Source organism: Novosphingobium sp. (assembly GCF_027489515.1).
GTDB lineage: Bacteria > Pseudomonadota > Alphaproteobacteria > Sphingomonadales > Sphingomonadaceae > Novosphingobium.
The window spans coordinates 1-46,414 of sequence record NZ_JAIXZS010000016.1 but is presented as its reverse complement, the minus strand read 5'-3'; the positions used below and the strand labels follow the sequence as shown (position 1 = coordinate 46,414).

At 66.4% G+C, this 46,414-nt stretch carries 43 protein-coding genes; 14 read left to right on the top strand and 29 right to left on the bottom strand.

The annotated features are described in order from the left end of the window. The 4 genes from Q0082_RS02175 to Q0082_RS02160 form a co-directional block, all read right to left on the bottom strand. A partial coding sequence (locus Q0082_RS02175; protein ID WP_298189351.1) for a biotin carboxylase N-terminal domain-containing protein occupies positions 1-773 on the bottom strand: 773 nt, incomplete at its 3' end. Next, a complete protein-coding gene (locus Q0082_RS02170; protein ID WP_298189348.1) occupies positions 770-1,234 on the bottom strand; it encodes a nuclear transport factor 2 family protein in 465 nt (154 codons plus the stop codon). The genes Q0082_RS02175 and Q0082_RS02170, both read right to left, overlap by 4 nt. A gap of 5 nt (positions 1,235-1,239) precedes the next feature. Continuing rightward, positions 1,240-2,838, bottom strand: a complete 1,599-nt coding sequence (locus tag Q0082_RS02165) for a carboxyl transferase domain-containing protein (protein WP_298189345.1) — start codon at positions 2,836-2,838, stop codon at positions 1,240-1,242. Continuing rightward, complete coding sequence (locus Q0082_RS02160; protein ID WP_298189342.1) at positions 2,838-4,004, bottom strand: isovaleryl-CoA dehydrogenase; 1,167 nt, start codon at positions 4,002-4,004, stop codon at positions 2,838-2,840. The genes Q0082_RS02165 and Q0082_RS02160 overlap by 1 nt, the downstream gene beginning before the upstream one ends. A gap of 95 nt (positions 4,005-4,099) precedes the next feature. Between Q0082_RS02160 and Q0082_RS02155 the strand changes: the two genes are divergently transcribed. The 3 genes from Q0082_RS02155 (at position 4,100) to Q0082_RS02145 (ending at position 7,597) form a co-directional block, all read left to right on the top strand. Beyond that, on the top strand, positions 4,100-4,969 hold the full coding sequence (locus Q0082_RS02155; protein ID WP_298189340.1) for a LysR family transcriptional regulator: 870 nt from the start codon (positions 4,100-4,102) through the stop codon (positions 4,967-4,969). A 64-nt stretch (positions 4,970-5,033) separates the two neighbouring features. Beyond that, positions 5,034-6,314 carry a polysaccharide pyruvyl transferase family protein gene (locus Q0082_RS02150; RefSeq protein ID WP_298189338.1) on the top strand — a complete coding sequence of 427 codons (1,281 nt, stop codon included), beginning with the start codon at positions 5,034-5,036 and terminating at the stop codon, positions 6,312-6,314. Further along, positions 6,311-7,597, top strand: coding sequence for a glycosyltransferase family 4 protein (locus tag Q0082_RS02145; protein WP_298189336.1), 1,287 nt, complete (start codon positions 6,311-6,313; stop codon positions 7,595-7,597). Before Q0082_RS02150 ends, Q0082_RS02145 begins: the two co-directional genes overlap by 4 nt. Here Q0082_RS02145 and Q0082_RS02140 read toward each other — a convergent pair. Then, a complete protein-coding gene (locus Q0082_RS02140) occupies positions 7,528-8,022 on the bottom strand; it encodes a hypothetical protein (protein ID WP_298189334.1) in 495 nt (164 codons plus the stop codon). The two genes, Q0082_RS02145 and Q0082_RS02140, sit on opposite strands and share 70 nt — an antisense overlap. A 247-nt stretch (positions 8,023-8,269) precedes the next feature. Here Q0082_RS02140 and Q0082_RS02135 point away from each other — a divergent pair, with 247 nt between their 5' ends. The 3 genes from Q0082_RS02135 (at position 8,270) to Q0082_RS02125 (ending at position 13,732) form a co-directional block, all read left to right on the top strand. Beyond that, the gene (locus Q0082_RS02135) at positions 8,270-9,586 is read left to right on the top strand and encodes an outer membrane beta-barrel protein (protein ID WP_298189332.1); all 1,317 of its coding nucleotides are present in this window, start codon (positions 8,270-8,272) and stop codon (positions 9,584-9,586) included. 21 nt (positions 9,587-9,607) lie between these two features. Beyond that, a complete protein-coding gene (locus tag Q0082_RS02130; protein WP_298189330.1) occupies positions 9,608-10,837 on the top strand; it encodes a cell wall hydrolase in 1,230 nt (409 codons plus the stop codon). A gap of 243 nt (positions 10,838-11,080) precedes the next feature. Beyond that, positions 11,081-13,732, top strand: coding sequence for a cadherin domain-containing protein (locus Q0082_RS02125; protein WP_298189328.1), 2,652 nt, complete (start codon positions 11,081-11,083; stop codon positions 13,730-13,732). Between the two features lie 13 nt (positions 13,733-13,745). Here Q0082_RS02125 and Q0082_RS02120 read toward each other — a convergent pair whose 3' ends face one another. The 5 genes from Q0082_RS02120 to Q0082_RS02100 all read right to left on the bottom strand — a co-directional run bounded on the left by Q0082_RS02120 (position 13,746) and on the right by Q0082_RS02100 (position 17,726). Further along, a complete protein-coding gene (locus Q0082_RS02120) occupies positions 13,746-14,414 on the bottom strand; it encodes an HPP family protein (RefSeq protein ID WP_298189326.1) in 669 nt (222 codons plus the stop codon). 91 nt (positions 14,415-14,505) lie between these two features. Next, positions 14,506-14,997, bottom strand: a complete 492-nt coding sequence (locus Q0082_RS02115; protein WP_298189323.1) for an SRPBCC domain-containing protein — start codon at positions 14,995-14,997, stop codon at positions 14,506-14,508. Beyond that, positions 14,990-15,334 (bottom strand): metalloregulator ArsR/SmtB family transcription factor, encoded by a 345-nt coding sequence (locus Q0082_RS02110; RefSeq protein WP_298189321.1) that lies wholly within the window; start codon positions 15,332-15,334, stop codon positions 14,990-14,992. Before Q0082_RS02110 ends, Q0082_RS02115 begins: the two co-directional genes overlap by 8 nt. A gap of 63 nt (positions 15,335-15,397) precedes the next feature. Then, complete coding sequence (locus Q0082_RS02105; protein WP_298189319.1) at positions 15,398-16,303, bottom strand: MBL fold metallo-hydrolase; 906 nt, start codon at positions 16,301-16,303, stop codon at positions 15,398-15,400. Between the two features lie 199 nt (positions 16,304-16,502). Beyond that, positions 16,503-17,726: a type ISP restriction/modification enzyme gene (locus Q0082_RS02100; protein WP_298189363.1), complete on the bottom strand. Its 1,224-nt coding sequence runs from the start codon at positions 17,724-17,726 to the stop codon at positions 16,503-16,505. A gap of 80 nt (positions 17,727-17,806) precedes the next feature. On the opposite strand from Q0082_RS02100, the gene Q0082_RS02095 reads away from it, so the two are divergent. After that, positions 17,807-18,709 carry an IS1595 family transposase gene (locus Q0082_RS02095; RefSeq protein ID WP_298189316.1) on the top strand — a complete coding sequence of 301 codons (903 nt, stop codon included), beginning with the start codon at positions 17,807-17,809 and terminating at the stop codon, positions 18,707-18,709. Between the two features lie 326 nt (positions 18,710-19,035). On the opposite strand, the gene Q0082_RS02090 is transcribed toward Q0082_RS02095, so the two are convergent. Continuing rightward, positions 19,036-19,623, bottom strand: coding sequence for a hypothetical protein (locus tag Q0082_RS02090; RefSeq protein WP_298189315.1), 588 nt, complete (start codon positions 19,621-19,623; stop codon positions 19,036-19,038). A 305-nt stretch (positions 19,624-19,928) separates the two neighbouring features. Next, entirely contained in the window at positions 19,929-21,884 is a 1,956-nt protein-coding gene (locus tag Q0082_RS02085; protein ID WP_298189313.1) for an N-6 DNA methylase, read from the bottom strand. 340 nt (positions 21,885-22,224) lie between these two features. On the opposite strand from Q0082_RS02085, the gene Q0082_RS02080 reads away from it, so the two are divergent. Further along, complete coding sequence (locus Q0082_RS02080; RefSeq protein WP_298189311.1) at positions 22,225-22,746, top strand: HPP family protein; 522 nt, start codon at positions 22,225-22,227, stop codon at positions 22,744-22,746. On the opposite strand, the gene Q0082_RS02075 is transcribed toward Q0082_RS02080, so the two are convergent. Beyond that, complete coding sequence (locus Q0082_RS02075) at positions 22,743-23,345, bottom strand: polysaccharide biosynthesis/export family protein (RefSeq protein ID WP_298189309.1); 603 nt, start codon at positions 23,343-23,345, stop codon at positions 22,743-22,745. The two genes, Q0082_RS02080 and Q0082_RS02075, sit on opposite strands and share 4 nt — an antisense overlap. Positions 23,346-23,846: 501 nt before the next feature. Here Q0082_RS02075 and Q0082_RS02070 point away from each other — a divergent pair. From Q0082_RS02070 to Q0082_RS02055, 4 genes are all read left to right on the top strand, one after another. Beyond that, positions 23,847-26,015: a polysaccharide biosynthesis tyrosine autokinase gene (locus tag Q0082_RS02070; protein ID WP_298189306.1), complete on the top strand. Its 2,169-nt coding sequence runs from the start codon at positions 23,847-23,849 to the stop codon at positions 26,013-26,015. Between the two features lie 703 nt (positions 26,016-26,718). Beyond that, entirely contained in the window at positions 26,719-27,756 is a 1,038-nt protein-coding gene (locus Q0082_RS02065) for a glycosyltransferase (protein WP_298189360.1), read from the top strand. Beyond that, positions 27,753-28,259, top strand: coding sequence for an acyltransferase (locus Q0082_RS02060; protein ID WP_298189304.1), 507 nt, complete (start codon positions 27,753-27,755; stop codon positions 28,257-28,259). Before Q0082_RS02065 ends, Q0082_RS02060 begins: the two co-directional genes overlap by 4 nt. After that, a complete protein-coding gene (locus Q0082_RS02055; protein WP_298189302.1) occupies positions 28,250-29,797 on the top strand; it encodes a hypothetical protein in 1,548 nt (515 codons plus the stop codon). The genes Q0082_RS02060 and Q0082_RS02055 overlap by 10 nt, the downstream gene beginning before the upstream one ends. 9 nt (positions 29,798-29,806) lie before the next feature. Here the strand turns inward: Q0082_RS02055 and Q0082_RS02050 are convergent, their stop codons facing one another. Beyond that, positions 29,807-31,069: a DUF6596 domain-containing protein gene (locus Q0082_RS02050; RefSeq protein WP_298189300.1), complete on the bottom strand. Its 1,263-nt coding sequence runs from the start codon at positions 31,067-31,069 to the stop codon at positions 29,807-29,809. Positions 31,070-31,073: 4 nt separating this feature from the next. Then, a complete protein-coding gene (locus Q0082_RS02045; protein ID WP_298189297.1) occupies positions 31,074-31,436 on the bottom strand; it encodes a YciI family protein in 363 nt (120 codons plus the stop codon). A gap of 444 nt (positions 31,437-31,880) precedes the next feature. Between Q0082_RS02045 and Q0082_RS02040 the strand changes: the two genes are divergently transcribed. Beyond that, positions 31,881-32,282: an OsmC family protein gene (locus Q0082_RS02040; protein WP_298189294.1), complete on the top strand. Its 402-nt coding sequence runs from the start codon at positions 31,881-31,883 to the stop codon at positions 32,280-32,282. A 234-nt stretch (positions 32,283-32,516) separates the two neighbouring features. On the opposite strand, the gene Q0082_RS02035 is transcribed toward Q0082_RS02040, so the two are convergent. The 6 genes from Q0082_RS02035 to Q0082_RS02010 all read right to left on the bottom strand — a co-directional run bounded on the left by Q0082_RS02035 (position 32,517) and on the right by Q0082_RS02010 (position 38,307). Beyond that, entirely contained in the window at positions 32,517-33,557 is a 1,041-nt protein-coding gene (locus Q0082_RS02035; RefSeq protein WP_298189291.1) for a hypothetical protein, read from the bottom strand. A gap of 66 nt (positions 33,558-33,623) precedes the next feature. Then, complete coding sequence (locus Q0082_RS02030) at positions 33,624-34,205, bottom strand: MarR family transcriptional regulator (protein ID WP_298189288.1); 582 nt, start codon at positions 34,203-34,205, stop codon at positions 33,624-33,626. A gap of 53 nt (positions 34,206-34,258) precedes the next feature. Further along, positions 34,259-34,828 (bottom strand): twin-arginine translocation pathway signal protein, encoded by a 570-nt coding sequence (locus Q0082_RS02025; RefSeq protein WP_298189285.1) that lies wholly within the window; start codon positions 34,826-34,828, stop codon positions 34,259-34,261. A gap of 70 nt (positions 34,829-34,898) precedes the next feature. Next, the gene (locus tag Q0082_RS02020; protein ID WP_298189283.1) at positions 34,899-36,362 is read right to left on the bottom strand and encodes an oligosaccharide flippase family protein; all 1,464 of its coding nucleotides are present in this window, start codon (positions 36,360-36,362) and stop codon (positions 34,899-34,901) included. Further along, positions 36,359-37,432 (bottom strand): glycosyltransferase family 1 protein, encoded by a 1,074-nt coding sequence (locus Q0082_RS02015; RefSeq protein WP_298189357.1) that lies wholly within the window; start codon positions 37,430-37,432, stop codon positions 36,359-36,361. Before Q0082_RS02015 ends, Q0082_RS02020 begins: the two co-directional genes overlap by 4 nt. Before the next feature lie 5 nt (positions 37,433-37,437). Continuing rightward, positions 37,438-38,307, bottom strand: a complete 870-nt coding sequence (locus Q0082_RS02010) for a glycosyltransferase family 2 protein (RefSeq protein WP_298189280.1) — start codon at positions 38,305-38,307, stop codon at positions 37,438-37,440. 178 nt (positions 38,308-38,485) lie between these two features. On the opposite strand from Q0082_RS02010, the gene Q0082_RS02005 reads away from it, so the two are divergent. Next, the gene (locus tag Q0082_RS02005) at positions 38,486-39,817 is read left to right on the top strand and encodes a glycosyltransferase family 1 protein (RefSeq protein WP_298189277.1); all 1,332 of its coding nucleotides are present in this window, start codon (positions 38,486-38,488) and stop codon (positions 39,815-39,817) included. Here Q0082_RS02005 and Q0082_RS02000 read toward each other — a convergent pair. The 8 genes from Q0082_RS02000 to rplQ all read right to left on the bottom strand — a co-directional run bounded on the left by Q0082_RS02000 (position 39,730) and on the right by rplQ (position 46,336). Continuing rightward, complete coding sequence (locus Q0082_RS02000; protein WP_366522478.1) at positions 39,730-40,464, bottom strand: sugar transferase; 735 nt, start codon at positions 40,462-40,464, stop codon at positions 39,730-39,732. The genes Q0082_RS02005 and Q0082_RS02000 overlap by 88 nt on opposite strands. Before the next feature lie 211 nt (positions 40,465-40,675). Then, entirely contained in the window at positions 40,676-40,981 is a 306-nt protein-coding gene (locus tag Q0082_RS01995) for a hypothetical protein (RefSeq protein WP_298189274.1), read from the bottom strand. A 134-nt stretch (positions 40,982-41,115) separates the two neighbouring features. After that, positions 41,116-41,934 (bottom strand): NUDIX hydrolase, encoded by an 819-nt coding sequence (locus tag Q0082_RS01990; RefSeq protein ID WP_298189271.1) that lies wholly within the window; start codon positions 41,932-41,934, stop codon positions 41,116-41,118. A 420-nt stretch (positions 41,935-42,354) separates the two neighbouring features. Further along, positions 42,355-42,678: a Grx4 family monothiol glutaredoxin gene (grxD, locus tag Q0082_RS01985; protein WP_298189268.1), complete on the bottom strand. Its 324-nt coding sequence runs from the start codon at positions 42,676-42,678 to the stop codon at positions 42,355-42,357. Between the two features lie 50 nt (positions 42,679-42,728). Further along, positions 42,729-42,962 carry a BolA family transcriptional regulator gene (locus Q0082_RS01980; RefSeq protein WP_298189266.1) on the bottom strand — a complete coding sequence of 78 codons (234 nt, stop codon included), beginning with the start codon at positions 42,960-42,962 and terminating at the stop codon, positions 42,729-42,731. After that, positions 42,962-43,285, bottom strand: a complete 324-nt coding sequence (locus Q0082_RS01975) for a DUF1476 domain-containing protein (protein ID WP_298189264.1) — start codon at positions 43,283-43,285, stop codon at positions 42,962-42,964. The genes Q0082_RS01980 and Q0082_RS01975 overlap by 1 nt, the downstream gene beginning before the upstream one ends. A 110-nt stretch (positions 43,286-43,395) precedes the next feature. Continuing rightward, entirely contained in the window at positions 43,396-45,642 is a 2,247-nt protein-coding gene (locus Q0082_RS01970) for a prolyl oligopeptidase family serine peptidase (RefSeq protein WP_298189261.1), read from the bottom strand. A 268-nt stretch (positions 45,643-45,910) separates the two neighbouring features. Further along, complete coding sequence (rplQ, locus tag Q0082_RS01965; protein ID WP_298189259.1) at positions 45,911-46,336, bottom strand: 50S ribosomal protein L17; 426 nt, start codon at positions 46,334-46,336, stop codon at positions 45,911-45,913. Between the last annotated feature and the right edge of the window lie 78 nt (positions 46,337-46,414).

Genomic DNA, 46,414 nt, shown 5'->3' with positions numbered 1-46,414 from the left:
GCTGCGCAGAGCGCCTCGCGCGTCGCTTCGTCCATGCCCGGCGCGGGAGCTTCCTCGATCACTTTCTGGTGGCGGCGCTGGAGCGAGCAGTCGCGCTCGAACAAGTGCACCACATTGCCATGGGTATCGCCGAAGACCTGCACCTCGATATGGCGCGGGCGCTGGATGTACTTCTCGATCAGCACATGCGCATTGCCGAACGAAGCGGCTGCCTCGCGCTGGCAGGATGCAAGCGCGTCGGCAAATTCCGCCGCCGCCTCCACCTTGCGCATCCCCTTGCCGCCGCCGCCCGCGACGGCCTTGATAAGGACGGGGTAGCCGATTTCAGCAGCGCGCTCCGCAAGGAAGGCCGGGTCCTGATTCTCGCCCATATAGCCCGGCGTGACGGGCACGCCCGCCGCCGCCATCAGCTGCTTGGCCGCGTCCTTGAGGCCCATCGCGGTGATCGAGGCGGGCTTCGGCCCCACCCAGATCAGGCCTGCATCGATCACCGCCTGTGCAAATTCGGCGTTCTCCGAAAGGAAGCCGTAACCCGGATGGATCGCCTCCGCGCCGGTCGCCTTGGCAGCGGCGATGATCTTCTCGCCCACCAGATAGCTCTCGCGCGCCGGGCTCGGGCCGATATGCACCGCCTCATCCGCCTGCCGCACATGGAGCGCCTTGGCATCGGCATCCGAATAGACCGCCACGGTGCGAATGCCCATCGCGCGCGCCGTGCGGATGATGCGGCAGGCGATCTCACCGCGATTGGCGATAAGGAGGGACTGGATCATGCGCCGCACCCTTCCGTGCGTGAGGAGAAGGTCAGGTTCATCACTTTCCACGCGCCGTTTTCGCGGACCAGATCGAAGTGATCATAGCCGCAGCTGACCAGCTTGCCGCCCATCTGGATCGTGAACGGCGCCCAGACCATCGCGACATCGCCGTCCTGCTCGATGACGGGATTGGTGATCCGCTCGACAAAGCCTGAGCCCGGCGTCATCCGCGCGGCATATTCGGTAAAGCTGCGACTGCGCAGGCCGGTGGCGCCACCCGGAAACGTGCCGCGCCCGGTGACGCGACCTTCGGGATAGACGAGGTTGAGGAGCGCAGGCGCATCGCCGGTTTCCAGCGTGGCGAGGAGGGCATCGACGGTGGCGATGACTTCCTTGTCGCTGAAATCGGGGGGCGGGAGGCGCTCGCCCTGCGGTAGCGGCGCGGCGGCGAGTGCGAGGGCGGAGAGAAGGGTGATCATGGGCATTACATCCGGAACACCCCAAACCGGGGCGCCTCCGCAATCGGCGCTTCTAGACACACGCCCAGCGCCAGCCCCAGCACATCGCGCGTCTGCACCGGATCGATCACCCCATCGTCCCACAGCCGCGCTGTCGCGTAATAGGGGTTGCCCTCGTCTTCATACTTCTGCCGGATCGGAGCCTTGAAGGCCTCGGCTTCCTCTGGCGTCCACTTGTCCGCATCGCGGTGCACGGTGGCGAGCACGGAAGCCGCCTGTTCGCCGCCCATCACGCTGATGCGCGCGTTGGGCCAGGTGAAGAGGAAGCGCGGATCATAGGCGCGGCCGCACATGCCATAGTTGCCAGCGCCGAAGCTGCCGCCGATCAGCACCGTCAGCTTGGGCACCTGTGCGGTGGCGACGGCGGTGACGAGCTTGGCGCCATGTTTGGCAATGCCTTCCGCCTCATACTTGCCGCCGACCATGAAGCCCGAGATGTTCTGCAGGAACAGCAACGGGATGCGGCGCTGGCAGGCAAGTTCGATGAAATGCGCACCCTTGACCGCGCTTTCGCTGAAGAGGACGCCGTTGTTGGCAAGGATCGCGACTTCCATGCCCCAGATCCGCGCAAAGCCGCAGACGAGCGTGTTGCCGTAGAGCGCCTTGAACTCGTGGAACTCGCTGCCATCGACGGTGCGGGCGATGACTTCGTGGACATCGTACGGCGCGCGGACGTCCTCGGGGATCAGGCTGTAGAGCTCTTCCGCATCGTACTTGGGCGGGCGCGGGGCCACGCCTTGCCCACCGGCGGGAGCCGGGCCGAGGTGGCTGACGATATCGCGCACGATGGTGAGCGCATGTTCGTCGTTGTCCGCCAGATGATCGACCACGCCCGATTTGCGCGCATGGAGATCGCCGCCGCCCAGCGCCTCGGCGCTGATTTCCTCGCCCGTCGCGGCCTTCACCAGCGGCGGCCCCGCAAGGAAGATCGTGCCCTGTTCGCGCACGATCACGCTTTCGTCGCTCATCGCGGGCACATAGGCGCCGCCGGCGGTGCAGCTACCCATCACGCTGGCGATCTGGGGGATGCCCGCCGCGCTCATCTGCGCCTGATTGAAGAAGAAGCGGCCGAAGTGGTCGCGGTCCGGGAAGACTTCGGCCTGGTTGGGCAGGTTCGCGCCGCCGCTGTCGACGAGGTAGATGCACGGCAGCCGGTTCGCCGCAGCGACTTCCTGCGCGCGGATGTGCTTCTTCACCGTCATCGGGAAGTAGGTGCCGCCCTTCACCGTCGCGTCGTTGGCGAAGATCATGCACTGGCGGCCCGAAACTCGCCCGATGCCCGTAATGATCCCCGCGCCGGGCACTTCATCGCCGTACATCCCGTTCGCCGCGAGCTGGCCGATCTCCAGAAACGGCGAGCCCGGATCGAGCAGCCGCTCCACCCGCTCACGCGGAAGCAGCTTCCCGCGCGAAACATGGCGGGCGCGCGACTTCTCATCACCGCCAAGCGCCGCCTTGGCCACGCGCGCGCGCAATTCGGCGGCGAGCGCACGGTTGTGCGCTGCGCGGGCCTCCGCTTCTGGGCTGGAGGGATCGAGATTGGTCGAGAGGACGGGGCCGCTCATCAGCCATTCGCCCCGATCAGTTCGCGCCCGATCAGCATCCGCCGGATTTCGTTCGTGCCCGCGCCGATATCGAGCAGCTTGGCATCGCGCAGATAGCGTTCGACCGGCCAGTCCTTGGTGTAACCCGCGCCGCCCAGCGCCTGCACAGCCTCACCCGCGACGCGGAAGGCGGCCTCGCTGCCGAGCAGGATGACGCCCGCCGCATCGAAGCGCGTCGTCTGCCCGGCATCCGCCGCGCGCGCGACGGCATAGGTATAGGCCCGCGCCGATTGCAGCGCGACGTACATGTCCGCCACTTTGCCCTGCATCAGCTGGAAGGCGCCGATGGGTTTGCCGAACTGCTTGCGCTCGCGCACGTAGGGGATGACGGTATCGAGGCAGGCCTGCATCAGGCCGAGCTGGATGCCCGCGAGCACCACCCGCTCGTAATCGAGGCCGCTCATCAGCACGCCGACGCCGCCATGCAGCGGGCCCATCACGTTCTCTTCGGGCACGAAGCAATCGTTGAACACCAGCTCCGCCGTGGGCGAGCCGCGCATCCCCATCTTGTCGATCTTCTGGCCGATGGAGAAGCCGGGCATGTCCTTTTCGATCAGGAACGCGGTGATGCCCCGGCTCGCGGCCTCGGGCGCGGTCTTGGCATAGACCACGAGGGTATCGGCATACGTCGCGTTGGTGATCCAGAACTTGGTGCCGTTGAGCACGAAGCCGCCCGGCACCGCATCGGCCTTGAGCTTCATCGAGACGACGTCCGACCCGGCGCCTGCTTCCGACATGGCAAGGCTGCCCAGATGCTCGCCGGAAATCAGCTTCGGCAGATACTTGGCCTTCTGCTCGTCATTGCCCCAGCGGCGGATCTGGTTGACGCAAAGGTTGGAGTGCGCACCGTAGCTGAGGCCGACCGAGGCGGAGGCGCGGCTCACTTCCTCGACCGCGATGACGTGATCGAGATAGCCAAGGCCGAGGCCGCCCCATTCCTCTTCCACCGTGATGCCGTGGAGCCCCAGCGCACCCATCGCGGGCCAGAGATCGCGCGGGAACCAGTCCTCTGCATCCACTTTGGCAGCAAGCGGCGCAATCTGCTCGTCGGCAAAGCGGCCCGCCGCCTCGCGGATCATCAGGGCGCTTTCAGGCAGGGCGAAATCAAGCTCGGGCGTGGCGCGCATTTCTGGTCAGACTCCTCAATCCCGCGCGCAGTCTATGGGAAACGATGTCCTTTTGAAAAATTGAATTTTGCCGGGCGGTAGTATAGGAAAAACCTATGCTGAGCCGCCGCCTCGTCCGCCAGTTCATCGCGCTTGTGGATACCGGCTCGTTCACCGCGGCGGCAAGCCGGCTGCATGTCTCGCAGCCCACGCTCTCAGCCGGGATTGCCGAACTGGAGCGTTCGCTCGGGACCCCGCTGATCCTGCGCGAGCGGCGCGCGCTGCGACTGACCGAGGCGGGCAACCGGCTACTCGTCCATGCCCGCGCGATCGAGCGCGAGTTCGGCCTTGCCGAAAGGGGCGTGCTGGAAACGCCGCCCCCTGCCCCGCCGCTGCGCCTCGGCGTGCTTTCCTCGCTCGCTACGCGCAGCACGGCGGCGATTGCGGCGCATTACGCCGGGGATGGGGCCAAAGACCGGAAAGGCAAGGCGTTGCTGACGCTGACTGATGCGCCCGATGCGGACTTGCGCCGCCGCCTTGCCGAGCACCGGCTCGATGCCATCATCACCACGCTGCGCAGCGCGGACGAGGGCGAGCTGCTGCGCGAGGAAGGCTATGCGATGATCCTGCCCGCCGCGCACCGGCTGGCGGGGCGTGAGGTGCTGCTCCCCGAAGAGCTGGCAGGCGAGACGATGATTGCGCGCCGCAGTTGCGAGATCCTCGCCGAGACAAGCCGCTTCTTCACCGCGCGCGGGGTGCGGCCCCACTTTGCCTTGCGCAGCGCGAACGAGGATCGCTGCCTTGCCCTCGTCGCGGCAGGTGCGGGCGTGACAACGGGGCCGGTCTCGCTCGCCGGGACAGGCACGGTGGCGGTGCCCTTGCAGGGTTATGATTATCGCCGCCGGATCGGACTGATCGTGGCGGAAGGCCAGGATGCGCTGATCGCGGCGAGCGGGCTCGGCGAGGTGCTGCGCGAAGTGGTGTGAGGCTGCTCGATTCCGGGTCTATCCCGGCTTGCGGGGGGGTGGGCGGACGTGACACCCCGGCGGCATGACGCTTGCCGCCAGCCCTGCTCCTGCGCGCCGGATCGCGCTGCTCAATGTGAAGTACAGCCCGAATCTGGGCGACGGGCTCCTGTCCGAATGCCTTGAGGCGGAGCTGGCGCGCACGTTTCAGGGAATCGCGCCGGGCACGCAGGTGTTCTCGATCGATCTGGCCGGGCGGCGCGCCTATCCGGCAATCGCGCCGAGCCGCCGCGCGGCGCTCATCGGGCTGCTCGAGGCGCTGCCGGGCACCTTTCGGCGGTTGACGACGCGGATCGCGCTCACCGCTCTGGTACGGCTGAGGCTGCGCCGGCATGTCCGCGCGCGGCTGGCGGGGTGCGATGCGGTGGTGCTGGGCGGCGGCAACCTGCTCACCGATGCCGATCTCAATTTCCCGATGAAGATCGCCGGTGCCCTCGCCCAGGCGGCGCGGCTGCGACTGCCGGTCGCGGTCTATGGCGTGGGCGCCAATCGGCAATGGTCGGACGCTGGGCAGCGTCTGTTCGGGCGGGCGCTGGGCGCGGCGAAACTGGCCTATGCGGCCGTCCGCGATGCGCGCAGCCAGGCCGCGTGGCGTGATCTGCTGGTGCCGCAGGGGGTACGGCCAGCCGCGCTGAGCGGCGATCCAGGGTTGCTCGCAAGCTGCCATTTCCCCCGCCCGCCGCTTCCCTTCGATGCGCCTCTGGCAGGCCTGTGCATTACCGCACCAATGGCGCTGCGCTATCATGCGACGGGTCCCGGCCACGCCTCGGCAGCCGATGCCCGCGCGGCGCTTGATGCCTGGTACGCGGCAGCGGCGCGCGCGCTCGTCGAGGCCGGCTTTCGCGTCGCGCTGTTCACCAATGGCAGCCCGGAGGACCGCGACTATCTCGCAGCGATGGGTCCGGCATGGATCCTTGCCGCGAAGGGACCGGTGACGATGACCAATCCCTTCGCCGATCCAGCCGAGATGATCCGGTTTATCGCCGGGTGCCAGCTGATCGTGGCGCACCGGATGCATGCCTGCATCGCCGCGCATTCCTTTGCCATTCCCACCATAGGCCTGCGCTGGGACGTGAAGCTCGACAGCTTTTTCGCGCTTGCCGGGCGGGGGGCGTTTATTGCCGATACTGCCTCGCTCGATGGCCCGGCGTTGACGGCACTGGCACGGCAGGCGGTGGCCGAAGGGGTGGACCGCGCCGCGCTGGAGGCGCTGATCGCCGGCACCCGCAGCGATATCGCGCGAATGGCAGCAGCGCTGGCGCGCGCGATGGAACCAGCCAAGAGCGCGGCAAAGGCTGCCGCATGAACGCCGCGCCAGACCGCATCGTGGTGATCAACGATCTCTCGCACCCGATGGGCGGGGCGAGCGCGCTGGCGGTCGATTCGGCGCACCGGTTTGTCAGGCGCGGCTGCCGCGTGGCGATGCTCTCAGGCGACGTGCCCGATCCGGCGCTGGCTGCGGCGGGAATTACGGCCATCGGGCTCGGGCAGGCGCGGCTGCTCGGGCGCGCGGGTGCGCTGCTCGACGGGCTGTGGAACCGCGCGGCGGCGCGCATGATGCGCGGCTGGATCGCCGCGAACGATTCGCCGGGCACCGTCTATCACCTCCACGGCTGGTCGCAGATCCTCTCGCCCGCGGTCTTTGCCGCGCTCGCTCCGGTGCGCGAGCGGCTGGTGATTTCGGCGCACGATTTCTTCCTCGCCTGCCCCAATGGCGCTTTCACGAACTTCGCGACCGGCGCGCCCTGCCCGCACACCGCGCTCTCCCGCGCCTGCCTTGCCACCGCCTGCGACCGGCGCGGCCACGCGCACAAGGCGTGGCGGACCCTGCGCCATGCCGTCCAGCGGATTGTCTTCCAGCCGCACACCGCACCGCCGGTGCTGGCGATCCACGCCGCGATGCGCCCGATGCTGGTGCGCGCGGGGATACCGCCGGAGGTGATCCATCCCCTGCCCAATCCCGTCACCCCTTTCAGCGCCGAGCGCATCGCGGCAGAGCGCCATGACGAGGTGCTGTTCGTTGGCCGGATCGAGGCGACCAAGGGGGCCGATCTTGCGCTTGCCGCCGCGCGCCAGGCGGGGATGCCGATCCGCCTGGTGGGCGACGGGGCAGACCGTGCCCGGCTCACCGCCGAGTATCCCGAGGCGCGCTTTACCGGGCGATTGCCGCCCGAGGCCATCGGCGCGCTCGCCGCATCGGCGCGCGTTCTGGTCATGCCGAGCCGCTATCCCGAGCCCTACGGCCTCGTCGCGATGGAAGCCGCGCTCGCGGGCCTGCCCGTTATCCTACCGCCGAGCGCGCTGCTCGCGCCCGATCTTGTGGCCGCAGGCGCGGGAATCGCGGTCGATCCGCGCGATACGGCAGCTTTTGCGGCAGTGCTTGCCAGTCTGGCAAACGACGATGCGCGGGTCGAGGCGATGAGCCGGGCAGCTTTCTCCGCCACGCGGCATCTGGCGTTATCGCCGGAGGAATGGATCGACCGGTTGCTCGCGCACTATGCGGCGCGGCTGGCGGCAGTTCAGGCGCCGGCGGGCGAGAGATCCGCGTCGGGATCGAAGCTGATCGCGGCGAGCGCTGCGGGCACATAGGGCGCCGGCGCAGCGGCCGGGCCGGAAGCGGACCACTGGCGGCGATCCAGTTCACGCAGCGGCTGGTAGGGATTGCTACGTGCCAGCTGGCGCAAGTGCTGCACCTTGATCGGCACGATCACGAGGCTGAGTGTGGCAAGCACAACGGCCCAGCGCCAGAGATCAAAATGTCCGCTTTGGATCGCTCCCATGAACTCGGCATAGGTCAGCCAGATCGCCAGTGCGCCGAGCAGTTCGGAGCTGCGCTGGCTGGGAAAAGCCAGCAGTGTGAGGACGGACAGGAAGAACGCGCCGACGCCCGCAATCTCCAGCGTCAGCCGGTCGGTCACGTAGCCGGCCGTCAATGCAAAGGCGATCAGCAGCGCACCGATGCGGGCGATGCGGGCGACATGGCCGGGGGTGATGCGGGCAAGCAAGACGTCCATGCACCCGGGTTTGCACACAGCCTGTTCAAGGAACGCTTTCGGCCGGTGGTTAACGCTGCGCAAACGAACAGCTCCGCAACTGGCCCGGCTAGAAGCCTGCGGGGAACCATCGCCGGGCTGCGCGCGCGCAGGGGCCAGCAATAAGGAAGATTGCTCAGATACGGCGCCAATTGCGCGCCAACCGGGCAGGAAAGAATGGTAGCCCGCTCGTGTGAGGTGGAAACGGCGCAGGATCAGGGATCGGGCGATGGCCAGTAATCAGCAGTCGCACGCGCGCGGGCGCAGCGGCGGTATCACGCATCCCCGCGCGCTGACGGCGTGCCTGCTCGGCCTCGTCGCGCCGCTGGCAGAGGCCCACGGGCAGACCACGGTCGATCCGCGCATGGAGCGCGATACGGTGGGTGCCCGCGCTCGGCCGGAAGTGGAAACCGCCGGTGCGCGGGTCGGTGCGCTGCTCATTTCCCCCAGCTTCGGGATCGAGGCGGACGCCAACGACAATGTCTATGCGCGCAGCGACGTGAAACGCGGCGATGTGGCGGTGGCATTCCAGCCCGCGCTGGCGGTGCGCACGCAGTGGTCGCGCCACGCGCTGGGGCTTGCGGCAGACGGATCGATCAAGCGCTATGCGAAACGCACGACCGAAAATGTCGAGACCTATGCCGTCAAGCTCGATGGGCGGCTCGACATTTCGGGCGATACGCGCATTTCGGGCGATGTGGGCACGGCGCGGCGGATCGAGGCGCGCGGAACCACGGGCGATACGCTATTCGGCGCGACGCCGATTGCCTTCACCGTGCTTTCTGGCGGCGGCGAGATCGAACAGACCTTTGCGCGCGCGCGCTTCACGCTTGCGGGGCGCTACGAACGCTTCCGCTATCAGGACCGAACGCTTGGCGGCACGGTGATCGATCTCTCTCAGCGCGACTACGAGGCACTGACGGGATCGCTGCGCGCTGCGATCGGGATCGGGCCGGGGGTCGCCGCGTTCGCCAGCCTTGCCTACAATCGCAACCGCTATCTTGCCCCACCGATCGGGCCAAGCCGCAATTCGCATGGGTTTACCGCGCTGACGGGCCTTGCCTTCGGGCTCAACCGCCTGCTGCAGGGCGAGATCGGGCTGGGCTGGGTGCGGCAGGATTTCACCGCGCCGGTCTTCCCGCGCATCAGCGGGCTTGCCTACAGCGCGCAGCTGAAATGGAGCCCGACGCGGCTGACGACGGTGCGGCTCTCGGGCGGGCGGACGTTCCAGCGCTCGCCGATCATCGCCATTGCCGGAATCCAGCAGCACGATGTTGCGCTCACCGTGGAGCACGAACTGCTGCGCACCCTCATCCTGCGCCCCGCGCTCCGCTACATGGTCGCCGATTTTCAGGTGCCGACCGGCGCGGCGCGGCGGCAGGAGCGCTACTTTACCGGATCCTTCGGCGTGAGCTGGCGGATCACCGAGCATTTCGAGATCACCGGCGAATATGCGCACAGCACCGGGCGCAATTCAGGCGCGGTCGATCCGGGCCGAGCCTATGACCGGAATCGCGCGGTCCTCTCGCTGCGCTGGCGGCTGTAGCGCGCCGTGGCCTCCCTCCCTTTGAGCGGCCCCACCGCCGCAGACCTCCCGCCGCCCTTGCCCGAATGGGCCGCCCGGCCGCCCCATCTCGTCCTGAGGGCGGTGCTGGCGCTGCTGTTCCTCGCCGGCCTTGGCACCGCGCTCACGCTGCTGGCGCCGCCGCCGACAGGGCCTGCGGTGCGCCTCGCGCTGCCGCCGCCGCTGCCCGATCCTGCCGCACTGCTGCCCTACCCTCCCGAAACCGCACGGATCGCCAATGCCGCCGTGCCGGTCGAACCGCCAAGGGCGCCGGCCCCCGCCTTCCGGTTTGCATCGACCGATGCGCTGGCGCAGGCCCGCGCGCTCGATTGCCTGGCGACAGCGGTCTGGTACGAAGCTGGCGATGATCCTTCGGGTGAACGGGCAGTGGCGCAAGTCGTGCTCAACCGCGCGCGGCATCCGGCCTTTCCCGCCAGCGTCTGCGGCGTGGTGTTTCAGGGTTCGGAGCGGACGACCGGCTGCCAGTTCAGCTTCACTTGCGACGGTTCGCTGCAGACGCGTCATCCCGGCCCGGCCGCCTGGGCGCGCGCCCGCGCGGTGGCTGCAGCTGCGCTATCCGGGGCGGTCGATCCGCGGGTCGGGCTCGCCACGCATTACCATGCCGATTATGTCGTGCCGGTCTGGCGATCGGGGCTGGTGAAGCTGGCGCAAGTGGGCCTGCACCTGTTCTATCGCTGGCCGGGGGACTGGGGCTCACCCGCCGTGCTGCGCGCCAGTGCGGGTGCTGCGGAGCCGCGCATCGCCGCGATGGCCGCGTTATCGCCCGCGCACGGCGGCGGCGAGGCGGTACCTACCGGGCTTGCCGATGCGGCAGGCGCGGCTCCCGGGGCGGTCCAGCCGCTTGCCTATCTCCCAATCGACGAGGCGGATGGAGCCGCGCATCCCGGTGGACGGAGCGCGGCGCTCGCAGCGGTGCCTGCGGCCGGGCCAGGTGCCGCAGGGCGCATCGTCCTCATGCTCGATCCCGCCGCGTTTCCGGGGACCTATGCCATGCGCGCGTTGGCCGCTTGCGCCGAGCGGGAGCGCTGCGCCGTTGTGGGTGAACTGCTCGGCGCGGCGCCCGGACAGGGCCCCGGCTTCGTCTATCTGCGCGATCGGCGCACCGGCGCAGAAGGGGCGTGGTGGGATTGCACCGCCCTCCCCCGCGCCAACCCGACACGCTGCCTGCCGCGGGGCAGCGCTCTGACGCGGATGCTGGCGGACTGGGGCTGACCGGACTGGGGCTGACCGGACTGGGCAGCGCACCGTCAGACTGGATGGAGTCCGCAACCCCGCACCTTGACCGGGCGGCCGATGTCGGCAGGGCCTCCCGCCTCATCGCCGCTGGGATCGGGCCGTGCAGAAGCAGCGTTTGGCGTTTTTCGGGCAGGCGTGATAGCCACTCCGGATAAAGCACTGGCGGATCATCCTGTTGTGGTGACGCTATGCGATGGGATTGGTTGCGCGAGGACAGGCATGCGGGGCGTTATCAGGTCGGGTAGCGAGTTTCTGGTCAATACCCAGACCGACAACATTCAGTCCGTCCCCAAGTTGACCGAGCTTGCCGATGGCAGGTTCGTGGTTACGTGGACCGATTTCAGCAAAGCGCTGGGTGACGGGAGCGGCACAAGCCTGAAGGCTCAGCTGTTCCAGTCGGACGGGACAAGGATCGGTTCCGAGTTCCTCGTTAACACCGAGGTCAAGGGCTCCCAGAGCAGCGGGGTTGTCGCCGCGCTCGATGGCGGCGGCTTTGTCATCGCATGGGTCGATGAGAGCGCAACGCTGGGGGACAACAGCCCGTTCAGCATCAAGGCGCAGATGTTCGGCGCGAACGGAGCGAAAGTCGGCGCCGAGTTTCTGGTCAACACCGTGACGTCTGGCTCGCAGGTCATGCCCTCGATCGCGGCCTTGAGCGGCGGCGGCTTTGTCGTGTCGTGGCGCGATGGCAGCGAAACACTCCCGGATACCAACACAGGCCATATCAAGGCGCAGGTCTTCAAAGCCGATGGCAGCAAAGCCGGAGGGGAGTTCCTCGTCAACACGATCACCGAGGGCGACCAGCGCGCGAATACCATGGCCCCGCTCAAGAACGGCGGGTTCGTGGTGGCCTGGGTCGATGATATCGGCCCGCTGGACGACCCGACTTCCTTCCAGATCAAGGCGCAGATCTTCGCGGCGAACGGGACCAAGGTCGGCGGCGAGTTCGCCGTCAGCACCGCGGCAATCGGGGTGCAGCTCTTTCCCTCGATCACGATGCTGAAGAACGGTAATTTCGTGGTGGCGTGGAACGATACGAGCGGCTCGCTGGGCGATACCGGCGGCTGGGCGGTGAATGCGCAGATCTTCGCGCCGGACGGGACCCGCATCGGCAGCGAGTTCCTTGTCAACACCGTCACCACAGGCAGCCAGTTCGCGCCTTCGATCGCGGGGCTTGCCGATGGCGGCTTCGTCGTCTCGTGGCATGACGACAGCAGGACGCTGGGTGATGCATCCGGAACCAGCATCAAGGCGCAGGCCTTCGCCGCAGACGGATCGCGCGTGGGCAGCGAGTTCCGCGTGAACACGGAAATTCTCGGCAACCAGCAGGTGCCGAATGTGGCCGCGCTGGGGCAAGGGTTCGGCATTGCATGGATCGATTCCAGCCGAACGCTCGGCGATGCGAGCAGCATGAGCATCAAGGCGCAGCTGTTCGGCTTCGGGAGCATCCCCGCCATCGTTTCGGGTGGCGGCGGCGATAGCGCGGTGGTTGCCGTGAAGGAAACCGCGCTGCCGGTGGCGAAAGTCAAGGCAACCGACGCCGATCCCGGCACCGCCCTTACCTACACGATCGCGGGCGGCGCGGACGCCAACCGGTTTCAGATCGACACGATGACGGGGGCGCTTTCGTTCAAGGTCGCACCCGATTTCGAGCGGCCGAGGGATGCCGGCGCCGACAACGTCTACAGCGTGATCGTCAAGGCGAGCGACGGCCAGCTCTTCGACACGCAGGCCCTCACCGTGACAGTGGTGAACGTCAACGAAGCCCCCGCCATCACGAGCGGTGGCGGCAAGCCCAAGGCGATCATTACCGCGCAAGAGAATACCGTGGTTGTCACGACCGTCACGGCTGCCGATCCGGATGCAGGCGCCTTGCTGCGCTATGCCATCGTCGGCGGTGCCGATGCGGGGCTGTTCAGGATCAATGCGCAGACCGGCGCACTCACCTTCAGGGCTGCCCCGGATTATGAAGCGCCCGGGGATGCCGGACAGGATAACGTCTACGATGTGGTGGTGCGGGCTTCGGACGGCCGGCTGAGCGATACCCAGACATTGGCCATTCGCGTGACCGATCTGGTGAACGAAATCATCAATGGCACCTCAGGATCGGATACCCTGTCCGGTGCCGGCGGCCATGACACCATAAGTGGCGCGGCAGGCAACGATACCCTGCTGGGCAAGAGCGGCAACGATGTGCTGGATGGCGGAACCGGTGCCGATCGCATGGACGGCGGCGCGGGCAATGACATCTTCATCGTCGACAGCAGCGGCGATGTGGTGATCGAAGGACCGGGCGGCGGGACCGACACCGTCAAGGCCAGCGTGAGCTATACCCTGGGCGCCGATCTGGACAACCTCACCCTGCTCGGCGGAGGAAATCTGGCTGGCAAGGGCAACGCGCTCGCCAATACGCTGGGCGGCAATGAGGGCGACAACACACTGACGGGCTTTGCCGGCGATGACAGCCTGATCGGCGGTGATGGGGGCGACACGCTCTCGGGCGGTCTTGGCCGCGACGTGCTCACGGGCGGTTCGGGCCGCGATTTCTTCGTGTTCGACAGCGTTCCCGGCGCCGCGAACGCCGACATCATCGCGGACTTCAACGGTGCCGAGAACGACAAGATCCAGCTGAGCCGCGCAATCTTCCAGGGCTTCGCGCAAGAAGGCGCGCTGTCAGCCAGCCAGTTTTACGCCGCGGCTGGAGCCCGGTCCGCGCAGGACGCCTCCGACCGGATCATCTACGATACGACGTCGGGCAAGCTCTACCACGATGCCGATGGCATGGGGGGCGCAGCTGCGGTGCTGATCGCGGTGCTGGGATCATCAAACCATCCCACGCTGATTTACAGCGATATCCAGATCATCGCCTGATCCGGGGGCAACGTCAGCGCCCGCCACGCTGCGCGGCGTGATACTCGGCGCGTGACAGCAGGGCGTCGAGATCGGCGCGGCTGATGTCGAAGCTTTCGTGCATGTCCTCCAGTGCCGCGTCGATATCGGCGAGGTGGAGCCCGGCGGCGAGGGCTTCGGGCGGCGCCGGGGCGGTTCGGTGCGGGTAGGAATGGCCTGAAAGGCGGTGAAACAGCAGGCCGACCGCCACAAGTGCGAGCGAGTTGAGCGCCAAAGGAAACAGCGCGAAGCCAAAGCCTGCCGCGTGGATTGCGGGTGAACCGATCACCGCCGTCAGCGCCGAGGCGCCGCCCGGCGGGTGGAGGCAGCGCAGCAGCGACATGACAAGGATCGCCGCGCCGACCGCGACGCTGGCGGCGAGCATCATGCCCGGCAGCAGATGATAGACCGCGACACCGACGAGCGCAGACAGCGTGTTGCCGCCGATCACCGGCCAGGGCTGCGCCAGCGGGCTCGCCGGCACCGCGAAGACCAGAACCGCCGAAGCGCCGAGCGGGGCGACCAGCAGCGGCAGGTCGGCGGCGGGAAGCGGCACGAGCATGGCGGCAAGGACCGCGCAGGCGATGCCCACGACGGCACCGAGGCAGGCGAACAGGCGATCGCCGCCCCGCGCGCCGGAAAGTATGGGCTGGAAGAGGCGCAAGATACTGATCCGCAGCAGTTTACCGGAAGCGGTGCCATAGGCGCTGCGGCGCTGATGGGAAAGCGCTACGCGGCGGGTGCGCGCGCATGCCTCAAGCGCCGTGCGCGAGAAAGGCGTCGAGCTGGTCGAAGCTGCTGGTCCAGCCGCCGTGCATCGATTCCATCATCTGCCGGAACGAGGCCCATTGCTCCTCGGTCGCATCGACCGGCTGCCACGTCAGGGTCACACGAGTGCCCTCGCCGTCGTCGGTAAAATCGACGGTCGTGCGCATGTGCAGCGGCCACGGCATCGGAAACGGCGCGGGGACGATATCGCCTTCCGCGTTGGAAAAGCCCTGCACCCAGACGAGCCGGCTTGGCGCATCAACTTCCTCGTACGTGTTCTTGCCCCACATCTCGCTGCCATCGGGGCCTTCCATCCGGGTGTGCAGATATCCGCCGGGGCGCAGATCGCAGTGGAGGATATGGCTGCGGCTGCCCTTGGGGCCAAACCACTGGGCCATCTGATCGGGCTCGGTCCAGGCCTGCCAGACACGTGCGCGCGGGGCAGCAAAGACCCGGCTGATCTCGAACGTCTCAGGCATCACGGGTCTCCTTTGCGGGGTCGGTCTCGGCTTGCAGAAAAGCGTCGAGGCGGTCGAAGCGGTCGCTCCACAGGCTGGCAAGGCGCGCGAGCGCGGCCTGAACCTCGTCCATCGCGCCGGGCCTCAGGCGGCGCAGCCGCGTCTGTGCGGAGACGCGCGTCTCGATCAGGCCGGCGCCCTCCAGCACCTTGAGGTGGCGCGAAATGGCCGGCTGGCTAATCCCGAAGGGTCGCGCGAGTTCGCCCACGCTCGCTTCGCCCTGCGCCAGCCGCGCAAGGATGGCGCGGCGCGTGGGGTCGGCAAGCGCAGAAAGGCTCAGGCTGAGTCGATCATTCATAACGAATCAATTATATAACCGATACGCTAAGAAAGCAAGCGTGCGACAGAAACCGGACCGCGCCTAGCCGATGGCCGGCGCACCAAGCACCGGGCGGAAGCCTGTCCCCTCGCGGCGCACACGCGCCACATGGCTGCCGCCGAAATGCGCCGGGACCAGCAGCGCTGCGCGGTCTGCCGCCATGTCGAGCACGCGGCGCCGCGTCTCGCGCGCCTGATCGGGCGCTTCGCAGAACACGCTGTTCCATTCCGGCCGATAGATCTGCGCCGGGTGGTGGACGACATCGCCGACAAACAGCGCGGTGTCATCGCCGCTCGCCACTTCGAGCATCATGCTGCCGGGCGTGTGGCCGGGACAGGGGTGGAGCGTGAGGCCCTCGGCGACCTCGAATCCGGGCTCCGCCCATTCGGCGCAGCCTGCCGCGACGATCGGGGCGACGCTGTCCTCGTACATTCCTGCGTTGACCGCCGCGCCGACGCCATCGGGGCCGGCCGCGCCGTCCTCCGGGTCCCAGTAGGCGCGGTCGGCGAGCGGGAGGACATAGCGGGCATTGCGGAAGGTCGGCTCCCAGCGCCCCTCCACCAGCCGGGTGTTCCAGCCGACGTGATCGATATGGATGTGCGAGCACACGACGACGTCGATATCCTCGGGCTGATACCCTGCACGGGCGAGATTGCCGAGGAAATCGGTCTGCAGATTGCTGAAAATGGGGATATTCGGCCGGTCCTTGTCATTCCCCGCGCCGGTATCGAACAGGACGCGCTGCTTGCCCGTGTCGAGCACCCAGCTCTGGAGGAAGGCGTAGAGGTGCCCGGTGGCGGGATCGAAGTATTCAGGCGCGAATTCCTCCGCATGCGGGTCCCAGCCTTCGGGCGTGAAGCCCTGGAACAAGTAGGAAGGCGGCGCGAACGTGCCCTGCCATTCCTCGATGCGGTGGACGGTAACGTGGCCGATGTTGAAACGGTCCATGGTTTGCGCTCTCCCGCCGGGCGGTTCCCCGGCGGGAGAAGAGTGCAACAGCGCGGCGCGTTTCACAACCAGCGGGGCCTTTATGCCTCCGGCGGGCGTTCTAGATGCCTCCGGCGGGCAAGGGCCATCGCCCTTGCATCCCCATCCCTCCTCGAACCTGTCTCGGGGAGGTGGCAGACCGCAGGGCTGACGGAGGGGCCTAAACCCCCGCGTCCCAGCCGCTCCGGTCCAACGCCTTCATCGCCCCGGTGATTGCCACCGTGTCCACGCTCACGCGCACCACCCGCGCGAGCAGGTCGATCATCCGCTCCTTGTAATCGGCAAAGCGGTATGTGTTGAACTTCGCCGCGATGGTCGGGTCCTTGGGCTTCTTTTCCTTGTGCTGGTCCAGCACCCAGTCGATGGCGCTGCGATTGCCGAGCCGATAGGCCCACGCCTCCGCTGGAATGCCGGTGATCTGCGTATCGGCATCAACCACAACGCAGCCGTTCTCCGGCTGGCTTTTCAGCACCGGCTTGGGATGCGTCCCCTCGGCGCGCTTGCCCGGCGTTTCGATCCGCTCCACCGGCCACGGCTCCACCGCTTCATAGCCGATATGCATAGCCATGAGCGCCTCGCCCCACGCCGCCCACTGCGCGAAATCGGGATAGAACGGAATGCGCGGAAACTCGCGCTTCAGGTTCAGCGCATAGGTCTCACGATAGACCGGATCGTGCAGTACGGCGTAGCAATAGGCAAAGATCGCATCCTTCAGCCGCGCATCACCCGCAGCGCCAACTGGCTTGCCCCCCTCCCCGTTCGGGGAGGGGCTGGGGGAGGGGTGCCCCCCGCCCTCGGGCAAACGCACCGCCGCCGCCTTCATCGCCGTCTTGCCATAACGCTCGACAAACTTGTTCAGCGCCCAGTCGGTGATGTTGTCGACCCGCTCGCCGGATTTGGTGTAGCGGTAGCGGGGTAGTTCCACTGTACCCGCCCCACTTCCAACAAGGTGCAAATCGCTAAGAGTGTCACTTGCCAGCGCCAACCAAGGCTTCTGAGAGTCAGGGCCAGTGAAATTTAGCGATAAATTTTGCAGTGCCTGATCATAAGGAAAAATCTGCGCGTTGAGATATGGCATCTCGTTCAATTGGGGTGAATAGGCGAGCCAAAGCTTATTGAACGGCCGGTACAACGTTCGACGCAAGTTTGGCTTGCTAATTGCAATTCGGCGTCTTGCGAGCGCCTTGAGTGCGCGCGTCCACTTTGTTCCAGAAGCAAACCGCGACTCATCTACGTCTGAACGCGCCCATGGCTTGGGATTTTGAATGGCAGAATTGTAATCAGACAGAAGAAATCTAACCTTTCGATCAAGAAAATCTTCATTGGAATCATACACCCAGTCATCACGATTGGTGACAACACCGAGCGAGAAAAGCTGAAATATCGCATTTTGGCGCGAAATCGAAATACTTTTTCCCGTTTATCCCCTTGACGCATGTAGAACGAACTGGCATAAGCTGATGCATGAGCAAAAGCCCCTCCGCATCACCTGAATTTTCCGTCCGGGAATTCTTCCAGCGTTTCCCCGATGATGACGCTTGCATCGCACACATCATGCAGGTCCGTTTTGGCGGCACCCGCTTTGAGTGCAGCGCTTGCGGCAAGGAAGCCTCGCACCACAAGCTGGCAACCCGTCGCACGTTCGTTTGCGCCAATTGCGGCCATCACGTGAATCCGACCGCTGGCACCATCCTGCATGACACGCGCACCCCGCTCGTTTCGTGGTTCTATGCCATGTATCTGTTCTGCACGACGCGCCACGGCGTGAGCGGCAAGGAACTGCAACGCCAGCTTGGGGTGACCTACAAGACCGCCTACCGCATTGGGCAGCAAATCCGCGATCTCACCAGCAAGGCGCAAGGCTTTGATGCCCTCCTGTCTGGTCATGTGGAACTGGACGAAGCCTATGTTGGCGGTCGCCGGTCTGGTGGTAAGCGTGGCCGTGGCGCACCGGGTAAGACCATCGTGATGGGCCTTGCCGAGCGTGATGGCCGCATGAAGGCCGTTGTGATCCCGGACGTGAAGAAGGATACGCTGCGCAACGTGGTTCTGGACAACGTGGAACCCGGTGCGGTCGTCTCGACCGATGAACTTGTGTCCTACGGCTTACTGGCGGGTGACGGCTTCACGCACGGCGCTGTGAAGCACGGCAAGAAGGAATACGCCCACTACGACTACCGTTCGGGCGAGACGTTCCATGTCAACACCGTGGAAGGCTTCTGGAAGCTGTTCAAGGCATCGGTTCGGTCAACTCACGTGCAGATCAGTAGCAAGCACATGCAGCGCTATCTGGACGAGTTCACTTTCCGCGCTTCGAACCGGAACCGGGTAAACGGGATGTTTGATCTTCTGGTTGGGGTGCTGTGATGCGCCCCACCATGGCATCAAATTGAGCGCGATCGGCGGGACCGATACCATCCGCCTCAGCTTGAAGAACAAAGTCATCCAAGCGGCCAAATGCTAACGCTTCTGCTAGGGAAATGCGGTCCATAGCCGGTTCTTATAGACGGTTTTGAAACCCATTGCTATATAAGGACACGGCGGGAGCGTTAGCTCCCGCCGTACCGGTGTTACAAACAAAGGATCGCGGTAAGGGCGAGAGCCCCCAGAGCGATCAGACCTGCAAACATTGGTACCTCCTAACCCCTGAGGTCTGAACCGCCTCAGGATCGGTTGCCGGTGACAGGCAAGGTTCAGCCAAGAGGATCGCCATCCTCGTCGGCATCGTCGTCTGAAGAACCCCCTTCGTGGTGGTTGGCGGGTTCTTCATCCGAGACATCTTCGGCAGCGGGCTTTGAGCTTGCTGCCGATTTTGTTTCATTATCGCTGTCGTCGCCGTTTTTTGCTGGCTTGGCATTCGGGTACCAGCTCAGAAGGCCGTATTGACCGTTGGGTAGCTTGTGAAAGGTCTTTGAGTTTTTCCGGAGATTACCTCGGAGACTGACAAGCGCCACCTGGTCACTCTTGGTATCAAACTGAAAACCGCCCGCGATCAGTGCGTCATAAATCTCGCGTGGCGTTGCAGGCCCGAGATTTGCAGCCTTCCTCATCTCAAGAAATTCGCGCGCGGCGGTGTTGATGGGCTTGCCGTAGAAGGTGTCGGCCCTGATTGAGGTAATCGCCGTGCCGTTCCGCTCGCTTGAGAGATTGGGATACATCTCGGCAATACCTGCGTGCTTACAAAGCACGTTGATAGTACCCTTGAGTTCCTTGGATTTCCGCTCAAGATCTGAAAGTTCAGACTGCAGGGCGGCAATCGCTGGTGCGAATGCGTCGGTCATAGTTGATGCCTTCGTGGTGGTTGGCAAACTCTCTATGCCACAAAGCGCAGAACGTGACAATGTTCGCGCTGCGCATTGCGTTGGGGAAAGTTTGTCCGGCCATCTTAGCGCAAAACTAGCAAACCAAGACTTGCATGCAGTGCCCCGAAAATGGCTGATTTCCGACACGATTACAGGGTCAAGGAAAATTTGCTTAGTGAGTTTGCGTTTCCTAGGGGCAAACCTACCACCTATGTTCCGCTCCAAGTTCTTGTGGGAATCCGCGTATGGGGGCCACCTCTAGGCACTAGGGCGAATCACATGCGTCAAGGGGATAAACGGGTACTTTTTACCGCTTTATTTGCAATTGCAAGAAAGTTGTTCGGAAATGGTGACCGATTATCGGTCCAAGATCCTTCAGAATTTGGAGACATAACGGACCATGCATGGTCCTCGAATCTCGCATGGGACAACCAAGAAAGCTTGTCTTCAGCAACTACATTTGGAGCAGCCAAATATCTAATGGTCGTATTTTTTTCTTTTTTTCGAGTTTTTATAAGGAAGGCAATTGCCACACCCGTTCCGATGCCGAAGACGTTAGATGCCCCAGAAATACCAGGTTCCTTGTAGTCGCCACCAAGATCAATCACGTGCACATGCGTAAAATCTTTGGATACGCACTTCCGAAAACCGTCAAAGGTTCGGCTATCGATGAAGCTACGATTAGTAACAAACGCCACCACCCCTTCATCACCAAGCCTGTCACTCGCCCAGCGGTAGAACCGCGCATACATATCATAGACTTTAGTTTTCTGCGCCGTGCTGGCCTTGATATACGTATCCTTGATGCGCTTATCGATGTGCGCATACGTCCGGTTCTTGTTGTTGTCGTTCTCGTTCTGCTGGTTGGCGTTATAGGGCGGATTGCCGATGATCACGCTGATCTTGCGGCGGTTCTGGCGCTTGATCCGCTCGATGTTCTGGTCGGTCAGGCTGCCCAGCAGATCGAACTGGTGCCCGGCATGGATGCCCAGCGCGTCCACATTGTCCAGCGTATCCACCAGGCACAGATTCTCGAACTCGGCAAACTGCCCGGTGATCGCCTGATAGGTCGCCTCGATATTCAGGTTCGCCACGTAATAGGGCAGGATCGCGATTTCGTTGGCGTGCAGCTCTTCCTTGTACTTGTGCCGCAGCTTGTCGCCGTGGCCGCGAAAGCTTTCCAGCAGCTCCACGATGAACGTGCCGGTGCCGGTCGCGGGATCGAGGATTTCCACGCCCCGGTCGATCAGGTTCTTGCCGAAATGCTTTTCGCACAGCCAGTCCGCGCTGCGGATCATGAACCGCACGATCTCACCGGGGGTATAGACCACGCCCAGCTTGTCCGCCGCCTTGGGATTGTAGACCTTGTAGAAGTTTTCGTAGAGCCCTTTCAGGAACCCCTGCTTTTCCGAATGGCTCTGGATCACTGCCGCCGTCGCCGCGATGCCGGAATAATAGGGGGCCAGCGCGCGCAGCAGGGTGGATTTCTCGCCCCGCGCAAACAGCTTGTCCTCCAGCTTGTAAAGCTCGCTCGCGATGTTGTTCTGCCGGTGGAAATCGGGGTTGTCGAAAACCTTGGCGAAGATGTCCTCGGTCAGGATGTGCTGGATCAGCATTTCCTGCACGTCGTCCGCGCTCACCGCCGGGTTGATCGCGTCCTGCGCATGTTTCAGAAACGCGGCTTCGGCCTTGGCAAAGTCCTTCGATGCCTTGCGCTTCTCGGCAATGATCGTGCGCAGCGCTTCCAGCACGGCGGGCAGGTCTGCGGCAAACTGCTTCACCGCCTTGTTGAAATCGGCGATTTCCTGCCGCTCGTGCGCGAAGAACCGCGTCAGCAGTGGCAGCAGCGCGTCGGTGTCGTCCATCGCCACGCGCATCTGCTCGTGGCCGTCCTGCACCAGCACGGCAGTATGGTCGTCCGAAAAGATGATGTTGTCGTTGGGATAGCCCTTGCGGAACTTGGCGGCCATTTCCGCATCAAGGTCGTCGTCGGCGTCCTTGGCCTCCCAGTAGCCGAACGGCACCCGCAGCGCATGGAGCAAAGCCCCGTCCACATAGATGCGGTTCTTCTGCGCCGTGACGATATCGTGCTCGGGAACGAACTGCAGGTCTTGTTGCCGTCCCCAGCGTTTCAGCAGGTCCTTGAATGCTTCGCGCAGCACGCTCTCGCGCCTGCTGCCAGATACGGCGCGCAGCCGGTCCAGTTCGGCGCGATATTCGTTGATTAGCTGGCGGCTCATGCAGATCCCCTGTCGCCTATCTCTGCCACCACCCGCAACGCTTTGCCAAGCCACCAAACTTCCGGGAGCGCGAGGGGGATGCCCCTCGCACTTCTGCCTGCCTGACCTTCCTGCAGAGAGCCACGCCCTGCACCACTTCGCGAGATGCTTTTTCCTGTCCTACACGGCCTGTTCCGGTCAACAAGCAGGCCATTATGTTTGAACCCCGCACGCACTGCGCCGAGTCGGCTTGGCAAGGCCGATTGATCGCCTTAGTCGATCAAAACCGCGCTATTGATCGAATGCAATTACTCCTCAGGACAGTGTCAACTGTGTCAACTTGTTCCGGTCAGGGACGGGCATGCGCGGCGTGACCGGTGGCATGACACCGCGCGCCGGCACGTTGCTGGGGATCTTCGCGCTGACGCTGCTGATCCTGCAGGGGCTGGTCTTCGCCTCATGGATCGCGGGCTTTGCGCTGATGCTGCCGTCGTGGGCCTCTAGCACCGCGCTGATTGTAGGCTGCCGCGATGTGCCCGCCGCGCGGCCACGTGCTGCAAGCCTCGGCCATGTGGTCTGCGGGGCGACCGGGATTGCCGCCTTTCTTCTCGCTGGCCCGGCCGCGCATCCGTGGGCGCTATGGCTGGCCGCGCCGGCGGTTGCCGTTGGTGTGGCGCTGATGTGGGTCTTGCGCTGCTATCACCCGCCGGCTGCCGCCAATGCCGCGATCCCGCTGTTCACGGCCGCGACGATGCCGGTCTATGCCGGGGCCGTCCTGCTGGCGGCGGCACTGCTGCTGCTTGCCGCCCATGCTTTCGACCGCGCCGACGGGGCCGGCAGGGCAGACGCGGCTCGCACCACAGGCGGGGCACCCACCGCCTAGAAGTAGCGCTGGCCGATCCGGATCGTATCGCCGGGGAGCACGGCCACTTGCGCGCTGCGCAGCGGCACAGCGCTTTCACCTTTGCCGGTCTGGCGGCGAAGGAACACCGTCTTCTCGTTGGCGCGATAAGTGAAGCCGCCGGCGCGGGCGATTGCCTGCTCGACCGTCATCCCCGAAGCATAGGAATACTCACCAGGACGGTTAACCTCGCCGAGAATGTAGAACGGCCGGTAGTTGAGCACCTCCACACTCACGCGCGGATCGTTGACATAGCCTTCGGCGAGCTTGGCGGTGAGTTCCTGCTGCACGGCCTCGATCGTGCGGCCCCCGGCAGCGACCATCCCGATCAGCGGAAAGGCCAGTGCCCCGCCCGGCGTGATGTTGTACTCCCCCGTGAGCGAGGGTTCGTTGAACACGGTGACGCGTACGCGGTCCCCCGCGCCGAGGTGATAGCTTTCAAGGCCTGCCGCGACATCTGCCGTCGAAATCGGCGGCGCACCGGCCCCTGCGCACCCGCCGACAAGGAGCGCTGCCGCGCCGACAATGGCGAGCGCCAGGTGGCGCCGCGTGCGCCGACCGCCATCGTGCTTGCTATCCATGCGAAATCTCCAATGCTTCTTCGTCGTTACCAGCGATGCCCCCAAGTCTATGCGGCGGGCGGCAAAGCGCAATCTCCCGGCCCCTTGCCGAATCCTCCGAGTTGGAGGTGTTCGTCCGGGGGGCAGACCAAGCCCCGAGCCGTCATCGCCGGGGCGCTCCTGCCTAGTATCGGCGCAGCCCCCCGATCCGGCCTATGGTGCATAAATCCTTAAGCATTCACCCGGATTTGCCCCGAGCCGAGCGATGCGAGATGCAGGACCGTACGAAGCTTCGGACTGCGCCCGCGAAGGCGCGCAGCGATCCCGTGATGCGTGTCGGCGCGCTCGATGCCTCCGGTATGCCTCCGCAGCGGATACGCTTCGCCTTCCCCGTCGCGGCCCCTTGCCTAGTCTTCAACCATGCCGGACGGGCGCTTTTCGCTCGCCGGTCGCAATGTACCAAATGGGTTTGCCAATCGCATGGGCGATCTGCGGCAGACCCTTCGACCTAGGAGAACAGGGGTGAACACCGCAGTCGGCCTCTATCGCAACGCAGGCGGCGTGCCCGGCATGGCACCTGCCCTCGCCTTCGAACCGAGGGTCCCTCCCCCGGCAGCGGACCGGGTGGACCTCAGGTTGCTGTTCGCGGTGTTCCGCCGCCGCCTCGGCGTGTTCCTGGCGGTCTTCCTGGCCGTGCTCGGCGCCGGGCTGGTGCTGACCGCGCTGCAGCCCCGCACCTATACGGCGCGCGCCGAAGTCACCCTCAACAGCCGGCTTCAGTCAGTCGCGCCGACGAGCGCGAGCGATGGCCCGCAGCAGGCCGCGATCCCGAGCGAAGGCTACGTCGATACGCAAGTCGCGGTGGTCACGTCCGAGGCCAATCTGGCCGCCGTGGCCGAAAGCCTCGGCCTTGCCCGCGAGACGCGCTTCGCCAAGAACGCCGCCGGCGGCCAGGCGGCTGCGCTGGCGTGGCTGCGCAAGGGCGTGGTGGCAACCCGGATCGGTTCGACCTACGGCATCGCGATCACCTTCGAGGATACCGATCCGGCGCTGGCGGCGCGGGTCGCCAATACCTTCGCGCAGCAGTACACCGCCGGCGCTCTCGACGCGAAGCGGCGCACGGCGCGAGCCACGACGACGACGATCGCCGAGCGGCTCGAACAGCTGCGCCAGCAGGCGCTTGCCGATACCGCTGCCGTGCAGCGCTACCGCATCGCCAACAACCTGCTGTCGACCACGATGGGCACACTCACCGAGCAGGAAATCTCGAGCTACAATCAGGCGGTCACTACCGCGCGGGCGGAAGCGAGCGAGGACGGGGCGCGGCTCGATGCGGCGCGGCGGCAACTCGCGCTGGGCGGCAGCGCAGGCGGCGTGGGCGAAGTGGCGGTTTCGCCAGCGATCGGCTCGCTGCGCGCACAGCAGGCAACCGCGGCGATCGAACTCGCCTCGCTGACCGCGCGCTACGGGCCGCGCCACCCCGATGTGCTGCGCGCGAAGGCCGCGCTCGGTGCGATCGATGCGCGGATTTCCGATGAGACGCAGCGGGTGATCTCGAGCCTGGAGGCGCGGGCGCGCGTCTCGCAGCAGCGGCTCGCCTCGCTCACCGGATCGCTGCAGCAATCGCGCGGCACGTTGGCGCAGAACAACGCGGCGATGGTCGGGCTGCAGGATCTGGAGAAGCGTGCCGAAACCTCGAACGCGCTGTACGAGAGCTATCTCAACCGCTTCAAGGAGCTCACCGCGCGCGAAGGAACCGAGCAGGCGGATGCCGATCTGCTTCACCCCGCGGCAGTGCCGCTGCGGCCGACGAGCCCGAACGTCACGCTCAACCTCGTGCTGTCGGTCGCGCTCGGGCTCGGGCTTGGCGTCGCGGCTGCCTTTGCGGCGGAGATGACGTTCAGCGGTCTCACCACCGGGGATGACATCGAGCAGCGGCTCGGCGTGCGCTATCTCGGCTCGATCCCCACGCTGGGTTCGGTCTGGCGGGGGGAGGAGAAAGTGCCGATGGCCGCGCTGCTCGAGGATCCGCGCTCGGCCTTTGCCGAAAGCTTCCGCTCGCTGCGCGCCTCGATCGCGATGAATACGACGCAGGCCCGGATTATCGCGCTGACCTCCGCACTGCCGGACGAGGGCAAGACGACGACCTCGATCTGCCTTGCCCGCTCGATGGCGCTTTCGGGGGACAAGGTACTGCTGATCGACGGCGACTTGCGCCGCCAGGGCGTCAGCCGGTTCCTGCGCGGCGATGCCGGGCGGCCGGGACTGATGGACGTGCTGTGCGGCCGTGCGCCGCTGGAGGCCGCACTGGTGGTCGATCCGGCCACGGGGCTCAACATCCTGCCGCTGGCCGAAAGCAGCGACAAGGCGCCCGAACTGCTCACTGGCGAGGAAATGGACAGGATGCTGGAGCGCGCGCGCGAGATGTTCGATGCGATCATCATCGATACCGCGCCGGTGCTGCCAATAGCCGATGCGCGGCTGATGCTGCGCAAGGCCGATGCCTCGGTCTTCGTGGTGCGTTGGCGCAAGACGCCCGAGGCCGCGCTGCGCTCGGCGCTGCGGTTGCTGCCCGATGACCGGGTGCAGCTGGCCGGCGTCGCCCTGACCCGGGTCGACATGCGCAAGCAGGCAAGGTTCGGCTATGGCGACGATGCGTTCTACCATTCGTATAAGCGCTATTATGCCTGAGGCGGCAGTCCCCTCCTCCGGCTCCCCCCGGCGCTCCGGAGATAAGGCAGGCAGCGACGGCGCCGGGACGACCCCATTCCTGCTCCACGACGGGGGGGGCAACGGCCAGGTGCATGTCGAGGTGCCGGGACCGGGAAGGCGGTTCGTCGCCGAGGCAGGGCAGTCCGCTGCCGGCAGCCCCCGCACGGAGACCCCCCTTGCGGACAACCAGCGCGCAAGCACCCGCCGTGTGGGCCGACTTGCCGGGTTCGATCTGACGCGCCTCGGCCTTGCGGCCCCGGCCGCCATAGCGCCCGAGCCGGCTGGCGCGGCCTTGCTGCCCGGAGCAACGGCTTCCCCGCTCGAAGCGGCGGCGGCTGCGGTCATGCAAGCGGCGGCCGCGGTCGAAGCGGCGGCAGGCACGGTTCACACGGCGGCAGCGGCTGTCGGCGTGGCGGCGCGCGCTCTGGCGCTTGGCGGAGCCCCAGCGCAAGCTGAGCGCGCTGCAATGAGCCTGCACGGAGCAGCGGCCGAAGCGGCTCACGATGGCGCATTTGCCATTGCACCGGGTGCGCTGATGGAGCGAGAGGGCGTCCTTCGGGAACCGGCACCGACTGCAGAAAGCGCGCTGCGCCCGGCGATCATCCACCCGGGCGCGGTGGCGCCCGTCGATCCGCGCGGGCGTTTCCGGCGGGTGGCGATCATCCACTACTGGCTGGTGACAATGCGCGGCGGCGAACGCGTGCTTGAACGGCTGCTGCAGCTGTTTCCCGAGGCCGACATCTTCACCCACGTCTACGATCCGGCGGCGATGTCTGCCGCGATTCGGGAGCGCACGGTGCGCACCAGCTTCATCCAGCGGCTGCCGGGCGCACGCAAACACTATCAGGCCTATCTGCCGCTCATGCCGATGGCGCTCGAACAACTTGATCTGCGCGGCTATGATCTAGTGATCTCGAGCGAGAGTGGCCCCGCCAAGGGTGTGATCCCCGCGCCCGATGCGCTGCACCTGTGCTATGTCCATTCGCCGATGCGGTACTTGTGGGATCATTACCACGACTACCGAGCAGAGGCCGGCTGGCTGAAGCGCGCGGTCATGCCGGTGCTGTGCCATGGCTTGCGCCAATGGGACACCAGTTCGGCTGCGCGGGTCGACCGGGTGCTGGCAAACTCCAACTTCATCCGCGAACGCGTGGCCAAGGCCTGGCGGCGCGAGGCCGACGTGGTGCATCCGCCGGTCGATCCGGCGCTGTTCACACCGTCGGATGCGGTGGAGCCGGGCTATCTCTGGGTCGGCCAGCTGGTGCCCTACAAGCGCGCGGACCTTGCCATCGACGCCTTCAATGCACTGGGCTTGCCGCTGACGGTGGTGGGCGATGGCCCTCAGGCGGCCATGCTGAAGAAGCGTGCCGGGCCGACGATCCGGATGATCCCCCGGCTCGATTTCGCCGCGCTGCGCCAGGCCTATGCCCGCTGCCGCGCGCTCGTGTTCACCGCCGAGGAGGATTTCGGCATCGTCCCCGTCGAAGTCATGGCCTCGGGCCGCCCGGTCATCGCCTATGGCCGGGGCGGCGCGCTCGATAGCGTGGTGGAGGGGCGCACCGGACTGTTCTTTGGCGAACAGACCACCGAAGCGCTCGTCGAAGCCGTACAGAAGCTCGAGCGGTGGCTGCCACATTTCGATCCGGCTGCGGCTCTCGCCCGCGCGCAGGACTTCGCGCCCGAACACTTTGACGCGGGCGTGCTGGAGGCGCTGGCGTGAAACTGCAACCGCTCAACCGTCTGCGTACCGTGCTGACCGTGCTTCGGCTGCGGCTGCGCGGTGATCGGCCGGGCCGGCGCTTCTTCGTCCACAGCGGCTTGCCGCGCATCGAGGGGCGCGGCCGCATCGCCATTGCCGAGCGCGTCAACTGGAGCTGCCACGGCGCGCCGGTGGCGGTCGAAGTCGGGCCCGGTGCCCTGCTCGAGATCGGCGACAATTGCCGCATCGGCCCACGCTGCGTGCTCGCCGATACCAACCACCATCCAGTCCACGGAGGCCAGAGCGTGCGGGTGGCGCCGGTGAAGCTCGGGCGCAACGTCTGGCTCGGACGCGGGGTCATCGTCATGCCCGGCGTCAGCATCGGCAATCATGCGGTGATCGCGGCGGGCTCGGTGGTGTTCTGCGATGTCCTTTCGCGCGAGGTGTGGCGCGGCAAACCCGCAGCCTCCGTGATGCCGGTGCCCCATCAACAGAGTTCAGGAAGGGTGCGGCAATGGAACTGACCTTCATCGGCGCAGTGCAGGTCCTCGTTGGGCTCGGCCTGTTCATCGCGGGTTCGGTCGAGGCGATGTTTGCCTTTGCACTCGTCTCGGCGATGTTCGGCGGATCGGCGGCGATCCTGCTGCCAGTGCTCGGCGGCTCCTCGATCCCACCGGTACAGTTCGCGCTGCTGTTCATGGCGATGCGTCTGGTGGTGCCGGGTGCTGGCCAGATTGCGGAGCTGGGCCGGGCGCTGCGGGCCAATGCCTGGCTTGTCGGCTTCGTTCTCTACGGCGTGGTCATTGCCTTCATCGCGCCGCGCCTGTTTGCCGGGCAGATCGATGTCACCCCGCTGCGCGGCCGGGTCGAGGCGCGCTATGTCAGCACGCTTGCCTATGTCTATGCGGTGCGCCCGCTGGCCTTCTCCCCGCAGAACCTGACCACGGCTGTCTATCTGCTTGGCACGCTCCTCGCCGCGCTGGCCAGCTTCGTCGCCTGCCGGGGCGAGCGCGGGCGCGTGGTGCTGGTGCGCACGCTCGCCCTTGTCGCGATGGCCCATGCGCTTACCGGGATCGCCTCGGTCGTTCTCAAGGGCACGCCGGTCGAAGCGCTGCTCGGGGCCTTTCGCAATGCAAGCTATGCGCAGCTCGACCATTCTTATCGCGGCTTCGTGCGGATGACCGGGCTGTGGCCCGAAGCCTCGAGCTTCGCCAATTACGGCCTCGTGCTGTTCGTCTTCGCATTTGAATGCTGGCTCCGCCGTATCGAAGCGCGCTGGACGGGCCCCGCCGCCGCACTGCTCGCTTCCGCGCTCGTGCTCAGCACCTCGAGCACCGCCTATGCTGGCTTGCCTGTCTATGCCGTGCTGTTCGTCATGCGCGGCCTGCTCTTCCCCGGCGCGATTCCGGCGGACCGTGGGCTGTGGATCGGCGGCGCGGTGCTCACGCTGGTGGCGCTGGGCAGCGCGGTGATGATCTGGCAACCCCATCTCGCCGACGCCTTTGCCGGGATGATCCGCCACATGACCGTGGACAAGGGCGAGACGCTCTCCGGGCTGCAGCGCCGCTTCTGGGCTTGGCAAGGAATCGATGCCTTCCTCAAAAGCGGCGGAATCGGCATCGGGCCAGGCAGCTTCCGCTCCTCCAGCCTCGCAACAGCGGTGCTGGGCTGCACCGGCGTGTTCGGCGCGGTGACGCTCTCGCTGCACCTCCTCACCGCGTTCGGGCCGCTGCGCCAATCGACCTGGACGCCTGTCTCGAGCCCGGCGCTTTCCACCGCTGCGGCTTGCGCCTGGGCGATGGTCATGGCTGTCGCCATGGCCTCGATCCTGTATCCCACCTGCGATCCGGGCACCGACATCGCCTTTCTGAGTGGCGCAGCACTGGCGCTGCGGCGGCAACAGGCGGCTGCGCGCGCAGCCGCGGCACCCGGCCCGATCGACGAAATGCCGATCCTCGCCGCGACCTCGCCGCAGCCCTTCATGCTCGCCGCAGCAGGCTCTCCGCGCGGTTTCGTCCTGCCCGAACCGCTAGTCCTCGATAGCGCGCTGGAGATCGCCTGACCGGCACCCTCACCGGCTTTCATCCGGGCCAGAGCTAGCGGCGGCGAAGCGATAACCTCCGCCAAGCAGGAAGGTGCGGATGGCCGGATCGGCGCTGAGGCCGGCGGCGGTGGCGGCAGCGGCAGCCGCACCTTCCGCATCGCCGGCCAGCCATGACACCCGAGCCAGCGCGGCCCACCACGGCTGGTAGCTGCTCACACCCTCCATCGAGTGCAACTGTTCGAGTGCGGGGCCGCTCGCGCCGTTCTCGGCGTGGGCGACGGCGCGGGCGACCATCACGCCGGTGGTGGGTGCGAAGCCAGCCAGCACATCGTAGAGCCGGGCGAGCGGCGCAGTGAAGCGTTCACCGGTCATGCGCTGATGCGCGTGGAGCGACTGGATCGCAGCCTCGGTCTGGAAGCGGCCGGGAGAAGCCATCGCGGCGGCGCGGCGAAGCGCAGCTTCGGCTTCGGCCACCATCTCGCGCGACCACAATCCGGGATCCTGTGCATGGAGCGCCACGAACGTGCCATCGGGCGCGCGGCGGGCGGACTGGCGCGCCTCGCAATGGAGGATCAGCGAGAGCAGGCCGAGCGCCTCGGCCTCACCGGGCAGGAGTTCGGCGGTAAGGCGGGCGAGGAACAAGGCTTCGCTGCGCAAGCCGGCAAGGCGGGTATCGGCACCCAGGGTATCATCCCACGCGGTGCCATAGGCGGCATAGATGGCCGACAGCACGCCGCCCAGGCGCTGCGGCGCCTCAGCCAGATCAGGGACGGCGAAGGCGATACCGGCATCGCGGATCTTGCGTTTGGCGCGCACGAGGCGCTGGCCCATCGCAGTACTGCTGACGAGAAAGGCGCCGGCAATGCGCGCGGCATCGAGGCCGAGCACGGTCTGCAACATGAGCGGCGCCTGCGCATCGGGATCGATGGCGGGGTGCGCGCAGACGAAAAGCAACGCCAGACGCTCATCGCCGAAGGGGCTTGTTTCGGTATCCTCCCGCTCCTCGGCGAGGAGTGCGAGGACATCTTCGGCGCGCGCGGCGGTGGCGGCGCGGGCCGACTGATGACCGGCGGCGCGGCGGGCGACTGTGAGCAGCCATGCTTCGGGATTGGCGGGCACGCCCTGCTCTCCCCACTGGGCGAGCGCGGCGGCGAAGGCTTCGGCCAGCGCATCCTCTGCCGCAGCGATATCGCGGGTTCGCGCCGAGACGAGCGCGACGAGCCGGCCATAGGACGCGCGCGCCGCTTGCTCGGCCATTGCGGCAGCGGGCGGGCGGCGCGCGGCGTCCATGCCTTCAGGCGCCGGGCGGGGGCGGCATGACCGGGCGGATCTCGACCGACCCGGCGGCGGCGCAAGGTGCGCGCGAGGCCCATTCAAGCGCGGCATCGAGATCGGGAACCTCGATCACCGCATAGCCGCCCAGTGCTTCCTTGGTATCGGCAAACGGGCCATCGGCGACGTGCCGCGTGCCATTGGCGATGCGCAGGGTGGTGGCCGTTTCGGGGACATCGAGCCCGTTGCCGCCCTGGAGAACCCCGGCCTGAGACATGGCGCCCATATAGGCCATCCATCCGCCCCAATAGGCTTCGGCTTCAGCCGGATCGCTGCCCTTGGCGCGCTCTTCAGGGATTTCGTTGTAGAGGAGAACATATTGCATCGGTCTCGTCCTTTTTGGCTGGGCCCGGCTGCGCTGCAACCGGCAAGCAGCATGGGCTGCCTGAAGGGGTGTGCGGTGAGGCGGTGCGATTTCGACCGGTGGGCAGAAAAATGTTTGGGGCGGAGGGAAGTTGACACAGTTGACACTGTCCAGAGCGAAAACATGAGCCCCCCGTGAAAGGCCCGCTTTCCATCTGATATTACGTGATAATCTGGCGAATGAAGGCTCTTTGACCAGAACAACCGGATCGGCGGGATGTTGGACATGTCTCGCCGGCGCCTTTTTGCGGCATCGCTGCAACGACGGTTCAAAGAGCGGTGCGGATGATGCGCGAAAGCGGGGGGTGTAGGAAAGGGGGTTTGTGCGCCCCTTGCCGACTGTTCGCTTGACCCTTGCCGGGGCGGGTGCTGGACTGGCGGAGGTGAGGATACGGCAGGAGCACGCATGATCACGGTTACGCGCATCGACACTGCAGGCACCCCGCATCGGATCACCGTGCGCGGGCACGAGTTCGTGACCGACATGACCCCGGCGGCGGGTGCGGACAACGAAGGGCCCGATCCGCACGAGATCTATGACGCAGCGCTGGGCGCCTGCAAGGCACTGACGGTGCTGTGGCTGGCACAGCGCAAGGGCATGGCGCTCGAGGATATCGAGGTCGTAGTCACGCGCGACGATAGCGAGGAACGCAATGGCATCTACCGCCTGCGCACCGCGCTGATGCTCACGGGCGACCTTTCAGGCGAGGAACGCGAGGCACTGCTGGCGGCGGCCAAGAAGTGCCCGGTTCACAAGCTGATGAGCGACGTGAAGACCGAGATCGATACGGTGCTGGTGGAGCTTTAGAGCACTTTCCGACCAATCTGGTTCACCGTGACGGAGCCGATTTTGGCGGAGTGCAAGAAGCGAGGAGGGAGCAATGCTCTCGCATTGTGACCGACGAGCGACGCGGCGATCGGCCAAAAGGGGCCCGCCGCGTCGCGGTTGCGTCAAGAAGCCCCTCGGACTTCGTCGCGCCGCTGGCACGGGCTACCAGCACGCACTGCGCGCCGCTCCTTGCCGAGAAGCTTCCTGACGCAATCACGGTGAGCCAGATTGATCGGAAAGTGATCTGAGCGCATTTGCCGAGCGGTGCCGCGCTTCGGCGCGCTGCTTGATGATGGTGAGGATATTGTTCTGGATGTCGCCGAGGAGGATCTCGCCCCAGAACGCGGCGTAGGCGTTGACGTGCGTCTTGGCGATGTAGTTCGTGCGCAAGGTCAGCCGGGTGCTGCCATCAGCCAGCGGGGTGAGCGTATAATCGCCGGTATCGATCTTGAGGAATTCGCCGTCGGGCGAGATGTGCTTGTCGGTGTAATCCTGCAGCGTGGTGTTGGGAAAGGCGAAGGACCAACCGAGCCGGCGGCCCGGTTGCCACTGGGTGATCCGCTCCTCGAAATTGATCTTGTCACCCCACCAAGCGGTGCGGACGGCGCCTTTGCGCATGGCCGTGATCGTGGTCGCGCGCGGCCGGGGCAGGCCGAGCACGTTCTGCGTGAAGGTCCACCGCCCTTCGCTTGGCGCAATATGAGGATTGGCGACGGCATAAGGCCAGATTTCCTCAGGCTGGGCCTTGATGACGACCTCGCGGGTAAGCGTGACGGCATCATGGGTGGCAGGGACCTGGCTTTCGAGCCCAGCGCTGAATAGTGGCAACAGGATCAGTGTGGACCGGAAGGTGTTGGGATCGACCGGCTGGTTGCGCCGGCGGCGCATCATGAGGGCGCCGAGCCAGCCGAACAGCAGCCAGAACGGGGCGAGCATGATGAGGCAGATCACGCCTTCGTGCAGAATCATGATCGACCCCACGACAACGATCATCCCGAAAATGATCGGTACGCCGGCGTAGAACGAGGCCGGCCGGGTGCCATCGGGATCGCCGACATAGCAGATCAGCGCGCAGAGATAGGCGGGCAGGAAGGCGAGGAACCACAGGCTGCCGAAGACGGCGCTGGTGGCGCTGCTGGCATTGATCAGGACAAAGACACAGAACGCGAAGGCGAGGGCCAGAGTGAAGCCGGCCATGACACGGCCGCGGCTGTAGCGGTCATGCTTGACGGGTGGGGGGCGTGGGCTGTCCATGGTTCCTCCTGCGTGAATATTCCGATGTTTCTGTAACGAGAGAAATTGAGATTCAAAAAAAGGGGGTCAGTCCCCCTCGCCCTGCGAACGGCCGCGCCGGGTGACGAACTTGAGGAGGCTGACCACCCGCGATCCCATGCGGATCAGCGTCATGATCTGCGCCGGGGGCACATCGAGCATCTGCTGGTACCAGCGATCGACCGTGCCGACGAAATCGTTCATCGCGACAAGGCGGCTGCGCACCTTGGGGCTGATACGCGGATCATCGATGCCTTCCATCGCGGCATGGATCGCCGCGACCATCGGATCGATCTCGCGCGCCTTGCGGCCTTGCGCGACCTTGGTGGCCATCTGCCAGAGATCGGTTTCCGCCTCGAAATGATCACGCCGATCACCCAGCACGGGCACGCGGTGGATAAGCTTCCAGGCGAGCAGTTCCTTGAGGCTGTTCGAGACGTTGGAGCGCGCCATGCCGAGCTTATCAGCGATATCTTCCGCGGTGAGCGGGCGTTCGGACAGGAACAACAGCGCCTGAATCTGCGCGACCGAGCGGTTCACCCCCCACTGCGAGCCCATATCGCCCCAGCGCAGGACGAACTGCTCGACGGCTTCGGGAAGCTTGTTCGACTCAGCAGTTGTTTCTGTCATGACAGAAATATCTGATCTGCTCGGGATAAAGTCAAGGGAGCGATCGAGGCACGCTACTTCGGTTTGGTCAGCGCATCCCAGGTGGCCCAATCGATATCGCGGCCAGGCCAGGCGACTTTCCGGAACGGCCACTTGGCGGCGACCCACTGGTGGGCCCAGACTTCGAGCTGCTTGTCGAAGCCGGCATCGTATTCGGCCTTGGTGACCCAGAGGCGGACCACCGCATCGTAGCCGGGGACGGTGCTTGGCGCGACGTAGATGCAGCCGCGCTCGCGCTTGCCGTCCGGCGTAAGCACCGAATAGGCGAAGCTTTCGCGGGCGGCGAAGCGGCCGGCCTCGGTCTGCATGTCGAGCAGGGCATCGGCATCGCTGATGCCGGCGTGGGGCCAGTCCTTGCTGCGCGTGAAGGTCTGCTGGAGATGCTCGACCGAGGACATATAGGCATCGAAATCGATCTTCACGAGATCCGGGCCGAGGGGCCTCAGCACGAAATCGGGGCCTTCGGCAGTGATGGGGACGGCAAAGGTGGGTGCGACGAGCGTGGGGGCCACGTTCTCGGTCGCCATCGCGGCGGCAGGCATGGCGGCAAGCAGCAAGGCTGCGGCAATTGTGATGCGCTTCATCGGTGGCGGTCCCCTTTTTGCAGGTGCGAAGGTTCCACGACTGCGCGCGAGGGGCAAGCAGGATTTGGGGCTAGGCCGGGCTCGGTCTTTCAGAGAGGAGCGCGGCGGCGCGGCGCAGCGCGGGGATCACGGGCCAGGCGGCGAGGAGCCAGCCGGCGGCGGCGCAGGCAAGCGGGAGGGCGAGCGCGACGAGCGGGGCTGAGGCGCCGAACGCGCGGTCTGCCGCAAGGGCAGCGCCGAATGCTCCGACGAGCGGGAGGAGGACAAGGCGAGCGGCTTCGGCAAGGCCGGGCCGGTCCCGATGCTGAAGGGCGGTGAGCGCCAGCGCGGTCGCGGCGAGCAGGGCGACGCATGTGGCGGCGAGCGCGGCGCCGAACGCGCCATAAGGAGCGGCGAGCACGGTGAGCCCGGCAGTGGCGATGGCCGCGACGGTCTGCACGGCGAGGACCTTGCCCTGCCGGTCCGTGACGACGAGTTCGGCGGTGGCGACTGCGGCAACGAGCGCGGCCATGCGCGCGATGCAGAACACCGCGACGACGGGGGCGGCGGCGCTCCATGCAGGGCCGAGCGCGAGCGGGACAATGCGGTGCGCGAAGAGCGCAAGCAGCGCGAGCGCGGGCCAGCCGATGACCGCGAACAAGGCGCCAAGGCGGGGCCAGGCGCCGGGGCGGCCCTCCCCTTCCCCGCGCGCACGGTCGGCCGCGAGGCTGGTGAGCGCGAGCATGCCGGCGGGCTGGACGAACATGTCTGCCAGCGCGGTGACCATGCGGTTGGCGGCGCGGTAGAGCCCGGAAGCGGCGGGGGACAGCACCACGCCGAGAACAAGATCGCCGCTGTAGTTGGCGAGGAACGTGACGAAAACCGAGCCGAAACGGCTGGCGGACCAGCGCAGCACTTCAGCCACCAGCGCGCGCGGCGGGGCGGCGAGCGCGAGTGGTGGACCGAGCGCGCCGAGCGCAAGCGCCATCAGGAGGGTGCGCACGTAGATCTGCATCACGAGCGCCCAAAGGCCCCAGCCGGCAGCGAGCAGGGCAATCGCGGCAAGGCCGGTGCCGACTTCGGCAAACACGGTGATCGCGTAGTAACGCCGGACGGCGCCGCTGCGCAGCATGAGCGATTCGGCAAAAGCGGCCAGCGCACCGAGCAGCACCGATGGCGCGAGCGCGAGGATGACCGGGGCGACGCCGCCGCCCCTGAACACGAAGGGCGCGGCGAGCCCGAGCGCGACCAGCAGCGCAATCCAGCCAGCCGCGACAACCAGTGTGGCGGCAAGGCAGGCGCCAGCGCCCTGCGGCTGCGAGGCATCGTGCGGGAGCTTGAGCAAGTACTCGAACGGGCCGGTGTAGAGCATCGTCCGCGCGAGCATGACGAGGGCTCCGGCGATGGCAAACACGCCGAAATCGGCCGGAGCAAGGTGGCGAGTGGCCACCAGCGTGACCGCCACCATCGCAAGCTGGCCGCTGACGCGTGCGGCCATGGCGATGACCGCCGTGCCGCCCCCTGCGCGGGCGAAGCGGGCAATGCGCGCCCTCACGTGCGTTGCGCCAGATCACGCAGGGCGGCGAGCAGATCGCGGCCGGCGCGCGCCCAGGTGTAGCGAGCGGCGCGGGCACGGCCGGCAGCGATGAGCGCATCGCGCGGCAGATCGGCGAGCGCGGCGCGCCAGGCGGCAGGATCATCGGGGTCCGCGTAGCGGGCGGCGTCTCCGCACACTTCGGGCACCGCGCCGCAAGGGGCGGCGATGACCGGGCAGCCGCAGAGCATGGCCTCAACCGGCGGCAGACCGAATCCTTCGGTGCGAGACGGGAACAGCAGCGCCTCGGCGCCGGCATAGAGCGCGCGCAGGGCGGCATCGTCGCACGGGCCGGCGAACACGGCGTCGGCCGGCGGGGCCAGGCCGGCGGCTTCAAGCGCAGCGCGCGGCGGGCCGACGATGACGAGCCGCAAGGGGGCAAGGGCGCCATCGGCAAATGCGGCGAAGACAACGGCGTTGTTCTTGTAGGCCTTCGGGCTGCCGAACATCAGCGCGTAGGTGCGCGGGGCAAGGCCCAGGCGGGTGAGCGCCGCGCGATCGGGCTCTGCCTCAAGGATGTGATCGGCGCCGTTGTGGAGCACTTCTGCCGCGGCCTTGCCGGTAACGCCGCCGCGCGCGAGTTCGCCCGCCGAGAAGGCCGAGACGGTGAGCACGCGCGCACTCGACCGGGCCATCAGCGGGGTAAGCAGGCGGTAGCCCAGGCGCTGGCGCCAGGGATAGGAGCTGTCCGCCCGGAGGAACTGCGCATCGTGCAGCATGGTGAGCTTGGGACGGTGCGCGATCGGCGCGAGATTGGCGAGATTGACAAGGAGCCCGCCCGCCGCGAGCCGGGGCAGGCGCAGCTGCTCCCAGCCCTGCGAGGCGGGGCGATCATCCTCGATCAGCTGGATCGCCGTGAGCTTCGGGCCATCGGCGCAGCCCCTGGGCACGATCAGCGCGCAAGGGGGATCATCGGGCGCGGGGGAGCTTGCCAGCAATTCATCGACTTCGGCGATCAGCCGCGCGGCGACGCGGTGAACCCCGTTCAGCCCACCGGCGCGGAACTTTCCATTGAAGACGACGCGCCGCATCGGCTTCACATATGCTCGATCTTGCGCGGATCGATCCGGCCGAGCGCGAGATCGGCCAGCGCGCGCAGGTTTCCGGCAAGGCGGCCGGCGCGATCGATATGCGGTTCGGGGAACGGGGTACGCAGCAGGTTGGCAGCAAGGTTCTGCAAGAACAGGCGCTGGGCGAGCCAGCGCGGGATAGTGCCCTTGCGCAGTAGATAGACGATATTGGCGACCTGCGAATAGCCGAGTCGCCGCCCGGAGGTGCGCCCGCCGCGTACGCCGAGATGGACGCCGGTGACGAGCCCGCTGGAAATGAGCCGCCCGCGCCGGGCGAGCTGCATGGTGAGATCGATATCCTCCTGCCAGCCATAGAGCGGCAGCGCCTCATCAAAGCGCAGGCCCTGCATGTGCGCCATGCGCAGCGCCATGTTGCAGCCATAGAGCGCCTCACGCGGGATGATCGCGGGATCGAGCCCCGGCGCATCGCGCGCGATCAGCGCGAGGGCCTGGTCGGCGGTGAAGCCGCCATGGCGCACGCCATCGGCCACAAGGTTGCCGGTGATCCCGGCTATCCCCGGATCGGAGACAAACAGCTTCTCGATCGCGGCGAGGTAATCGGGCGCCATGACGAAATCATCATCGAGAAACAGGACGACATCGGCCCGCCCATCGAGCAGATCGAGCGCGCGGTTGCGCTGGCGGCAAAGCCCCTTGGGCGAGAGCGCAAGCTCTGGCCGCACCGCGCTTTCGCCCGCAGTGCCGAAGTCTTCTTCGGACGGGGCGACAACCAGCACGCCATCGGGCGGGCGCGTCTGCCGGGCGATCAGATCGATGGTTTCGCGCAGGAGCGCCGACCGGCCGATCGTGGCAATGGCGATATGGATACGCAGCATGGACCCCTTGCCCCCGAACTTCGCGCCGCTCCATCCCGAGCGACGAGGACGGTTTAGCCCGCGCAGCCGCCCGCGCCCACGAAGGTTGTCTCCGATCCCGACCCGTTATCGTGCGCATGAGGCGCGGGCACGGTGATAGAACCGGCAGCATCCCCACAGCAGGAAGCCCGCTCCGCGCATGAACCAGCCCCATCCCCGCCACCCCGAGGTCGTCATCAACGGGCGCTTCCTGATGCAGCCGGTGACAGGCGTGCAGCGCGTGGCGCGCGAACTGACCCGCGCGCTGGACCGACTGGTGGCCGAAGAGGGGCTGCCGGTTGCGCTGCGGATTGTGTGCGAGCCCGAGGCACAGCTCGATGATCTGGGCTTGCGCGTCACCACGGTGGAGCGAGCGGCGAGCCGGTGGAGCGAGCGGATCGGCTGGCATCTGGGCGGCCATGCGTGGGAGCAGCTGGTCCTGCCCGGCCGGGTGCGCGGGGGGCATCTGCTGTGCCTTGGCAACACCGCGCCGTTTGCCTCGCTGCACCGGCCCGAAGGCGCACGGCAGGGCGTGACGGTAATGATCCACGACCTTTCGTACCGGCAGTTTCCGGAAGCCTACCGCCTGCATTACCGGCTGGGGCACCGCTTCATGCTGCCTTCGCTGCTGCGCCGGGCGGCAACGATCCTCACCGTTTCGGAGCGGGAGAAGGCCATGCTGGCGGCATTGCGGCCCGAAGCGCGCGGACGCATCCGCGTGGCGCAGAACGGCGGCTGGAGCGCGGGCGCGGTGCCGGGCGAGCCCCCGCTGGCGAGCGATGGGGCGCCGGAGCCGGGCTACATGCTGTTTGTCGGCTCACTTTCACGCCGCAAGAACATCCACGGCGTACTGGCGGTAGCCGTGCGGCTGGCCCGCGAGGATGGGCTGCGCACGCTGATCGTCGGCGGGGGCAGCGATATCCTCTCGCCGATCGCGGGGGAGATTCCGGCGGATGTCGCGCATCTTGTGCGCTTCACCGGGCCAGTGACCGAGCTCGAGGCGCTGGGCCGGCTTTACCGCGATGCCGGGTGCCTGCTGTTCCCCTCGTTCTACGAGGCAAGCCCCCTGCCGCCGATCGAGGCCTTGCATTTCGGCTGTCCGGTGGTGGTTTCTGCCATTCCGGCGATGACTGAACGCTGCGGGACGGCGGCGGTCTATTGCGATCCACACGATGTGGACGACATGGTGGGCGCGGTGCGGCGCGTGCTGGCCGATCCTGCCCCGCTCGCCGCAAAAGGCCGGCTTCATGCCGCGCACTGGACCTGGCGCGATCAGGCGATGCGCGTGCTCGATGCGGTGCTCGCAGGGACTTCGGTGAACGCCCATGAAAATGCCCGCCGGAGCGCTGCGGGCGATCCGGCGGGCGATAGTGCAGGAAGCGGCTTCCTGCCGGGAGAGACGGTTCAGCAGGCCCCCTGGCCGCGCAGCACCGAGGGCACGGTGAGCAGCAGGATCGCAAGATTGAGCGCCAGCGAGCGCGAACGGGCATAAGCCAGATCGAAGGCCACGCGGCGGCGATAGCTCGTCTGATCCTGCCGCATTACCTGCCATAGCCCGGTAATCCCGGGCTTGAGGCTGCAATAGACCGGAAAGTGGCGGCCATAGCGCGTGGCTTCCGCCGCGGTGATCGGACGCGGGCCGACGAGGCTCATCTCGCCGCGCAGCACGTTGACGAGCTGCGGCAGTTCATCGAGGCAGCTGCGGCGCAGGAAACGGCCCAGCGGCGTGATCCGGGGATCATTGCGCAGCTTGTGCGTTTCCGTCCATTCGGCGCGGGCCTCTGCATCGCTTTCGAGAAGGCGGGCGAGGCGCACATCGGCATCGACCGTCATCGAGCGGAACTTGAGGCAGTGGAACGGACGCCCGCCATGCCCCAGCCGCTTGTGCGCGAAGAGCAGCGGGCCGGGATCGAGCAGCTTGATGGCCAACGCCACCGCAAGAAGCACCGGCGCCAGCAGCACGAGCGCGGCCCCGGCAACGACGATATCGAGCAGACGAATGGCCCGTGCTTGTCGCCCTGCAGGCGCAGCAGGGCTCTGCCGCAGCGCGGGCTTGGGCGGCAGTAGCTCGGCCGGCAGGGGTTGGTGCTGGAGCGGCACGGCTGCGAGCACGCGCGGCGGTGGAAGAGGACGCGCCACCGGAGCGAACGCGGATACGGCAGATTCGGATGCCCAGGGTTCGGCCTGGACTGGCATAAGGCTGTTCACTGCTCAGGTCTCCTTCGAGGCCCGCACGCCGGAGTGGGGGCGGCAGTGAGGTCATGATGCAGTGCGGCGCAGCGCTGGTCAGGCGCGGATGCCCCCGGGACGGTTGGATAAGGTTAACGCAAGGTGCTTGACGCGCGGAGCTTCAGAGGAAGCGACTGGCGCCCCAAAGGATGCCAGCCCAGAGCAGCACGGAGGCGCCAAGCGGGAAGCCGAGGCGGAACCAGCCAGGGTAGAGCGGTTCGGCTTGAGGGGCCGCCGGGGTGGTAAGATGCACCAGTCCGGCCTGCAACTTGTGCACCGGCGAAGGCGCAGGAACCGCCAGATCATCGGCAAGTCGGGCAGTTGGCGCCGCTGATGGGGTCGATTCGCGACGGCCTGGCGCAGCCGCAGGCGACGCCGCCAAACGGGCGGAGACGGCGCTTTCAGGGCGCGGCTTGGCAGCGGGCATGGGATACCTCCGCGCGCTAGACTAGCGCCCGACGGTGAAGCGAGGATTGCCCGAATCTATGTATTTTTACTTAAGTATATGCACTGCAACGAAAAATCTATTGCAGTGCACAATCACCTCCATCTCGGAGCAGTCTACGCCCGGTCGGCCTCGGAGAGTGGTTCACCATCGACCGGGTAGCCCGCATTAGGGGGAATCACGAGCCAGCGCGCACCCTCGCGCACCTCGATCCGCGGGGTGACGGTGACGATGGGCGTGGCCAGAGCATGATCGCGCGCTGCATCGAAATGGCTGAATTGCGCCAGTCGTTCGAGATTCCGGCGGGTCGGGAAGATGATTCTGATCGCCTTCTCGTCAGCCAGGCGCAGGGCCTCCGCCGCGCTGGCCCAGAACAAGTGGCGATTCTCTGTCGTATCGGCGGTGACTTCGACCGCGCCGGTGCCAAGGTTCGCGAGATAGAACCGCGTATCGAACACGCGCATGTTGCGGTGCCGTGGCCACCACCGCGCAAACGGTACAAGGGCATCGAAATCGAGCTCCCAGGCAAAGGCCTCGAGCACATCGGCGAGGCGCCCAGTATCGAGCAGCAGGCGGCGGGCGGCAGCGGCCCGCTCCGCATCGATCGCACCGACAAGACCGACGGCAAGGCCGGTTTCCTCCAGCGTCTCGCGCACCGCAGTGATCCGGCCCGCCGCATCGGCGGGATCGAGCGCAATGCCGCTGCGCGCCATGAACGCTTCGGCAAGCTCGTGGTCGGCGGGATCGACCTTCCCGCCGGGAAAGACGGTGGCCCCGCCGGCAAAGGCAAGGCTGCCCGAACGTTCGACCATCAGGATCTGCGGCGGGCCTCCGGCGGGCCCGGCGTCGGGTGCATGGCGGAACACCACAAGCGTGGCGGCCGGGGTGGCGGGGGCAGCATCCGCGTGTTCGCCCATGTCATCGAGATCGTCCATCAGCGGACCATGCTACACCCTGCCAGTGCTTGCCAAGCGCTACGGCATGGCTTTGCCGGGCTTCTTCTCCAAAGTGACAGGACCCTGTCGGCAAACTTTACAGAGCACTGGTTGGCAGCATCGGCTGCAAGGGTCTGATTGCCGACTTTTTGGCGCGATTGGGCATTTGGCACGACCCCTGCATAGTACCTGTCGTCCTGAGAGTGTCTTCCCAGAGGCGGAACCGTTCCCCCCGGTCTCCCGGTTCCGCCTCTCCAGGCCCCACCGCCTGACAAGCCCCGCGCGCGGATCCACCCCCCACCCGCGCGCGGGGCCGGACGGCCCCACCCCCACCCGGCTCCCGAAACGCAAAACGCGGCCCCGCTTGTGGCGGAGCCGCGCTTTTGAGTGTGTTGAGGTGCTGAGATCAGGCCAGCAGGATCAAGCCTGCACCACCTTCGCATCGACCATGAGCTGGTGGAGCTCGCCGGCCTGATACATCTCCATCATGATGTCCGAACCGCCGACGAATTCGCCCTTCACATAAAGCTGCGGGATCGTCGGCCAATCGGAGAACGACTTGATGCCCTGGCGGATCTCCATGTCCTGCAGCACATCGACCGAGGCATATTCGACGCCGAGATGATCGAGGATGGCAACCGCCTTGCTCGAGAAGCCACACTGCGGAAACAGCGGGGTACCCTTCATGAACAGGACGACGTCGTTGGTGCCGACGATTTCTGCGATGCGTTCGTTGGTGGACATGGCTTTTTCCGGGTCTTTCGTGGCTGGTAGCAGCGCGAGCTGAATGACAATCAGGTGGGGACGTCGGTGGTCACTTGCAAGGCGTGGAGCACCCCGCCCATGCGCTCACCCAGCGCGCCATAGACGGCCTTGTGCCGCGCGACGCGGCTGAGGCCGGCAAACGACGGTGCGACGACATGAGCGGCATAGTGATCGCCATCGCCGGCAAGATCGGTGATCGTAACGTCTGCATCGGGAATCGCGGCGCGGATCAGCGCCTCGATCTCGGCCGCCGGCATCGGCATCAGGCTTCGCCCGTGATCTGGCGGCGCGCTTCGATCGCCTGCTCGGCGAGGGCGGCGCGGATCTCGGATTCGTCGATTTCGACCTTGGCCATGGTCAGATCGCCGAGCAGCTTGCGCACGACATCCTCGTCGCCGGCTTCCTCGAACTCGGCCTGCACGACGGCGCGGGCATAGGCCTCGGTCTCGGCAGCATCGAGACCCATGCGCTGGGCCGCCCAGTGGCCGAGCAGCTTGTTGCGGCGGGCCTGGATGCGGAACAGGGTGTCTTCATCGTGCGCGAACTTGGCTTCCTCGGCGCGTTCACGGTCCTGGAACGAGGTCATGTCGGGTCTTTCCTGTGGCTTGCGCCCGCTGTGCCAGCGAACTGCTTCACCTGCGAGGGATAGTGGCGCGCGCGGATCGCTGCAAGGGCGTGGCGCGTGAAATCGGCGCGCTATTCAATCGCAAGGCCGGTCCACTTGGCAAGGAAGGCGAGCACGTCGGCCCCGCTGGCGATAACCTTGTCGACCGGCTTGCCGGGACCGTGCCCCGCCTGCGCTTCGACCCGCAGCAGATGCGGCCGGCTGCCGAGGTCGGCGGCCTGCAGCGCAGCGACGTACTTGAAGCTGTGCGCGGGAACGACGCGGTCGTCGGTATCGGCAGTCGTGACGAGGATCGCGGGATAGTCCGCGCGGGGACGGATGTTGTGATAGGGCGAATAAGCCCTGAGCACGCGCCAATCCGCCTCACGCGAGGGGCTGCCATAATCATCGACCCAGAAGCGGCCCGAGGTGAACCGGTCGAAGCGCAGCATGTCCATCACGCCGACATCGGGATTGGCCGCGGCAAAGAGATCGGGGCGCTGGTTGATCACCGCCGCGACCAGCATGCCGCCGTTGGAGCCGCCCTGAATGGCAAGGCCGCCCTTCACGGCGATGCCTTCCTTGATCAGGTATTCGCCCGCCGCGATGAAATCATCAAAGCTGTTCTGCTTGTTGGCGAGCCGGCCGGCATCGTACCAGGCGCGGCCGAATTCCCCGCCGCCGCGGATATTGGCAAGCGCGAAGACGCCGCCCGCCTCGAGCCAAGCCATGCGCACTGCCGAATAGCCGGGAGTGAGCGCCACATCAAAGCCGCCGTAGCCATAGAGCAAGGTGGGCGCGGCGCGGCCAGCGGCGGCGAGACTGCGCTTGCGCACGACGTACATCGGCACTTTCGTCCCGTCCTTCGAGGGGAAGCTGCGCTGCTCGACCACATAGTCATCCGGATTGAACGGCAGCTGCGGGACGGCGAACGGCGTCGCCGCACCAGTGCGGGCATCGAGCCGGAAGATCGCGGGTGGCTGGTTGAAGCTGGAGAACTGGTAGAACGTCTCCGGATCGCCGGGCCGGCCACCGAAGCCGCTGGCCGAGCCGATCTCGCCCACAGTGATGGCGCGCTTCGGGTTGCCCTTGAGATCGGTGACGACCGCATAGCTGGAGCCGTGCTGGAGATAGGAGAGGATCAGCCGGTTGCCGACGATGCGCCCGGCGTCGAGCGTATCGGCCTTCTCGCCGATCACGTCGCTGATCGTGAAGCCGCGCTTTCCGCCGGACGCGAGATCGATGCGGACGAGGCGGTAATGCGGTGCGCCGGCATTGGTGATGAACCACAAGCGGTCGCCCACGCCTTCGACGAATTTCCAGTCGTCGGTCATCGCCGGTGCGATGGCGACCGGGGTCCAATCGCGCAGCCGGTCGCGGCTGAGCGGAATGACCTGCACCGTGCGGCGCGGCAGCGTGCTGGCGGAGGACAGGATGACGGCCCAGCGGCCATCCGAAGAGACCGTGACCCGGTGGTTCCAGTCGCGATGCTCGGGCGTGGCGAAGACGCGGATATCGGCGCTCTGCGGCGTGCCGATGCGGTGGAACCAGATCGCCTTGTCGAACAGCTGCGCGCGGTAGGCCTCGCCCGCAGGCGGCTCGGGATAGCGGGCGTAGAGGAAACCGGCATCGCCAACCCAGCCGATCGCGGTATCGTTGGCCCATTCGAGCCGGTCTTCGAGCATCTTGCCCGACGCGACATCGACGACACGGATCGTGCGCCAATCGCTGCCATCGCGCTGCTGGGTGAGCGCGAGGAGATGGCCACCCGGCGAGGGCACCCAGGCATCGAGCGTGCGCAGGCCGCCCTCGGCATCGGCTTCCCAGCGATTGGGATCGACAAGCACGCGGCCCTCACCCGTCAGGCCCTCGCGCACCTGCAGCACGGCCTGGTTCTGCAGGCCGCTGTTGCGCGTGTAGAAGTAGCGGCCGCCCGCCTTGCGGGGCAGGCTGAAGCGTTCGTAGGCGAACAGGCTGCGGATCTTGCCCAGCAGCGCATCGCGGCCGGGTAGCTGCGCAAGATAGGCCGAGCTTGCCGCGTTCTGCTGCGAGACCCACGAGGCGACCTCGGGGCTTGAACGGACATCGGCCTCGAGCCAGCGGTAGGGATCAGCGAGGTCTTCGCCGAACTGGCGCTCGATCAGGGAATCGCGGCGGGTGGGCGGATAGTGCGGGGCGGAGAAGACGGTGATGCCGGCGCGGTCCGGGCTCCGCTCGGTGGCGGAGGGCTGCACGCTGTCGCTGCCGGAATAGGTCGAAGGGCCGCGAACCGGCGCCACCAGCGCCTCGGCCTCGTCACGGGCCATGACCCCCGGCGCCGGCAGCAGGAGTGCCAGCACCAGGACCGCCCTTCCAGTCCTTCCCGCGATTTTCATGCTTTTATGGGAGTGGTTTAGCACCACTGGGGGGCAGTGGGCGAGAGCGAAATTGCGCTTAGTCGGACGCAAGGGATTGGCAGGGTTTCGGGCGGATTTGGGGGTATCTTGGGCTGGCGGCAGGCGTTGTGCGGTGCGGTTCCACCAAAGGCGGATGCAGTAACAACCGGTAAACGAAAAGGGCGGGACCTTGCGGCCCCGCCCAGTCAGTCCCTTTCGGGATCCGGCAGCCTCAGGCCGCTTCGTATTCGTCTTCGTCCGCGGTCATGACCGGGCCGGAATCGAGGCCCTTGGCGCTGGTGTCGCGGTCGACCAGCTCGATCACGGCCATCGGCGCAGCGTCCGAGGCGCGGTAACCGGCCTTGATGATGCGGGTGTAGCCACCGGCACGGCCGGCATAGCGCTCAGCCAGCACGTCGAACAGCTTAACCAGCTGCGCATCGTCCAGCAGGCGGGCGTGTGCGAGGCGGCGGTTCGAAAGGCCGCCATGCTTGCCCAGCGTGATCAGCTTTTCGATGTAGGGGCGCAGTTCACGTGCCTTGGGCAGCGTGGTGGTGATCTGCTCGTGCTTGATAAGCGCGGCCGCCATGTTGCGCATCAGCGCGCGGCGGTGCGAGGATGTACGACCCAGCTTGCGCTGGCCCAGCTTGTGACGCATCGGTCTTCTCCGTTCGTTAGGGGCCCGTATCAGGTAGCCCGTACCAGGCGGCTGTCAGGGTCGCCGCCAAGAACCCGT

What these genes read in the sequence shown, in the direction of transcription:
- Q0082_RS02165 (WP_298189345.1), bottom strand. Translation starts at nt 2,838, where the DNA reads ATGAGCGGCCCCGTCCTCTCGACCAATCTCGATCCCTCCAGCCCAGAA.
- Q0082_RS02090 (WP_298189315.1), bottom strand. Translation starts at nt 19,623, where the DNA reads ATGACCGACGCATTCGCACCAGCGATTGCCGCCCTGCAGTCTGAACTT.
- Q0082_RS02080 (WP_298189311.1), top strand. Translation starts at nt 22,225, where the DNA reads ATGCGCGGCGTGACCGGTGGCATGACACCGCGCGCCGGCACGTTGCTG.
- Q0082_RS02115 (WP_298189323.1), bottom strand. Translation starts at nt 14,997, where the DNA reads ATGCCTGAGACGTTCGAGATCAGCCGGGTCTTTGCTGCCCCGCGCGCA.
- Q0082_RS02150 (WP_298189338.1), top strand. Translation starts at nt 5,034, where the DNA reads ATGACGCTTGCCGCCAGCCCTGCTCCTGCGCGCCGGATCGCGCTGCTC.
- Q0082_RS02145 (WP_298189336.1), top strand. Translation starts at nt 6,311, where the DNA reads ATGAACGCCGCGCCAGACCGCATCGTGGTGATCAACGATCTCTCGCAC.
- Q0082_RS02095 (WP_298189316.1), top strand. Translation starts at nt 17,807, where the DNA reads ATGAGCAAAAGCCCCTCCGCATCACCTGAATTTTCCGTCCGGGAATTC.
- Q0082_RS02040 (WP_298189294.1), top strand. Translation starts at nt 31,881, where the DNA reads ATGATCACGGTTACGCGCATCGACACTGCAGGCACCCCGCATCGGATC.
- Q0082_RS01980 (WP_298189266.1), bottom strand. Translation starts at nt 42,962, where the DNA reads ATGCCGATGCCGGCGGCCGAGATCGAGGCGCTGATCCGCGCCGCGATT.
- Q0082_RS02035 (WP_298189291.1), bottom strand. Translation starts at nt 33,557, where the DNA reads ATGGACAGCCCACGCCCCCCACCCGTCAAGCATGACCGCTACAGCCGC.
- Q0082_RS01990 (WP_298189271.1), bottom strand. Translation starts at nt 41,934, where the DNA reads ATGGACGATCTCGATGACATGGGCGAACACGCGGATGCTGCCCCCGCC.
- Q0082_RS02075 (WP_298189309.1), bottom strand. Translation starts at nt 23,345, where the DNA reads ATGGATAGCAAGCACGATGGCGGTCGGCGCACGCGGCGCCACCTGGCG.
- Q0082_RS02085 (WP_298189313.1), bottom strand. Translation starts at nt 21,884, where the DNA reads ATGAGCCGCCAGCTAATCAACGAATATCGCGCCGAACTGGACCGGCTG.
- Q0082_RS02015 (WP_298189357.1), bottom strand. Translation starts at nt 37,432, where the DNA reads ATGCGGCGCGTCGTCTTCAATGGAAAGTTCCGCGCCGGTGGGCTGAAC.
- Q0082_RS02045 (WP_298189297.1), bottom strand. Translation starts at nt 31,436, where the DNA reads ATGCAATATGTTCTCCTCTACAACGAAATCCCTGAAGAGCGCGCCAAG.
- grxD (WP_298189268.1), bottom strand. Translation starts at nt 42,678, where the DNA reads ATGTCCACCAACGAACGCATCGCAGAAATCGTCGGCACCAACGACGTC.
- Q0082_RS02105 (WP_298189319.1), bottom strand. Translation starts at nt 16,303, where the DNA reads ATGGACCGTTTCAACATCGGCCACGTTACCGTCCACCGCATCGAGGAA.
- Q0082_RS02140 (WP_298189334.1), bottom strand. Translation starts at nt 8,022, where the DNA reads ATGGACGTCTTGCTTGCCCGCATCACCCCCGGCCATGTCGCCCGCATC.
- Q0082_RS02025 (WP_298189285.1), bottom strand. Translation starts at nt 34,828, where the DNA reads ATGAAGCGCATCACAATTGCCGCAGCCTTGCTGCTTGCCGCCATGCCT.
- Q0082_RS02030 (WP_298189288.1), bottom strand. Translation starts at nt 34,205, where the DNA reads ATGACAGAAACAACTGCTGAGTCGAACAAGCTTCCCGAAGCCGTCGAG.
- Q0082_RS02055 (WP_298189302.1), top strand. Translation starts at nt 28,250, where the DNA reads ATGGAACTGACCTTCATCGGCGCAGTGCAGGTCCTCGTTGGGCTCGGC.
- Q0082_RS01995 (WP_298189274.1), bottom strand. Translation starts at nt 40,981, where the DNA reads ATGCCCGCTGCCAAGCCGCGCCCTGAAAGCGCCGTCTCCGCCCGTTTG.
- Q0082_RS02110 (WP_298189321.1), bottom strand. Translation starts at nt 15,334, where the DNA reads ATGAATGATCGACTCAGCCTGAGCCTTTCTGCGCTTGCCGACCCCACG.
- Q0082_RS02005 (WP_298189277.1), top strand. Translation starts at nt 38,486, where the DNA reads ATGAACCAGCCCCATCCCCGCCACCCCGAGGTCGTCATCAACGGGCGC.
- Q0082_RS02155 (WP_298189340.1), top strand. Translation starts at nt 4,100, where the DNA reads ATGCTGAGCCGCCGCCTCGTCCGCCAGTTCATCGCGCTTGTGGATACC.
- Q0082_RS02050 (WP_298189300.1), bottom strand. Translation starts at nt 31,069, where the DNA reads ATGGACGCCGCGCGCCGCCCGCCCGCTGCCGCAATGGCCGAGCAAGCG.
- Q0082_RS02010 (WP_298189280.1), bottom strand. Translation starts at nt 38,307, where the DNA reads ATGCTGCGTATCCATATCGCCATTGCCACGATCGGCCGGTCGGCGCTC.
- Q0082_RS02135 (WP_298189332.1), top strand. Translation starts at nt 8,270, where the DNA reads ATGGCCAGTAATCAGCAGTCGCACGCGCGCGGGCGCAGCGGCGGTATC.
- Q0082_RS02125 (WP_298189328.1), top strand. Translation starts at nt 11,081, where the DNA reads ATGCGGGGCGTTATCAGGTCGGGTAGCGAGTTTCTGGTCAATACCCAG.
- Q0082_RS02065 (WP_298189360.1), top strand. Translation starts at nt 26,719, where the DNA reads ATGCGCGGCGGCGAACGCGTGCTTGAACGGCTGCTGCAGCTGTTTCCC.
- Q0082_RS02160 (WP_298189342.1), bottom strand. Translation starts at nt 4,004, where the DNA reads ATGCGCGCCACGCCCGAGCTTGATTTCGCCCTGCCTGAAAGCGCCCTG.
- Q0082_RS01975 (WP_298189264.1), bottom strand. Translation starts at nt 43,285, where the DNA reads ATGACCTCGTTCCAGGACCGTGAACGCGCCGAGGAAGCCAAGTTCGCG.
- Q0082_RS02170 (WP_298189348.1), bottom strand. Translation starts at nt 1,234, where the DNA reads ATGATCACCCTTCTCTCCGCCCTCGCACTCGCCGCCGCGCCGCTACCG.
- rplQ (WP_298189259.1), bottom strand. Translation starts at nt 46,336, where the DNA reads ATGCGTCACAAGCTGGGCCAGCGCAAGCTGGGTCGTACATCCTCGCAC.